Origin of the sequence: Microbacterium sp. R1, assembly GCF_015159725.1 — a bacterium.
In the GTDB taxonomy this organism is placed as follows: Bacteria; Actinomycetota; Actinomycetes; order Actinomycetales; family Microbacteriaceae; genus Microbacterium; species Microbacterium oxydans.
Genome location: NZ_JADDUD010000005.1, coordinates 111,432 through 167,224, shown reverse-complemented (window position 1 = coordinate 167,224; position 55,793 = coordinate 111,432). Strand labels below are relative to the sequence as shown.

At 68.9% G+C, this 55,793-nt stretch carries 53 protein-coding genes and 1 tRNA gene (2 of these 54 cut by a window edge); 31 read left to right on the top strand and 23 right to left on the bottom strand.

Going from position 1 to position 55,793, the window contains the following annotated elements; translation table 11 throughout:
• From ILP86_RS17680 to ILP86_RS17650, 7 genes are all read right to left on the bottom strand, one after another.
• Positions 1-224: the 5' portion of an ABC transporter ATP-binding protein gene (locus ILP86_RS17680; RefSeq protein ID WP_061017206.1), read on the bottom strand. The gene continues 469 nt to the left of window position 1, outside the view; only the first 224 of its 693 coding nucleotides appear in the window; its start codon is at positions 222-224; the stop codon falls past the left edge of the window.
• The gene (locus ILP86_RS17675) at positions 221-1,993 is read right to left on the bottom strand and encodes an ATP-binding cassette domain-containing protein (RefSeq protein ID WP_058632457.1); all 1,773 of its coding nucleotides are present in this window, start codon (positions 1,991-1,993) and stop codon (positions 221-223) included. The genes ILP86_RS17680 and ILP86_RS17675 overlap by 4 nt, the downstream gene beginning before the upstream one ends.
• A complete protein-coding gene (locus ILP86_RS17670) occupies positions 1,980-2,840 on the bottom strand; it encodes a branched-chain amino acid ABC transporter permease (RefSeq protein WP_046748893.1) in 861 nt (286 codons plus the stop codon). Before ILP86_RS17670 ends, ILP86_RS17675 begins: the two co-directional genes overlap by 14 nt.
• An 80-nt stretch (positions 2,841-2,920) precedes the next feature.
• A complete protein-coding gene (locus ILP86_RS17665; RefSeq protein WP_046748894.1) occupies positions 2,921-4,093 on the bottom strand; it encodes an ABC transporter substrate-binding protein in 1,173 nt (390 codons plus the stop codon).
• 73 nt (positions 4,094-4,166) lie between these two features.
• Positions 4,167-4,556: a nuclear transport factor 2 family protein gene (locus ILP86_RS17660; protein ID WP_058632455.1), complete on the bottom strand. Its 390-nt coding sequence runs from the start codon at positions 4,554-4,556 to the stop codon at positions 4,167-4,169.
• Between the two features lie 24 nt (positions 4,557-4,580).
• Positions 4,581-5,369, bottom strand: a complete 789-nt coding sequence (locus tag ILP86_RS17655; RefSeq protein ID WP_179516125.1) for a MoaF C-terminal domain-containing protein — start codon at positions 5,367-5,369, stop codon at positions 4,581-4,583.
• Between the two features lie 220 nt (positions 5,370-5,589).
• A complete protein-coding gene (locus ILP86_RS17650; RefSeq protein ID WP_046748897.1) occupies positions 5,590-6,546 on the bottom strand; it encodes a helix-turn-helix domain-containing protein in 957 nt (318 codons plus the stop codon).
• Positions 6,547-6,661: 115 nt separating this feature from the next.
• Here ILP86_RS17650 and ILP86_RS17645 point away from each other — a divergent pair, with 115 nt between their 5' ends.
• The gene (locus ILP86_RS17645; protein ID WP_046748898.1) at positions 6,662-7,783 is read left to right on the top strand and encodes a DUF998 domain-containing protein; all 1,122 of its coding nucleotides are present in this window, start codon (positions 6,662-6,664) and stop codon (positions 7,781-7,783) included.
• 42 nt (positions 7,784-7,825) lie between these two features.
• Here ILP86_RS17645 and ILP86_RS17640 read toward each other — a convergent pair whose 3' ends face one another.
• Positions 7,826-8,812 carry a spermidine synthase gene (locus ILP86_RS17640; RefSeq protein ID WP_193762554.1) on the bottom strand — a complete coding sequence of 329 codons (987 nt, stop codon included), beginning with the start codon at positions 8,810-8,812 and terminating at the stop codon, positions 7,826-7,828.
• 107 nt (positions 8,813-8,919) lie between these two features.
• Here ILP86_RS17640 and ILP86_RS17635 point away from each other — a divergent pair, with 107 nt between their 5' ends.
• From ILP86_RS17635 to ILP86_RS17610, 6 genes are all read left to right on the top strand, one after another.
• The gene (locus ILP86_RS17635; protein ID WP_127011935.1) at positions 8,920-10,743 is read left to right on the top strand and encodes an ABC-F family ATP-binding cassette domain-containing protein; all 1,824 of its coding nucleotides are present in this window, start codon (positions 8,920-8,922) and stop codon (positions 10,741-10,743) included.
• 40 nt (positions 10,744-10,783) lie between these two features.
• On the top strand, positions 10,784-12,550 hold the full coding sequence (locus ILP86_RS17630) for a Na+/H+ antiporter (protein WP_061017218.1): 1,767 nt from the start codon (positions 10,784-10,786) through the stop codon (positions 12,548-12,550).
• A gap of 49 nt (positions 12,551-12,599) precedes the next feature.
• Positions 12,600-13,565, top strand: a complete 966-nt coding sequence (locus ILP86_RS17625; protein WP_193762553.1) for an NADP-dependent oxidoreductase — start codon at positions 12,600-12,602, stop codon at positions 13,563-13,565.
• A 96-nt stretch (positions 13,566-13,661) separates the two neighbouring features.
• Entirely contained in the window at positions 13,662-14,573 is a 912-nt protein-coding gene (locus ILP86_RS17620; protein ID WP_046748902.1) for a MetQ/NlpA family ABC transporter substrate-binding protein, read from the top strand.
• Positions 14,574-14,668: 95 nt separating this feature from the next.
• Positions 14,669-15,712, top strand: coding sequence for a methionine ABC transporter ATP-binding protein (locus ILP86_RS17615; RefSeq protein WP_127011937.1), 1,044 nt, complete (start codon positions 14,669-14,671; stop codon positions 15,710-15,712).
• Positions 15,712-16,371, top strand: coding sequence for a methionine ABC transporter permease (locus ILP86_RS17610; RefSeq protein ID WP_046748904.1), 660 nt, complete (start codon positions 15,712-15,714; stop codon positions 16,369-16,371). Before ILP86_RS17615 ends, ILP86_RS17610 begins: the two co-directional genes overlap by 1 nt.
• On the opposite strand, the gene ILP86_RS17605 is transcribed toward ILP86_RS17610, so the two are convergent.
• From ILP86_RS17605 to ILP86_RS17595, 3 genes are read right to left on the bottom strand one after another with little or no spacing between them, the layout of a single operon-like run.
• Positions 16,358-17,305: a pseudouridine synthase gene (locus ILP86_RS17605; protein ID WP_227751370.1), complete on the bottom strand. Its 948-nt coding sequence runs from the start codon at positions 17,303-17,305 to the stop codon at positions 16,358-16,360. The genes ILP86_RS17610 and ILP86_RS17605 overlap by 14 nt on opposite strands.
• A 19-nt stretch (positions 17,306-17,324) precedes the next feature.
• Positions 17,325-17,819, bottom strand: a complete 495-nt coding sequence (locus tag ILP86_RS17600) for a MarR family winged helix-turn-helix transcriptional regulator (protein WP_029260528.1) — start codon at positions 17,817-17,819, stop codon at positions 17,325-17,327.
• Between the two features lie 30 nt (positions 17,820-17,849).
• The gene (locus tag ILP86_RS17595; protein WP_058632447.1) at positions 17,850-18,323 is read right to left on the bottom strand and encodes a GNAT family N-acetyltransferase; all 474 of its coding nucleotides are present in this window, start codon (positions 18,321-18,323) and stop codon (positions 17,850-17,852) included.
• Positions 18,324-18,435: 112 nt separating this feature from the next.
• On the opposite strand from ILP86_RS17595, the gene ILP86_RS17590 reads away from it, so the two are divergent.
• The 6 genes from ILP86_RS17590 (at position 18,436) to ILP86_RS17565 (ending at position 24,007) form a co-directional block, all read left to right on the top strand.
• Positions 18,436-18,507, top strand: a tRNA-Gln gene (locus ILP86_RS17590).
• Between the two features lies 1 nt (position 18,508).
• Entirely contained in the window at positions 18,509-19,939 is a 1,431-nt protein-coding gene (gene glmU, locus ILP86_RS17585) for a bifunctional UDP-N-acetylglucosamine diphosphorylase/glucosamine-1-phosphate N-acetyltransferase GlmU (protein WP_113681297.1), read from the top strand.
• A gap of 6 nt (positions 19,940-19,945) precedes the next feature.
• On the top strand, positions 19,946-20,980 hold the full coding sequence (locus ILP86_RS17580) for a ribose-phosphate diphosphokinase (RefSeq protein ID WP_046748908.1): 1,035 nt from the start codon (positions 19,946-19,948) through the stop codon (positions 20,978-20,980).
• Positions 20,981-21,068: 88 nt separating this feature from the next.
• Positions 21,069-21,542, top strand: coding sequence for an FMN-binding protein (locus tag ILP86_RS17575; RefSeq protein ID WP_046748909.1), 474 nt, complete (start codon positions 21,069-21,071; stop codon positions 21,540-21,542).
• Positions 21,543-21,557: 15 nt separating this feature from the next.
• A complete protein-coding gene (locus tag ILP86_RS17570; RefSeq protein ID WP_061017224.1) occupies positions 21,558-22,436 on the top strand; it encodes an FAD:protein FMN transferase in 879 nt (292 codons plus the stop codon).
• Positions 22,433-24,007, top strand: a complete 1,575-nt coding sequence (locus ILP86_RS17565) for a flavodoxin reductase (RefSeq protein ID WP_113681295.1) — start codon at positions 22,433-22,435, stop codon at positions 24,005-24,007. The genes ILP86_RS17570 and ILP86_RS17565 overlap by 4 nt, the downstream gene beginning before the upstream one ends.
• A 115-nt stretch (positions 24,008-24,122) precedes the next feature.
• On the opposite strand, the gene ILP86_RS17560 is transcribed toward ILP86_RS17565, so the two are convergent.
• The 3 genes from ILP86_RS17560 to ILP86_RS17550 form a co-directional block, all read right to left on the bottom strand.
• Positions 24,123-25,625 (bottom strand): cell wall metabolism sensor histidine kinase WalK, encoded by a 1,503-nt coding sequence (locus ILP86_RS17560; protein WP_113681294.1) that lies wholly within the window; start codon positions 25,623-25,625, stop codon positions 24,123-24,125.
• Positions 25,626-25,651: 26 nt separating this feature from the next.
• Positions 25,652-26,380 (bottom strand): response regulator transcription factor, encoded by a 729-nt coding sequence (locus tag ILP86_RS17555; RefSeq protein ID WP_045262204.1) that lies wholly within the window; start codon positions 26,378-26,380, stop codon positions 25,652-25,654.
• Between the two features lie 79 nt (positions 26,381-26,459).
• Complete coding sequence (locus ILP86_RS17550; protein ID WP_308431971.1) at positions 26,460-27,437, bottom strand: acetylxylan esterase; 978 nt, start codon at positions 27,435-27,437, stop codon at positions 26,460-26,462.
• Between the two features lie 124 nt (positions 27,438-27,561).
• Here ILP86_RS17550 and ILP86_RS17545 point away from each other — a divergent pair, with 124 nt between their 5' ends.
• Positions 27,562-31,572, top strand: coding sequence for a hypothetical protein (locus ILP86_RS17545; RefSeq protein ID WP_193762551.1), 4,011 nt, complete (start codon positions 27,562-27,564; stop codon positions 31,570-31,572).
• An 81-nt stretch (positions 31,573-31,653) separates the two neighbouring features.
• Here ILP86_RS17545 and ILP86_RS17540 read toward each other — a convergent pair whose 3' ends face one another.
• Entirely contained in the window at positions 31,654-32,814 is a 1,161-nt protein-coding gene (locus ILP86_RS17540) for a mandelate racemase/muconate lactonizing enzyme family protein (protein ID WP_193762550.1), read from the bottom strand.
• An 80-nt stretch (positions 32,815-32,894) separates the two neighbouring features.
• Positions 32,895-33,698, bottom strand: coding sequence for an IclR family transcriptional regulator (locus ILP86_RS17535; protein ID WP_193762549.1), 804 nt, complete (start codon positions 33,696-33,698; stop codon positions 32,895-32,897).
• A gap of 228 nt (positions 33,699-33,926) precedes the next feature.
• Here ILP86_RS17535 and ILP86_RS17530 point away from each other — a divergent pair, with 228 nt between their 5' ends.
• From ILP86_RS17530 to ILP86_RS17520, 3 genes are read left to right on the top strand one after another with little or no spacing between them, the layout of a single operon-like run.
• Positions 33,927-34,865: a carbohydrate ABC transporter permease gene (locus ILP86_RS17530; protein ID WP_045262209.1), complete on the top strand. Its 939-nt coding sequence runs from the start codon at positions 33,927-33,929 to the stop codon at positions 34,863-34,865.
• The gene (locus ILP86_RS17525; RefSeq protein ID WP_052674532.1) at positions 34,865-35,722 is read left to right on the top strand and encodes a carbohydrate ABC transporter permease; all 858 of its coding nucleotides are present in this window, start codon (positions 34,865-34,867) and stop codon (positions 35,720-35,722) included. The genes ILP86_RS17530 and ILP86_RS17525 overlap by 1 nt, the downstream gene beginning before the upstream one ends.
• 51 nt (positions 35,723-35,773) lie before the next feature.
• Positions 35,774-37,087, top strand: a complete 1,314-nt coding sequence (locus tag ILP86_RS17520; RefSeq protein ID WP_061015229.1) for an extracellular solute-binding protein — start codon at positions 35,774-35,776, stop codon at positions 37,085-37,087.
• A 75-nt stretch (positions 37,088-37,162) separates the two neighbouring features.
• Here ILP86_RS17520 and ILP86_RS17515 read toward each other — a convergent pair whose 3' ends face one another.
• On the bottom strand, positions 37,163-37,882 hold the full coding sequence (locus tag ILP86_RS17515) for an SDR family NAD(P)-dependent oxidoreductase (protein ID WP_046748917.1): 720 nt from the start codon (positions 37,880-37,882) through the stop codon (positions 37,163-37,165).
• Positions 37,879-38,772, bottom strand: a complete 894-nt coding sequence (locus ILP86_RS17510; protein WP_227751368.1) for a dihydrodipicolinate synthase family protein — start codon at positions 38,770-38,772, stop codon at positions 37,879-37,881. The genes ILP86_RS17515 and ILP86_RS17510 overlap by 4 nt, the downstream gene beginning before the upstream one ends.
• Before the next feature lie 137 nt (positions 38,773-38,909).
• Here ILP86_RS17510 and ILP86_RS17505 point away from each other — a divergent pair, with 137 nt between their 5' ends.
• The 4 genes from ILP86_RS17505 (at position 38,910) to ILP86_RS17490 (ending at position 42,839) form a co-directional block, all read left to right on the top strand.
• Complete coding sequence (locus ILP86_RS17505; protein WP_193762548.1) at positions 38,910-39,818, top strand: SMP-30/gluconolactonase/LRE family protein; 909 nt, start codon at positions 38,910-38,912, stop codon at positions 39,816-39,818.
• Entirely contained in the window at positions 39,815-40,459 is a 645-nt protein-coding gene (locus ILP86_RS17500; protein WP_206549501.1) for a bifunctional 4-hydroxy-2-oxoglutarate aldolase/2-dehydro-3-deoxy-phosphogluconate aldolase, read from the top strand. Before ILP86_RS17505 ends, ILP86_RS17500 begins: the two co-directional genes overlap by 4 nt.
• A gap of 101 nt (positions 40,460-40,560) precedes the next feature.
• Positions 40,561-42,018, top strand: coding sequence for an ABC transporter permease (locus ILP86_RS17495; RefSeq protein ID WP_193762547.1), 1,458 nt, complete (start codon positions 40,561-40,563; stop codon positions 42,016-42,018).
• 74 nt (positions 42,019-42,092) lie between these two features.
• Positions 42,093-42,839 carry an ABC transporter ATP-binding protein gene (locus ILP86_RS17490; RefSeq protein WP_058632438.1) on the top strand — a complete coding sequence of 249 codons (747 nt, stop codon included), beginning with the start codon at positions 42,093-42,095 and terminating at the stop codon, positions 42,837-42,839.
• 84 nt (positions 42,840-42,923) lie between these two features.
• On the opposite strand, the gene gndA is transcribed toward ILP86_RS17490, so the two are convergent.
• Together gndA and ILP86_RS17480 are read right to left on the bottom strand one after the other, a co-directional pair.
• The gene (gndA, locus tag ILP86_RS17485; protein ID WP_193762546.1) at positions 42,924-44,378 is read right to left on the bottom strand and encodes an NADP-dependent phosphogluconate dehydrogenase; all 1,455 of its coding nucleotides are present in this window, start codon (positions 44,376-44,378) and stop codon (positions 42,924-42,926) included.
• Positions 44,379-44,436: 58 nt separating this feature from the next.
• The gene (locus ILP86_RS17480; RefSeq protein WP_193762545.1) at positions 44,437-45,342 is read right to left on the bottom strand and encodes an NAD(P)-dependent oxidoreductase; all 906 of its coding nucleotides are present in this window, start codon (positions 45,340-45,342) and stop codon (positions 44,437-44,439) included.
• A 98-nt stretch (positions 45,343-45,440) separates the two neighbouring features.
• Between ILP86_RS17480 and ILP86_RS17475 the strand changes: the two genes are divergently transcribed.
• The 7 genes from ILP86_RS17475 to ILP86_RS17445 all read left to right on the top strand — a co-directional run bounded on the left by ILP86_RS17475 (position 45,441) and on the right by ILP86_RS17445 (position 51,960).
• Positions 45,441-46,499: a D-2-hydroxyacid dehydrogenase gene (locus tag ILP86_RS17475; protein WP_193762544.1), complete on the top strand. Its 1,059-nt coding sequence runs from the start codon at positions 45,441-45,443 to the stop codon at positions 46,497-46,499.
• Positions 46,500-46,552: 53 nt separating this feature from the next.
• Complete coding sequence (locus ILP86_RS17470) at positions 46,553-47,341, top strand: IclR family transcriptional regulator (RefSeq protein ID WP_046748923.1); 789 nt, start codon at positions 46,553-46,555, stop codon at positions 47,339-47,341.
• 145 nt (positions 47,342-47,486) lie between these two features.
• A complete protein-coding gene (locus ILP86_RS17465) occupies positions 47,487-48,905 on the top strand; it encodes an MFS transporter (RefSeq protein WP_046748924.1) in 1,419 nt (472 codons plus the stop codon).
• A complete protein-coding gene (locus tag ILP86_RS17460) occupies positions 48,902-49,687 on the top strand; it encodes an SDR family oxidoreductase (RefSeq protein WP_046748925.1) in 786 nt (261 codons plus the stop codon). The genes ILP86_RS17465 and ILP86_RS17460 overlap by 4 nt, the downstream gene beginning before the upstream one ends.
• Complete coding sequence (locus ILP86_RS17455; protein WP_113681412.1) at positions 49,687-50,418, top strand: fumarylacetoacetate hydrolase family protein; 732 nt, start codon at positions 49,687-49,689, stop codon at positions 50,416-50,418. Before ILP86_RS17460 ends, ILP86_RS17455 begins: the two co-directional genes overlap by 1 nt.
• Positions 50,419-50,434: 16 nt before the next feature.
• On the top strand, positions 50,435-51,472 hold the full coding sequence (locus ILP86_RS17450; protein ID WP_058632434.1) for an alcohol dehydrogenase catalytic domain-containing protein: 1,038 nt from the start codon (positions 50,435-50,437) through the stop codon (positions 51,470-51,472).
• Entirely contained in the window at positions 51,469-51,960 is a 492-nt protein-coding gene (locus ILP86_RS17445; protein ID WP_113681865.1) for a gluconokinase, read from the top strand. The genes ILP86_RS17450 and ILP86_RS17445 overlap by 4 nt, the downstream gene beginning before the upstream one ends.
• A gap of 15 nt (positions 51,961-51,975) precedes the next feature.
• On the opposite strand, the gene ILP86_RS19845 is transcribed toward ILP86_RS17445, so the two are convergent.
• The gene (locus ILP86_RS19845; protein ID WP_017828452.1) at positions 51,976-52,101 is read right to left on the bottom strand and encodes a hypothetical protein; all 126 of its coding nucleotides are present in this window, start codon (positions 52,099-52,101) and stop codon (positions 51,976-51,978) included.
• 223 nt (positions 52,102-52,324) lie between these two features.
• Here ILP86_RS19845 and ILP86_RS17440 point away from each other — a divergent pair, with 223 nt between their 5' ends.
• The gene (locus ILP86_RS17440) at positions 52,325-52,939 is read left to right on the top strand and encodes a 50S ribosomal protein L25/general stress protein Ctc (protein WP_046748929.1); all 615 of its coding nucleotides are present in this window, start codon (positions 52,325-52,327) and stop codon (positions 52,937-52,939) included.
• Positions 52,940-53,040: 101 nt separating this feature from the next.
• Positions 53,041-53,622: an aminoacyl-tRNA hydrolase gene (gene pth, locus ILP86_RS17435; protein WP_046748930.1), complete on the top strand. Its 582-nt coding sequence runs from the start codon at positions 53,041-53,043 to the stop codon at positions 53,620-53,622.
• A gap of 27 nt (positions 53,623-53,649) precedes the next feature.
• On the opposite strand, the gene ILP86_RS17430 is transcribed toward pth, so the two are convergent.
• Entirely contained in the window at positions 53,650-54,351 is a 702-nt protein-coding gene (locus ILP86_RS17430) for a hypothetical protein (protein ID WP_374706398.1), read from the bottom strand.
• Positions 54,352-54,364: 13 nt separating this feature from the next.
• A complete protein-coding gene (trpS, locus tag ILP86_RS17425; protein WP_082108702.1) occupies positions 54,365-55,369 on the bottom strand; it encodes a tryptophan--tRNA ligase in 1,005 nt (334 codons plus the stop codon).
• A gap of 45 nt (positions 55,370-55,414) precedes the next feature.
• Here trpS and ILP86_RS17420 point away from each other — a divergent pair, with 45 nt between their 5' ends.
• On the top strand, positions 55,415-55,793 hold the 5' portion of the coding sequence (locus ILP86_RS17420; RefSeq protein ID WP_141370146.1) for an SRPBCC family protein. 266 nt of this gene lie beyond the right edge of the window; only the first 379 of its 645 coding nucleotides appear in the window; the start codon lies at positions 55,415-55,417; its stop codon lies off the right edge, out of view.

The window sequence follows — 55,793 nt, the reverse complement described above, 5'->3', positions numbered from 1 at the left end:
CTGGTGACGCGGGAGAGCCGGTCGATGGGTTCGCCGTCCAGGGTGATCGTCCCCGCGGAGTGAGGGGTCACACCGGAGACGGATTCGATCAGACTCGTCTTCCCCGCACCGTTGGGGCCGACCAGGGCCAGCACCTCGCCGCCGGCGACCCGCAGCGAGACGTCGGAGATGACGGGTCCGGCTCCGCGACTCACCGTCACGGCGTCCAGCACGAGTTCGCTCATGTCAGCAGCTCCGTCTCTCCCATGTAGGCCTTCACCACGTCGGGGTTCGCGAGCACCTCGGCCTGCGGCCCGCTCGCCAGCACCCGACCGAAGTCGAGCACGGTCAGAGTGGGGCACACGGAGCGCACGAGGTCGAGGTCGTGCTCGATGATGATCAGCGCGACGCCGTAGCGCGCCGGCAGGTCTCGCAGACGTGCCGCGAGCGCCAGGTGCTCCTCGTGCGACAGGCCGGCAGCGGGTTCGTCGAGGATCAGCAGACGGGGTCGGGCTGCGACGTTCGCGGCGACCTCCACGAGCCTCCGGGTGCCGACGTCGACGCTCGACAGGCGCGCGCGGGACGGAGGGCAGCCGAAGAACTCCAGCACCTCGTCGATGTCGGCCTTCGCGAGCCGGCGTCTGGCTACGAACCGCACGTAGGCGCCGACCGTGAGCGCGGGCGGGACCCGATCCTGCTGGAACGTGCGCCGCAGCCCCAATCTCGCGCGACGGGTGGGGGAGAGGCCGGCCAGGTCGCGGTCGCCGAGCAGCACACGTCCTCCGTGCTTCGGCAGGAAGCCGCTGATCGCGTCGACGAAGGTCGACTTCCCTGCGCCGTTGGGCCCGATCAGCCCCATGATCGATGCGGCCGGCACCTGGAACGACACATCGTCCAGTGCCTTGAGTGCGCCGAACTGCACGGTGAGACCCTCCACGGTGAGCACGGGCGCACCACGCAGGTCCGCATCGTCGACCGTGGCCGTTGTCGTCGTCGTGACGGCCGAGGCATCGGCTCCGGCATCGGCAGGCAGGGCGGTGAGCTGCGCGTTCGCGGTTCGCCGGTCCGCGCGGCGGTAGAGCAGGTTGCGGATGCCCTGGCCGAGGTTGGTCCCGCTGGTGAGAGCCTGCACGCCCAGCACGCCGAAGACGACGAAAGCCCAGTCCTGCGGCACACCCCAGCGCTTGAGCAGCTCGGGAACGAGCACCCAGAGCAGCCCGCCGAAGATCGCCATGTCGATCAGGTGGGCGCCGGACATGATCGCCAGCACGTAGAGCGCGAGGGACTGCAGCGGAGTGAAGCTCGACGCGAACGGCAGCTGCACCTGACCGGCCAGCAGCCCACCCGAGATGCCGCCGAGGGCCGCGGAGACGGCGAAGGCGGTCAGCTTGGCCGCCTGCACGCTCTGCCCCGAGGCGGCGGTTCCCCGTTCGGAGAATGCCACGGCCTTCCAGCTCGACCCCCAGCGGCCCCGCTGCAGGAAGAACACTCCGAGAGCGCAGACCGCGAGCACGACGATGGACAGGAAGAAGAACTGGCGGTCGTTCGAGAACATCTCCGGTCGTTCGATGGCCGTGCCGTCCGCCGAGCCGGGGAACTGGATCTGCACCAGCGTGACGTCGGCCGCTGCGGCGAAGCCGAGGGTCACGACCGCCAGGTTCACCCCCCGCAGCCGCAGGGCGGGAAGGCCGACCAGGATGCCGACGAGCCCCGCCGCGACACCGCCGAGGATCAGCCATAGGAGGAATCCTCCCGGCGCCTGCACAACGTTGAGCAGCGACACGATCCAGGCGCCGACGGCTGCGAACGTGAGCTGGCACAGGGCGATCATCCCTGCGGAGCCGGTCACGATGCCGAGGCCGAGGATGGCGATGGCGGCGGTGACCGCGCTGATGGCGAGGAAGACGAAGTACCCGGGCAGGGCCGAGCTGAGGATCGCACCGACCCCGATGCCGACGAGGGCGACGGCGAATGGCCAGGTGACCCGGAACCAGGGGCGGTCAACGAGCGGCATCCCACACCTCCTTGCGCTGCGTCCAGAGCAGCAGGACGACGATGAACAGGAACGGGAGGAAGTTGCGCACCAGCGCGACCTCGTCGATCTGGGCGACGAGTCCGCCGAGCACGCCGAGGATGAGTCCGCCGGCGACGGCGAGGTCGAGACGGCGGAAGCCGCCGAGGAGCGCGGCCGCGGCGGCGGGCACGATGAGCATCGACAGGCTCGTCGCGTCGTTGGACTGCGACGGCGCCACGATGATGATCGCGATCGCGCTGATCACACCCGTGACGAACCACACCGCGATGGAGAGCGGCCGCGAGCGGATGCCGAGCAGTTCGGCCGTCGTGGGGCGCTCGGAGAGGGCGCGCAGCTGCGTTCCGACTCTGGTGCGACGCAGGACGATGCGCACGGCGATGGCCGTCACGATCGCCATCGCGACGGTTGCGACCGTGACCTGGCTGACGACGACGCCGCCGATCGTGAAAGCGGGCCCGGCGATGATCGGCGCGAACGGCTGCGGTTTGTTGCCGAACAGGATGAACGACATCGAGATCAGCAGCAGCAGCGGGCCGACGGTCATCGCCGAGCGGGTCGTGGTCGACGCTTCGGACAGCCACGTCGCAGCGATGAAGCCGATCGCCGCGGCCAGCAGCCCTGCCACGAGCACCCCGAGCACGGAGCCGACCCAGATGGGCAGCCCCAGTTCGCGCACGAACCACACGGCTGTGAAGCCGCCGAACATGCCGGTCGCGGCCTGGGCGAAGTTCACGACCCGCACGAGCCGGGACATGAGCGTCAGGCATACGCCGAGAACCGCGTAGAGACCGCCGGCGGCGAGCCCCGCGATGGCACCTTGCAGCATGGGCGTCCTTTCTGTTCCGAGGGGGGAGGGGGAAGGTGCCTGCCGCCGGTAATGCGCCCGGCGGCAGGCGGTCTGGTGGACTACTCGCCGATGCGGAGCCAGTCGTCGGCGACCTGCTCCCAGGCGTGGGTGCCGGACTTGAGGATGATCGGCCAGCCCGCGGTGTTCTGCGTGCCGAACGCGTAGGGCGTGCCGACCATCGGGTTCTCGATCGGCTCCATGTTCTTCAGCGCCTCGGAGACGCTCTCACGGGTGATGTCGCCGTCGATGCCCTTGAGCACCTCGATGAAGTAGGTCGCCGCGAGGTAGCCGCCCTGACTGAACGACGTCAGCGGGATGTCGTTGTCCTCCATCAGGGTGCGCCAGTCGGCGTTGATCTCGCTGTCGTCCGTGAACGGGTAGAACTCGGCGGGAACGTAGATGCCGGCTCCCGCATCGTCCACGGCCTCGGCGAAGTTCTCGCTGTAGACGCTCGTCAGGTACAGCCAGGTGACGTCGTCCCAGCCCTGGGCGTTCGCGGCCTTGACCTGACCGATCGCGTCCGGCTCGACGGGGTTGATCGCGAGGGCCTTGCAGCCGGCCTCGCGCGCCTTGACGATGTACGGGGTGTAGTCGGATGCGCCGTACGGGACGGTGTCGTCGACGTACTTCGGCTCCTTGCCGGTGATCTCCGACCACTTGTCGATGGCGGCCTGGTAGGTCGGCCGGGTGGAGCCGGCGATCTCCAGCAGGATGCAGATGTCGTCGAGCCCGAGCACCTCGGATCCGTACTGCAGCGTGAGGGTCATGTCGTTGAACGGGCCGACGTTCGCCGGCGAGATGTTCTCGCTGTCGAAGCAGCCGGTGTCGACACCGATTCCCGGCATCGACAGGATGCTCTCCTGCTCGTAGTACTTGGCGTTGATCTCGCACTCGATCAGGCTCGCGGAGCCGACCAGCGCGACGGCGCCGTCGCTGCCGACCAGTTCCCTGGCCGAGGCGGTCGCCGTGGCGGGGTCGCCCTTGTCATCGAGGGTCTTGTAGTCGATCTTGCGGCCGTCCAGTCCTCCGGCGTCGTTGAAGGCGTCGAAGACCGCGGCCGCCGCCTGGGAGGCCTCGGGGAAGGTGGCCGGCCCGCTGATGGTGTTGATGGACCCGACCACGATCGGGGCTCCGTCGCCCCCACCGGATCCGCCGTCTCCTCCGGCGCAGCCGGCCAGGGCGAGGGCTGCCACGGCGATGAGTGCCGCGGCGCCTGATGCGCGCTTGTTCATGTGGTTCCTGCCTCTCGTGTTCGGATCGTGCTGTGCGTGCCGTTCGTGTCGTGCAGTGATGGGGTGGCGTCGCTCAGTCGCGCAGTGCGCGGGACACGAGCTCGGTGTCGGTGAACTGCTCGAAGGCCACGACCTTGCCGTCCGCCAGGCGCCACACATGGGCCACCCGTGCGGCGAAGAAGCGGCCGGTGCGCCGATAGGTGCCGGAGTAGGTGCCGATGCCCACGACCGCATCGCCGGCGTCGAGGACCTCGTCGATGGCCACGGTGTAGTCGTCCCAGTCCTCCTGGATGCGCTGGAACACGTTGGCGGCCACCGCGTCGGGGCCGATGTAGGTTCCCGCGTAGGGGAAGCCGGCGGCCTCGGTCCACTGCACATCGGGTGCGAACGGCGCGAGCATCCCGTCGAGGTCGCCGCGGTCGCTCGCCGCGTAGTGTTCGCGGATGATGTCGGCATTGCCCATGGTGTCTCCTGTTCTCGCTGTCGATCAGACGGGCTGCGCGTCGGGATAGGCGACCGAGCCGAGCGGGTAGATGTGCCCGCCGGCCCTGGAGTGCTCGGAGTCGCCATCGCCGTTCAGCCCGAGGAAGATCCCGGTCGTCATCAGCTGGTAGCCGAGGTCGTGCAGCCAGACGCTCGCGACGGCGATGCGGAACTCGCGGAAGCAGAACAGGTACAGGCCGTCGGCGAACTTCCAGACGGTCGACAGGTCCATGTCGCCGTGACCGCGCTGCACGCCCTCGAGGCACTGCCACGCGTACCGCTGGCTCGACACGTACACGTGCTCGTACAGGTGGTACGGGCTGTAACGGTAGATGTTGCGCTTGCCGATCAGGTCGCGGCTGGGGCCGGGGACCTCGCCGGTGGCCGGCCCCGCATCCGTCGTGGCCGCCCAGAAGTCCTGTCCGACCTGCGGAGTGCCCTCGACGGCCTCGGCGGCGATGCGTGAGCGGATGACGGTCGCCCGATGCGTGGAGGAGGAGACCACGACCGTCAGGGCCTCGCGCTCCCGGCTCTCGAACGGGATGTTGATGAACACGACGTCCTCGCGCACACGGACGGCGTCATACGGGTCCGTGCCGCCGACCCCGAAGCCCTCCCAGGTGACGGTCTCCTCGTCGAAGCGCAGCGAGAGCGTGCCGCCGTCGTCGAGGGTCAGCGTCAAGGAGGTTTCGGCGAGCAGCGTGCTCGGCAGGCGGAAGGTGTCGATCCCGGCGGCGAACTCATCGTAGGTTCGCCATTCATCCAGTGCCGGGTCGGTCGTGATGTCGGTCATGCGGGTCCAGACGTCGCACACGGCAGGGCCTCTTCGCCCCGGGCACCGCGTCGTCGCGATGCGCTTGCCTCATGCTCGGTCCGACGCCCTCAGGGGCTCAAGGTCGCGAGGCCCATCGCGCGCCGAGAGTCAACCGGCGTGCCGTCCAGGGCAAGCGGTCATGACGGCGATTCCGCGCGCACCGATCACCGGTCCCGCACGGTGAGTCCTCGGGTCGCGCTCAGTGGGCGGCGCGGTACTCGCTGGGGGAGATCCCGAATGCCGACTTGAATGCGCGACTGAAGTGCGCCGCGTCGACGAAGCCCCAGCGGGCGGCGATCGCGGCCACGGGTCGGTCGGCGAGCATCGGGTCGAGCAGATCGCGGCGGCACTGTTCGAGACGGCGCGTGCGGATCCACGTCGACACGGTCACACCCTGCTCTTGGAACAGGCCGTGCAGGTGACGGGTCGAGATGAAGTGTGCCGAGGCGATCGATGCGGGACCGAGGTCGGTCGACGCGAGGTTCCGGTCGATGTGGGAGCGGATGCGCTGCACGAGCGCGCGATGCGGATCCGCCGAGACACCGTCGAGCCCGAGCTCGCGGGTGAAGACCGTGGAGACGAGGTCGAGGGCGCTGTGCGCGAGGCGTGCCCCGGTGGCACCGGCGAGCTGGTCGAGGTTCCCGGCGAGTTGGGTGAGGTACGGCACGACCATGCCGCCCAGACCCTCCTGCCCGGAGATGCGCACGGCGGTGAGCTGGCCGACCACGTCGGGGGGAAGGCTCAGGAGGTGCTTCGGGAACATGACGACCATCGTGCGGAACCCCTCGTCGAAGACGAGCGAGTACGGCCGATCGGTGTCGTACACCGCGAGATCCCCGGCCTGGAGCACGGCCTCCCGATCGTCCTGGATCAACAGGCCGGTGCCGGCGAGCATCAGGCTGAGCTTGAAGTAGGACCGGTCGCTCCTGGCGATCAGCTCCGGGGTGCGCTCGACGATGTGCGATGTGGCGCGCACTTCGGTCACGTGGACCTCGTCGACGGACGCACCACGGATGACGCCGCGGAAGTGGTCGGGCCCTGCCGTGGAGACCTGCAGCGGGACGAAGGACTCGGAGACGGCGGCTCTGAAATCACTGATGTTGCGCGCGACGAGAGTCGATACCGATTCGGCGGGGGCAGCGGGTGCACCGTTCATGACTGATCACCTCGGGTGGTGGAACGACGACGTTGTATACGATCCGTTCCGTGATGGTACCACCGGCCGCGCCGGATCTGCGCTCCTTCTATGATGTGGACCGGGAAGGACGAGGATGAACGCGCTGGCGAGCAGAGTCGTGCAGGTGCTGAGACAGGTGCGCGGCCCGGAGACGTCCGCCGCGGTCTTCGAGGCGACGGCACTCATCGTCGGTGCCGGCTTCTTCGTCGCGGGGTTCGCGATCGGCCTGCCGGTGTTCTGGGGTCACGACCTGGCGATCAGCGGCAGCGGGTCGATCGGCGTCTTCGCCGCATGCGGCGGGGCCATCACCGCGGTGATCGCGTTCACGCTCGGCCGGTTCGCGGTGCGACCGGAACGGCCCGACCCGCAGGCGGTCCGCGACGGCTTCAGCGTGCCGGGTGATCGGCTGCGCTGGTACGACCTCACCGCCATCGCGTTCGCCCACGCGGCGATCGCCTGCCTCGGCTGGCTCGGCATCGCCGAACTCCTCGAACGGAGCTTCACGGACGCCCCGGTGTTCCCGCTCCCCGGAGCGATCCTGGTGGCCGTGGCCTTCGCCCTGACCGGATACGTCTGCTTCCTCAGCGCGGTCGCTCTCAACCCCATGGTGCTCTCGCTGGTGCTCGCCGTGTTCCTCGTGGTCGGAGCGTTCGCCAGCATGCTCGCCTCGAGCGATGTGCACTGGTGGCGTGACAACCTCTCCGCGCTCGGGATGAGCACCAACAGCGCGTCCGTCGCCTTCAACGTGACGCTGGTCATCGCCGGGATCATGGTCACGACCATCTCCCGGTACGCCACAGCCGGCCTGCCGGCTGAGACCCCTGAGGAGCGTCGCGGCCGGTTCATGGTGCGCGGCGGGCTCATCCTGATGGGGATCTTCCTCGCGTGCGTCGGGCTCTTCCCCGTCGACGAGTTCTTCCTCCTGCACAACACGGTCGCGACGGGCATGACGGTCGTCTTCGGGATCATCGTCGTCGGGCTGCCGTGGTTCCTGCCGAGCATCCCGCGCGTGTTCGTGGCGTTCGGCTGGATCTACGTTCTGGTGATCATCCTGCTCGCCGCCTTCTTCGCGGTCGGCTACTACAACCTCACCGCGGTCGAGCTGATCGCCGCGGTGCTGATCTTCAGCTGGATCATCGTCTTCTTGCGCACGGCCGGGTCGGTCTCAGCGCCCACTCCCGATGCGCGGGCCGACCGGTCCCCGGTCGACGCCTAGTCCCGGATCGGCTCGACGCCTCGTCCCGGATCGGGTCGACTCCTAGTCCCAGATCGGGTCGTCGGGGTCGGGGGAGTCCGTGCCGTCCGCGTCGGTCATGATGCGGGCTCCGTCGATCCATGCGGTCAGGGACGCGTCGTGCAGCATGTGCGGTCGCGGTGCGCCGAGGAGGTCGGGGTCCATCACGACGCTCAGCGGCTCATCGCCCGCGAACATGACGACGTTGCCGAGAGGCCCCTCGTCATCTTCCGGCTCGGCGTCCAGGACGACGGCGACATTCTGGAACACCGACCGCAGCGTCGCCGCCTGTCGCCGCGAATACTCGAACGGGTGCCCGTCGAGGAGGTTCACCGCCACGACGGCGCCTGCTGCGGAGCGGGCGGCGACCCGACGGTAGAACTCCTGGCTGGCCACACGGTGTCGGATGACCGCGGCGTCCCACAGGTCGACGACGGTGAAGCGTGTATCCACCCAATCGGTGTCGACGGCGCTGCCACCCATCGTCGGGGCTCCGAGCCCCGGGAAAGGGGATTCCGGCACCGCCGATCGGTCCGTGTCGGGGTGATCCGCGTCGAGGTGATCTGTGTCGAGGTGATCTGTGTCGGGGTGATCTGTGTGGGGGAGTTCCGCGTCCGCGACGGCCCGCGCGTCGCCGAAGACGACTCGCAGATCGGCGCCTGGCGGGAGGGGCAGCGCATCGAGCACGGCAGCATAGAGCGCGGGTTCGAACTCGACCACGAGCTGCGGGGATCCGGGGCGCGTGGCCTCGACATAGCGTGCCAGCGTGAGCGCTCCGGCTCCCAGGTGCACGGTGAACAGCGGTGCACCGGGCTCAGCCGCGGCATCGATCGCTCTCGCGATGTGCTGCGTGTACGCGTACTCGAGTGTGGTCGGGTCGGTCATCGAGACCACCGACTGCGCGATCCCGTCGACACTGAGCTCGTAGTGCCCTGGGCGCCTTCTCGACTCCATCAGCTTCGCCCTGCGGTTGTCGAGCATGAGCGAGAACACCCGGCGATTCCTTGGCACCCGTCGATTTTAGATCGGGCGGAGCCGAACGACGATCCGGCCACCCGCCGCGGTTCGACGGCGGCGGTCGTCCTGGCGTCACCGGGCGCGGCTACCCTGGAGGGAACATGGCACATCTTCTCGGGGCTGAAGCCCTCCACCTCGAATATCCGACAAGGGTCGTCTTCGACTCCGTGACCCTCGGCATCGAGGAGGGCGATCGCATCGGCATCGTCGGCCGCAACGGAGACGGAAAGTCGAGCCTCCTCGGCATGCTGGCCGGCATCAAGGAGCCGAACTCCGGACGCGTCACGGTGCGTGGCGGAACGCGCATCGGCGTGCTCGATCAGGCCGACAATCTTCCGGACGACCTCACGATCAGCGCCGCGGTCGTCGGCGACACCCCGGAGTACGAGTGGGCGGGCGACGCGCGGGTGCGGGATGTCATCGAGGGGCTGCTCACCGATCTGCCGTGGGACGCCGAGATCGGCTCTCTCAGCGGTGGACAGCGTCGCCGGGTATCGCTCGCCAGGCTCCTGACCGGTGACTGGGATGTCATCGCGCTGGACGAGCCGACCAACCACCTCGACGTCGAGGCGATCACGTGGCTCGCCGGGCACCTCAAGAGGCGCTGGTCGTCGAACTCGGGCGCCCTCATGGTCGTGACCCACGACCGGTGGTTCCTCGACGAGGTCTGCACCGAGACCTGGGAGGTGCACGACCGCATCGTCGAGCCCTTCGAGGGCGGCTATGCGGCCTACATCCTGCAGCGTGTCGAACGCGACCGCATGGCGGCCGCCACCGAGGCAAAGCGCCAGAACCTCGCCAAGAAGGAGCTCGCCTGGCTCCGTCGTGGCGCCCCGGCCCGCACCGCGAAGCCGAAGTTCCGCATCGATGCGGCCAACGAGCTCATCGCCGACGTTCCCGAGATCCGCGACAAGGTGTCGCTGCAGTCGCTCGCGGTCTCACGCCTCGGCAAGGACGTGGTCGATCTGCTCGACGTCGGGGTGACCTACCCGACGGCCGACGGCGGCGAGAAGGTCGTGCTGCGCGACATCGAATGGCGCATCGCGCCGGGTGAGCGCACCGGCATCCTCGGCGTGAACGGCGCGGGGAAGTCGACCCTGCTCGGCCTCATCTCCGGCACCGTCGAACCCACCGTCGGTCGGGTCAAGCGCGGCACGACCGTGAAGGTGCAGACCCTCACGCAGCGGCTCGACGAGCTCACCCAGCACTGGAACGACCCGGTGCGCGTGATCATCTCCGGCCTGCGCACCTCCTACACGATGGGCGCGGGCTCGAAGGCGCAGGACCTCACGCCGGGGCAGCTCCTCGAGCGCCTCGGGTTCGACTCCGCTCAGCTCTCCACCCCGGTCAAGGACCTCTCCGGTGGACAGCAGCGCCGTCTGCAACTGCTCCTCGTGCTCCTCGACCAGCCGAACGTGCTGATCCTCGACGAGCCGACCAACGACCTCGACACCGATATGCTCGCCGCGATCGAGGATCTCCTCGACTCGTGGTCCGGCACCCTCCTCGTCGTCAGCCACGACCGGTACTTCCTGGAGCGCGTCACCGATCAGCAGTATGCGATCCTGGATGGCCATCTGCGCCACCTCCCCGGCGGGGTCGACGAGTACCTCCGCCTGCGCGAACTGCAGTCGTCCGCGGGCTCGAAGCAGACCGCGACGGCGGCAGCGACGGCAACCTCAGCCGCGGCGACGAAGGGTCTGGACGGAGCGGCGCTGCGCGCGGCGCAGAAGGAGATCTCCGCGCTCGAGCGCCGCATCCAGAAGCTCACCCAGCAGGTGAACGCCGCCAAGACCGCGCTGGCCGATCACGACCAGTCCGACTATGCGGGGCTGGGCGATCGCATGAAGAAGATCAGCGAGCAGCAGGCCGAGATCGAAGAGCTCGAGCTGCGCTGGTTCGAACTCACCGAGGAGATCGGCTGACGGAGGAATATCCTTCTCTCACCGCTGTTGGGAGGTAGGGATGGAAGGCCTCGAAGTAACAGTCCTGCTCGGACTCACGATTCTCGTCGGAACCCTGATCGCCCCGCGCGTGCGTCTCGCGCTGCCCCTCGTCCTCGTCATCTTCGGACTGCTGCTGGGCTTCGTGCCGCAGCTTCGCGAAGTGCAGCTGCCCCCGGAGACGGTGCTGCTGCTGTTCCTCCCGGTGATGCTCTTCTGGGAGAGCCTCACCACGTCCCTGCGGTCGATCCGCCGCGACTTCCGCTACATCCTGCCCATGAGCACGGTGCTGGTGGTCGCCTCGGCGTTCGCGGTCGCGGGCATCGGTGTGCTGTTCGGGATGCCCTGGGAGATCGCCCTCATCCTGGGCGCTGCGGTCGCCCCACCGGATGCCACCGCCGTCGCCGCCCTCGGTCGACTGCTGCCGCGCCGCATGTTCATGAAGCTCAAGGCCGAGAGCCTGACCAACGACGGCACGGCCCTGGTGCTGTACGCGATCGCGGTGTCGCTCGCGCTCGGCGGCCAGATCACCCCGCTGTCGGTGACGCTCGACGTGCTGATCTCCTACGTGGGCGGAATCGCCGCCGGCGTGGTCATCGCGGCTCTCGGCTACCTCCTGCTGCGGCGCACCTCGTCGACGATCGTGATCAACGTCACGCTGCTGCTGATCCCGTTCACCGCATTCCTCGCCGCCGAGATGGTGCACGCCTCCGGAGTTCTGGCGGTCGTGGTGGCGGGGCTCATCGTCGCGTACGTCTCTCCGCGGGTGACCACCGCCTCGTCGCGACGCCAGGCGGATGCGGCGTGGCCGTTCGGTGTCTTCCTGCTCAACGGCGCGCTGTTCGTGCTGATCGGTCTCGAGGTGCAGTACGTCGCGCATGAGATCTCGGCCGCCGCGATCGGGCGCCTGGTGCTCATCACTCTCGCCGTCTGGGCGACGCTGCTGGTGGTGCGCTATGTATTCCAGCTGCTGAACGTGGTGTTCCAGCGGCAGAGCGGTCCGCGTCCGGCGCCCGGCGCGAGAGCACGGGCCAGGGCCGTCTCCACCGTCGCCGGCATGCGAGGTGCCGTCTCCCTCGCCATCGCTCTCTCCGTCCCGACGAGCATCACCCAGGGCGGCGCGATCAACGGTCGCGACGAGATCGTGTTCGTGACGGCGGGTGTCATCTTGCTGAGTCTGCTCGTGCAGGGTCCGCTGCTGCCCGCCATCGTGCGATGGGCGCGGTTCCCCGTCGACCACGCCGAGGACGAGGAGTACGAGCTCGCAGAGCGGGCGATCTCCGGTGCCGCCCTCGCCGCCCTCGACGACCTGGCCGCCGAGCACGGTGTGGGCCAGGAGGTCCTGGATCGCGTGCGATCGGAGGGGTATCAGATGCTCGAGTTCGCCAACGCCCGGTCGCTGGCCCGCGAGCAGGCCCTCGTCGACGCTGAGGCCGACGTGCTGGACGAGATGCTCGGCGAGCCCGACCCGCTCAGCGCGGGAACCGCCGACGTCGGTGGCGACCCGGCGCCCGGAGGCGGCGTCTCGCAGGTCGTGGAGGGAGAGGCCACGGACGGCACCGTACTGCAGATCATCGCGACCTCCGCCGACGTCGATCTGGCACAGCGTTCGCCCTTGGTCCGACACGAGGAGCACACGCGCCTGAAGCTCGCCCTGCTCGACCGCAAGCGCGAGGTCCTGCTCGGACTGCGCGGCGCCGGCACCATCGACGACATCGTGGTGCGTCGCATCTCCGCCCGCCTCGACCTCGAGCAGGTGCGCCTGCAGGGGATCGAGGACTACGACTGAGCGTCCGGGCGTCCGAGAGCCGGACCCACCGATGAGAACGAGGAGTCCCATGCCCACGACGATGAAAGCCCTCATCCTCGATCGATTCGGTGACGAGACGGAACTGCATGAACACTCGGTTCCGGTCCCCACGGTAGGGGACAGCGACGTGCTCATCCGCATCCATGCCGCAGGGCTAGGGTCGTGGGACCGAGAGGAGCGCGAGGGTCACTATGAAGGCGCATTCGGCGTGCCGTCGACCTTCCCCTACATCCTCGGGTGGGAAGGGGCGGGGACCGTCGAGGCGGTCGGGGCCGAGGTGACGCGCTTCGCCCCGGGCGACCGGGTGTACGCCGCCTCGACCCCCGTCCCGAGAGGCGGGTTCTACGCCGAGTACGCCGTGGTCGACCAGGAACACGTCGCTCCGGTGCCCGCCCGTCTGACCGACGAGCAGGCAGGAGTGCTGGCCTGGGACGCGCTCACGGCCACGAGCGGACTCGACACCATCGATGCGAGTCCCGGTGATGCCGTGATGATCTTCGGCGCGAGCGGAGGGATCGGCCATCTCGCGGTGCAGCTCGCCAAGCATCGAGGGCTTCGTGTCCTCGCCGTGGCCTCGGGACAGGACGGAGTCGCGCTCGCGAGCAGACTCGGAGCCGACGCGGTCGTCGACGGTCGGAGTGACGACGTGCCTGCGGCCATCGCGCGCTTCGCACCGGACGGGCTCGACGGGGCGCTGGTCACGGCGGGAGGAACGGCGGCCGAGGAGGCACTGAGCGCAGTCGCACCCACCGGCCGCATCGCGTGGGCGCACGGCGTGAACCCGCCGCCGTCAGCGCAGCTCGTCGATCGGGTGTCCTTCTACGACGGCGATCGCAGCCGCGCCGCACTGCAGCGTCTCAACGAGGTCATCGAATCGAGTCACATCTCACCGCATGTGTCCCGCGTCTTCGACGCCGATGAGATCGCGACGGCGCACCGGGCGCTCGGAGAGCACTACGTGGGCAAGCTGGCCCTGAGGGTGCCGCGGCCCTGACCACGCCTCGCTGTGACGCCGTGTGACACTCGATTCCGCGTGCGCCGCGCGGCCTGCCTAACGTATTCGAGTCCCCCAAGAGAGGAACTCCTTCACATGTCACGCCGCACCACTTCCATCCTGGCCGCGCTCGCCGCGGTCCCGCTCTTCGTCGCGCTCGCCGGGTGCGCCACGGGGTCGTCCGATGCCGGATCCGGCAGCGAGGGATCCTCCGAGAACGAGGTCGTCAAGATCGGCGTCGTCGGCAAGGGCGACGAGCAGTGGCCGGCCTTCGTCGACGCCGCAGCCGAAGAGGGGATCACGGTCGAGCTGGTCGACTTCGGCTCCTACGAGCAGCCGAACCCCGCGCTCACCGAGGGGGAGATCGACCTCAACCAGTTCCAGCACATCGTGTACCTCGCCGAGTACAACAACGCCTCGGGTTCCGACCTCACCCCGATCGGCTCGACCGCGATCTACCCGCTCGGTCTGTACTCGAAGAAGTACGACGACGTCGACAGCATCCCCGAGGGCGAGACCGTCGCCGTCCCCGATGACGCCTCCAACCAGGCGCGTGCGCTGAACGTGCTGCAGCAGGCCGGCCTCGTCGAGCTCAAGAGCGGCGGCACGCCGTACTCCGACCTCGCCGACATCGACACCGACAAGTCCAAGGTCGAGGTCAAGGCGCTCGAGGCCGCGCTCATCCCGACCTCGCTGCCCGACGTCGCCGCTGCGATCATCAACAACGACTTCGTGCAGGACGCCGGCCTCACGTTCGAAGACGCGATCGCCCAGGACGACCCCGAGGATCCCAGCGCGCTGCCGTACGTGAACATCTTCGCCGCTCGTGCGGAGGACGCCGACAACGAGACCTACCTCAAGCTCGTCGAGATCTTCCAGACGAACGAGGCCGTCCAGAAGGGCCTTCTCGAGTCGTCGGGCGGCACCGCCGTGGCGCTGCAGACGCCGGTGGATGACCTGGTCGCCTCGCTCGCGAAGGTCCAGAAGGACGCCGACGCGAAGAAGTAGGACGCGGGAGATCCACCCCGTCCGATGAGGGAGAATCGGGTGGCGCGAAAACGCGTCACCCGATTCTTCGTTCCCGAAGCAGACCGGAGCACCACATGCCGATCGTCACCCTGACGAACGTGTCCAAGACGTACCCGCCCCGCACCCGTGACGGCGCGGAGGTCGTGGCCGTCGACGACGTCTCCCTCTCGATCGAGAAGGGCGACGTCTTCGGGATCATCGGCTATTCCGGGGCGGGCAAGTCGACCCTCGTGCGCCTGATCAACGCACTGGAACCGGCCACCAGCGGCACCATCACGGTGGACGGCGTGGACATCACCGCGCTGAAGGAGAGCGAGCTGCGCAAGGTCCGCGGCGGGATCGGCATGATCTTCCAGCAGTTCAACCTGTTCTCCTCGCGGAGCGTCAGGTCCAACATCGCGTATCCGCTCAAGCTCGCCGGCTGGTCGAAAGCCGATATCGAGACACGTGTGGCGGAACTGCTCTCGTTCGTCGGTCTCTCCGACAAGGCGAAGGCCTATCCCGAACAGCTCTCCGGCGGCCAGAAGCAGCGCGTAGGCATCGCCCGTGCCCTCGCCACCGGGCCCGCGATCCTCCTCGCCGACGAGGCCACCAGCGCCCTCGACCCGCAGACCACCCACGAGGTGCTCGATCTGCTGAAGCGCGTCAATCGCGAGCAGGGTGTCACGATCGTCGTCATCACGCACGAGATGGATGTGATCCAGACCATCGCGACCAAGGTGGCGGTGATGGAGAACGGTCGTGTGATCGAGCACGGCGATGTCTTCGACGTCTTCTCCGCGCCGCAGAACCCGGCGTCGCAGCGTTTCGTCGGAACGGTCGTCAAGGGCGTGCCGTCACCCGCAGAGCTGGCGGTGCTCCGCGAGCGCCATCAGGGCCGCCTGGTCACGTTCTCGTTCCGCGACGGCGACTCCTCGCAGGCGCAGGTCTTCCTCGATCTCGCCGGTGCCGGCCTCGACTTCGAGCTCGTCTACGGCGGCATCAACGACATCCGCGGACGGGCCTTCGGGCATCTGACACTCGCGATCCGCGGTGACGCCGCGGCGATCGATCGCGCCCTCGCGAGCATCGCCCGACGTGTCGAAGTGACCGAGATCGCCGGAGAGGAGGCACGCTGATGGAACGCCTGAACGAACTGTGGCCGGAATTCTGGGCGGCTGCCCTCGAGACGCTCTACATGACCTCCTTCGCGCTCGTGCTGGGTGGCGTGCTCGGTCTCGCTATCGGCATCATCCTGTACGTGACGCGGCCGGGCGGCCTCGCGCAGAACAAGCCGGTCTCGCTGTTCGCGAACCTCGTGGTGAACTTCTTCCGCCCCATCCCGTTCATCATCTTCCTCGTGGTCGCGCAGCCGCTGGCCCGTGCCGTGGTCGGTGTCGGCATCGGCACGACGGCGGGTGCCTTCATCATCGGTCTCGCCGCGGCCTTCGCGATCGGACGGATCGTCGAACAGCATCTGATCTCGGTCTCGCCCGGCGTGATCGAGGCGGCGCGTGCGATGGGTGCAGGGCCCTGGCGCATCCTGTTCACGGTGGCGATCCCGGAGTCGCTCGGACCGCTCATCCTGGGCTACACGTTCATCGTGGTCGCGCTCATCGACATGACGGCGATGGCAGGACTCGTCGGTGGCGGTGGCCTCGGCGCATTCGCCCAGATCTATGGTTTCCGGCAGTTCGAGCCGCTCGTGATGTGGGCGGCGATCGTCCTCATCGTCGTGTTCGTGCATCTCGTGCAGATGCTCGGAACCCGCCTGGCCCGCAAGGTCATGCGCCGCTGACGCGAGCGTACGGATTCTCACCACGAGGCGCGTGCTGCAGCGCCCGCCTCGTGGTGAAGACCCGCTCCGCGCCGCTCAGCGGATCGACGAAGCGCAGCTCGCGTGCGAGCAGCTGCAGCGGGCGGTCGAAGTCGTCCGGCACATCGTCGAGCAGCTCGGGGTAGAACCGGTCGTTGAGGATGCCCATGCCGAGGGCGGCGAGGTGCACGCGCAGCTGATGCATCTTCCCGCTGTGCGGGCGGAGCAGGGTGTGCACCACACGGTCATCGGCGCCGATCAGTTCGATCAGCGTCTCGGCGTTCGGCTCCCTGGTGTCGTCGACCTGCACCCGCACCTGGGCACGCGGCTTCTCGATGTGGTTGCGGTAGACGAGCGGGAACGAGGGGAGTTCGCCGTGCGGGGGCAGCGCGGACACCGCCTCGTAGACCTTCTGCACCTGCCGGTTCTCGAACATCAGCTGGTAGGCGCCGCGGGTGGCGGGTCGCGTCGAGAACATCAGCAGTCCGGCGGTCGCGCGGTCCAGACGGTGGATGGGCGCCAGGTCCGGGTTGTCGAGGAGGTTGCGCAGCCGCACCAGTGCCGAGTTCTGCAGGAACTTGCCGCCGGGAGTCGTTGGCAGGAAGTGCGGCTTGTCCACGACGACGAGATGCTCGTCCTGGTGCAGGATCTCGATCTCGAACGGGATCCGCGTCTCGATGGCGGGCTCGCGGTAGTACCAGATGAACTCGACACTCCCGAGCGGGGCATCGCGCGGGACCGCAGAGCCGTCGGCGCGAACGATGTCGCCGCGATCGAACCGCTCGAGCAGCCGCTCGGGATCGAGGTGGAAGAACCTCTCGATCATGTAGGCAGCGACCGTGGGCCACGAGCCGGTGAGGGGCACGTGCAGCCGTGTGGCTCCCACGCCGTCGCGCACGGGCAGGGGAGAGGGCATGCCCATCAGTTGCGGCCGGTCACGAGTCGAAGCTCAGGCTCAGCTTGCGCAGCAGCCCCGCGAGGCGGTCGCGGTCGGAGCGGGAGAGCGCCTGCAGCAGATCGGCCTCCACATCCACCAGACGCGTGATGGCGGCGTCCACGCGGATGCGCCCGTCATCGGTGAGCGTCACCAGCACGCTGCGACCGTCGCCTGGGTCGGCCTCGCGCCGCACGAACCGACGCCCGACCAGGCGATCGATCCGGTTGGTCATGGTGCCGCTCGAGACCAGGGTCTGCTGGAGCAGTTGCTTGGGGGAGAGTTGGAACGGCGCCCCCGCTCTCCGCAGCGCGGAGAGCACGTCCCACTCCCAGTGCTCCAGATCGCTCCGTCGGAACACATCGCGGCGGGCGCGATCGAGGTGCCGCGACAACCGGTCCATCCGTGACAGGACCTCGAGCGGGGAGAAGTCGAGGTCGGGACGCTGGGTGTTCCACGCGCCGACGATCCGGTCGACCTCATCCACCTCGCTCATCCGCCCATTATCGCGCGCGCGGCGACGAGATCAGGACGCGGTCGGGAGCGTGACCGTCATGAACGTGCTGTACGGATCGAGCGCGTAGCCGCCGAACGGGCCGCACTCGCGGAATCCCGCCGCGGCGTACAGCGCACGTGCCGGGATGAAGAAGTCCGCGCTCCCGGTCTCGAGCGAGAGGCGGCTGATGCCCCTGGACTCGGCGTCCGCCAGGAGGAACGCGAGCATGGCGCGGCCGAGGCCCTGTCCGCGCAGGGCGGGGTCCGTGCGCATCGACTTGATCTCCTCGTGTCCCTCCTCGACAGTCGCCAGGGCACCGGTGGCCACGGGGGCATCGTCGAGGTGCGCGGCGAAGAGCCGCACTCCCGGAGCCAGCAACCGCTCGAACACCAGGGCGTGGCGGCTCTCCGCAGGAGCGGTGTGCTCCAACTCCGCATGGTGGGCGACCAGGAACTCGGCCAGGGCGGGGCTCGCGGCCTGCACCCGTTCGATCACGATGCTCATGTCGCCAGCATTGCAGATCGGTATTTCACGCGGATGACGGGCCGCGGTGTCAGCGGAACCGGGGCCGGAGCATGGCAGACTTGTCCCCGCGGTGCCTTCATGGGCGGCGCGGTCCGCCGTGGTGTAATGGCAGCACGACAGCCTTTGGAGCTGTGAGGTCTAGGTTCGAGTCCTGGCGGCGGAGCATGACTGGGAACAATCTCGCGATCATCGTCCTCGCCGCAGGGCAGGGCACTCGCATGAAGTCGCGTCTGCCGAAGGTGCTGCACCCGATCAGCGGACGTCCACTCGTCGGGCACGTGCTCACCACAGCGCAGCGGTTGCAGGCGACGCACGTCGAGGTCGTCGTGCGGCATGAGCGGGACCAGGTGGTGGCCGCCCTCGCCGCCGATTATCCCGACGCGGTCTTCGTCGACCAGGACGACATCCCCGGAACGGGTCGTGCGGTGCAGGTGGCCGTCGATGCGCTGCCCGCCGACTTCGAGGGCGACGTGCTCGTGCTCTCCGGCGACTGCCCCCTCGCCGATGCCGGCACCCTCTCGGCCTTCCTCGCTGAGCACCGGGCGTCCGGGGCGCCTGCCACACTCATGACCGCGCTGGTGGAGGATCCCACCGGCTACGGTCGCGTGGTGCGCGATGCCGATGGCGGGGTCGACCGCATCGTGGAGCAGAAGGATGCGAGCCCGGAAGAGGCGGCCGTCCGTGAGATCAACGCCGGTATGTACGTGTTCCGCGCCGCGACGCTGCGTACCTACCTGCCGCAGCTGAGCCTCGACAACGCTCAGCGCGAGATGTACCTGACCGACGTGCCTGGACTGCTCCGCCGCGATGGCGACCGCGTCGCGGCGTCGGTCGTGTCGGATGTCACGGTCACCTACGGCGTGAACGACCGCACGCAGCTCGCGCTCGTCGGGCGCCTGCTCAACCAGCGGATCGTGCGCCGGTGGCAGCTCGAGGGCGTCACCGTGATCGACCCCGCCACCACGTGGATCGACGACGACGCGACACTCTCGCCCGACGTCACGATCCTCCCGAACACGCAGATCCTGCGGGCAACGGCCATCGCCTCCGGAGCTGTCATCGGCCCCGATACGACGCTCGTGGACTGCGAGGTCGGTGAGGATGCGGTCGTCCGCCGCACGGATGCGACGCTGGCCGTCATCGGCGCCGAGGCGACGGTCGGTCCGTTCTCCTTCCTCCGCCCCGGCACTGTGCTGGGCGCCAAGGGCAAGATCGGCGCGTACGTCGAGACCAAGAACGCCGAGATCGGCGAGGGCAGCAAGGTGCCGCACCTGTCGTACGTGGGCGATGCGACGATCGGTCGCGGAGTGAACCTCGGTGCGAGCACGATCACCGCCAACTACGACGACGTGAACAAGCACCGCACCGAGATCGGCGACGAGGTGCACACCGGGTCGCACACGGTGCTCGTCGCGCCCGTTAGGCTGGGAGCCGGTGCGAAGACCGGTGCAGGCGCCGTCGTCCGCAAGGACGTCCCCGCCGGCGCTCTGGCCATGAGCGTCGCTCCCCAGCGCAACATCGAGGGCTGGGTCGAGAAGAACAGAGCAGGGACGGGCGCGGCGGATGCTGCGTCCCGGGAGAATTCGGCGGAATAGGCGGACATGGCGCGCAAGAAGAAGACGGTCGATCTGGATCGCGACAACGGCGTGGCCCCCGGGATCATCGCCAAGACCAAGAAGCGGCTCGTCGTCGCCGGCGGTCGTTCGCACCCTGCCCTCACGGCGGCGGTCGCCGAGGCGCTGGGCACCGAGATCGCCCCGGTCGAGCACCGCACGTTCGCATCGGGTGAGATCTACGCGCGCTTCGAGGTCTCCATCCGTGGAGTGGATCTCTTCCTGATCCAGACGTTCGGCGAGCCGGTCAACGAGTGGCTCATGGAGACTCTCATCATGATCGACGCGGCCAAGCGCGCGTCGGCGAAGCGCATCACCGTCGTCGCGCCGTACTATCCGTATTCGCGTCAGGACAAGAAGGGTCGCGGTCGCGAGCCGATCAGCGCCCGTCTCGTGGCCGACCTGCTGAAGACCGCCGGTGCCGACCGCGTCATGAGCGTCGACCTGCACGCAGCCCAGATCCAGGGCTTCTTCGACGGTCCCGTCGACCACCTGTTCGCCAAGCCCGTGCTGCTCGACTACTTCGAGCGCACCCTCTCGCCGGAGGACCGCGAGATCCTCACGGTGGTATCGCCCGACATGGGCCGCGTGCGCGTGGCCGACACGTGGTCGGACAGCCTCGGCGCTCCGCTCGCGATCATCCACAAGCGTCGCGACCCGAAGGTCGCCAACCAGGTCTCGGTGCACGAGATCGTCGGTGCCGTCGAGGGACGCACCTGCCTCCTCGTCGACGACATGATCGACACCGGTGGCACGATCGTCAAGGCTGCGCAGGCTCTCAAGGCGAACGGGGCGCACCGCGTGATCGTCGCCGCGACCCACGCGATCTTCAGCGACCCGGCGTCGGATCGTTTGCAGGACTCGTCCATCGACGAGGTCGTCATCACCGACACGATCCCGCTCACCGAGTCGCGCCAGTGGGACAAGCTCACCATCCTCCCGATCGCCCCGCTCCTGGCCCGCGCGATCCATGAGGTGTTCGAGGACGGCTCCGTCACCAGCATGTTCGGCGGAGACGCGTAACACGTTACGTCAGCCCGTTCATAGGCGCGATGCCTAGCGTGAGGGGGTCGACGACCACGTCGACCGACACCGAGCCGGGAGGACCACCATGATCCGCACGACCGTACCGACCTCTGTCCGCAAGGGATCCGCACTCCTCGGGATCGCAGGTCTCTTCGTCCTCGCCGGATGCTCCGGCGCTGCCGATGCCGAGGGCTCTTCCGGAGCCGACAGCACTCCCGATACGGGTGCCTCCGCATCGTCTTCGGGAGGTGACGCCACGGCGACCTACACCGACGGCACCTACACGGCCGAGGGCTCGTACCAGACCCCCGAGACGGTGGAGAAGATCTCCGTCACGCTGACGCTCGCCGACGGCGTCGTCACCGATGTCGAGGTCACGGGTGATCCGCAGGCGCCCGAGAGCAAGCGCTACCAGGGCGAGTTCATCGACGGCATCGCCGCCGAGGTCGACGGCAAGCCGATCGACGAGCTGAACGTCACCCGTGTCGCGGGCTCGTCGCTCACCAGCGGCGGATTCAACGACGCCGTCGAGTCGATCAAGGAGCAGGCTGCCGCGTAGGCGCCTGAAAGCCGCATGGCCACCTGGAGCTTCGAGGCCATCGGAACGCACTGGGAGATCGAGACGACCGACCCGCTCCCGGCTGCCGCGAAGGCGGCGGTGACGGCGGAGATCGAGCGCTTCGACCGCGAATGGTCCCGGTTCCGTGCAGACTCCGAGGTCGTGCGCCTCGGGAGACTCGGTGGCGTTCTCGCCTCCGCCGACGCCGCCCCCATGCTCGACGCGTATCGCGAGCTCTCCGCGGCGACCGCCGGTGCGGTGAACCCCCTCGTCGCCGCGAGCCTGGATGCGCTCGGCTATGACGCGGCCTACACGCTGATCGCCGGGCAGCCGCTCCCGGCGCCGGAAGAGTGGGATCGGCATCTCTCATGGGATGGTGGCGAGGTCAGGGCTTCGGCTCCGGCTCTGCTCGACGTCGGCGCCCTCGGGAAGGGTCGCCTCGTCGATCTCGTGTCCACGGTGCTGGAGCGTGTGCCCGGCGATCTCGTGATCGATGCCGGTGGCGACATCCGGGTGCGCGGGGCCGGTGTGCGCATCGCCCTCGAGCACCCCTATGACGCGACGAAGGCGATCGGCGTCATCGAGGTGAAGGACCAGGCCCTGTGCGCCTCGGCCATCAACCGTCGGGCGTGGGGGAGCGGGCTCCACCACGTCCTGGATGCGCGCACCGGCACCCCGGTGCGCACCTGGGCGGCGACCTGGGCCGTGGCGCCCCACGCTATGAGGGCCGACGCTGTGGCGACCGCCCTCTTCTTCGACGGCGGCCCTGAGATCGCTGCGGCCTGGGGAACCGAGTGGGTGCGGATGAGCACCGACGGACGGGTGCAGCGTTCCCCCGGATTTCCGGCCGAACTGTTCCTCACCGTCCAGAACCAGGGAAGAGTGGAATCGTGATCACCTCATTCACCGCTGCGCGTCAGCGGGTCCTGGCCGTGCTGGGCTCGCTGTCGATGTACCGTCTGGTCCTGTTCGCGCTGATCGCCCTCGCCGTCATCGCCTTCGTGCTCTCGCTGTTCGGCGTCATCGTCTCGCCGACCCCGCTCGAGCTCGTGGCGTCCTTCCTCGTGCTCGCGCTCGTCATCTCGGTCGTCGACGCTGTCGCGCAGCGCATCCTGCGGCTGCCCTGGCGCATCGAATCCTCGGTCGTGACCGCCCTCATCCTGTTGTTCGTGCTCCGCCCCGGCGTCGAGCCGAGTGCACTCGTCGGCCTCGCGATCGCCGGTGCCGTCGCGAGCGTGTCGAAGTATCTGATCGCCTGGCGGGGCCGGCACATCTTCAACCCGGCCGCGTTCGGCGCCGCCGTCGTCTCGATCCTCGGGGCGTTCGGGGCCTTCGAGTGGTTGGGCACCTCGTCGGCGTGGTGGGTGGGCACGCCCGTGCTCACGATCCCGGTCGCGGTGCTCGGTCTCCTGGTGCTGTGGCGCACCGAGAAGATCCGCGTCGTGCTGGTGTTCCTGATCGTCGCGGTCGCCACCTCCGTGGTGCGGCAGGCAGTCCAGGCCGTGGAGTTCGATGTCGCCTTCGACGTCGTGACAGCCCTGCAGTTCGCCGTGCTGCAGTCGCCGTTCCTCTTCCTCGGGGCCTTCATGCTCTCGGAGCCGCTCACTCTTCCGCCGCGGCGTCGGCAGCAGCTCGTGGTGGCCGTCGTCGTCGGTCTGCTCGCGGGGTGGCCCCTCTCCGTGGCCGGCCTGTTCACCCTCGGACAGGAGCGCGCGCTGCTCATCGGCAACCTGGTCGCGTTCGCCTTCGCACTGCGCGGGTCGGTGCGGCTCGTGCTCGAACGGCGTCAGTTCGTCACCCCGACCGCGCAGGAGCTGACTTTCCGCGCCAAGGGCCGTGTGCGTTTCCTCCCTGGTCAGTATCTCGAGCTCGACGTGCCGCACCACCGCCCCGACGCGCGCGGCACCCGCCGGGAGTTCAGCATCGTGTCGGCGCCGGCCGACCTGCCCATGCTGCGCATCGCCTACAAGAACGGCGACCAGAAGCACCCCTCCAGCTACAAGCGGGCTCTCGCGGCCGCCGAGCCGGGGGCGACCTTCGCCGTGACCGGGACCTGGGGCGACTTCATCCTGCCGCGGGGCGAACAGCCGGTGCTCATGGTGGCGGCAGGTATCGGCGTGACGCCTTTCGTGTCGCAGCTGCGGCAGTTGCAGGCGACCGGGCAACGGCGCGACGTGGTGCTGATCTACGTCGCCGCAGACGCCTCGGAGCTCGCGTTCCGCGACGAGCTGGCCGAGACAGGCGTGCGCACCGTCGTGTTCACGCGCGACGAGCCGGCCGCCCTGCCCTCGCACTGGTCCTGGGCTCAGGGGGCGCGTCTGGACGCCGATACCCTCGAGCGTGCCGTTGCCGATCTGGCCGCGCGCCACGCGTTCATCTCGGGACCACCCCGCCTGATCGCCGATCTCGCGCCCGCACTGCAGAAGGCCCGCAGCCTCACCACGGACGCCTTCGCCGGCTACTGATCCCGCCGGCGCAGGAATCCTCTCGCGCGCGGCTCAGCATCGTGGTGGGCTCAGTGTCGTGGCGGGCTCAGTATGGTGGTGGGCGCTGTGCTCGTGGCGGGCGCTGTGCTGCGGGTCAGGCGTCCGTAGCGGCGGTGTCGGGGGAGGCCGCCGGATTCGTCGGGATGCGGACGCTGAAGGTGGTGTTCCCTGGCTCGCTGTCCACCGTGATGGAGCCGTGGTGGCCCTCGACGATGGCCTTTACGATCGCGAGGCCGAGCCCTGTCCCGCCGGTCTGGCGCGCACGGGAGCTGTCTCCGCGGGCGAAGCGGGCGAACAGCTCGTCTCGGATGGCCGGATCGATCCCCGGACCGTCGTCGTGCACGCGCAGCACCGCCTCATCGCCCTCCTGCGCGACGCTCAGTGTCACCGTCGTGCCGGCCGGCGTGTGCGTGCGGGCGTTCGCGAGCAGGTTGGCCACGACCTGGTGCATGCGTCCCGCATCTCCCAGGATCGTGACGGGCTCGTCGGGCACGTCGATCTTCCAGTGGTGGTCCACGGCCGTGGGGCGCGCATCCGACAGCCCTTCCAGCGCCAGCTGGGTGAGGTCGACTGTGCCGTAGACGAGCTCCCGGCCTTCGTCGAGGCGGGCGAGCAGCAGCAGGTCCTCGACGAGCCTGGTCATCCGCAGCGACTGCGCCTGGATGCGCTCGAGCGAAGAGGTGGTGCTCTCGATGACCTCCGGTCGCTCGGACGGTTCCTTCGTCTGGCGGAGAGCTCGCAGCGAGAGCTCGGAGTAGCCGCGGATCGAGGCGAGCGGTGTGCGCAGCTCGTGGCTGGCATCGGCGACGAACCGCCGCATCCGCTCCTCGTTCTTCTGCCGGGACGCGAGCGAGGTGTTCACGTGATCGAGGAGCTTGTTCAACGACGCCCCGACCAGCCCGGTCTCGGTGCGCGGATCGGCCTCGGAGGCGGGGACGCGCTCCGTGATGGTCACCTCGCCGCGATCGAGCTGCTGGTTGGCGACCCTGGTCGCGGTGGTCGCGACGGCGCGCAGCGGGCGCAGGCTCACGCGGATCGTGATCGCCGTGGTGAGGGCCAGCAGGATCAGGCCGCCGATCGTGGCGAGCGCGATCACCGTGAGGAGCTGCGTGAGCTGGTTCTGGATCTCGTCACGGGGGAGGCCGGTCACCACGATGACCCCGTTGTTCGTCGGCAGCGCCATCACCCGGTACGAGCCCACGTCGCTGATGGAGACTGAGGCGACCGATGAGTCCTTCAGCGCGCCGGCGATCTCCGCCAGCTGGGCCCCGCTGAGGGTCTGCAGCGACCCGGCGAGGGGGTCGCCGTCCGTGGTCTTGGCGACGACGCCGCTGAAGCCGGTCACGGGGCTCGAGACCACGAAGAGCACACCCACCGGCGGTGCGGAGCTGTTCGCGAGCACGTTCTGCGCGGTGGCGGACGACGGGGGGAACGCCTCGGTCACCCGGACGAGCTGGTGCGCATTATTGGAGAGCTTCTGGTCGAGCTGATCCTCCATGGTCTTGCCCAGCGTCGCGCTGGTGATGATGGCGACGATGATGAGGATCAGCGAGACGAACCCGATCACGGCGGTCATCAGCCGTGTCTGCAGGCTCATCGGCCGTCTCATCGTCGTCGCCGAGCTCACTGAGGGGCCTTGATCATGTAGCCGACGCCGCGGACGGTGTGCAGCAGCGGCGTGCGTCCGGCGTCGATCTTCTTGCGCAGGTACGAGATGTACAGCTCGACGACCGATGACTTGCCGCCGAAGTCGTAGCTCCACACCCGGTCGAGGATCTGCGCCTTCGAGAGCACCCGGCGCTCGTTGCGCATCAGGTAGCGCAACAGCTCGAACTCGGTCGCGGTGAGCTCGATCTCGGTGCCGTCGCGCACGACCTCGTGGCTGTCCTCGTTGAGGGTGAGGTCGGCGACGCGCAGGATCGACTGGCCGTCGTCAGCGGTGGCGTGGCCGGTGCGGCGGATGATCGCCCGCAGGCGCGCGATCACCTCTTCCAGGCTGAAGGGCTTGGTGACGTAGTCGTCGCCGCCGGCGGTGAGTCCTGCGACGCGGTCGCCCACGGCGTCCTTGGCGGTGAGGAAGAGCACGGGGACGAGGTTGCCGGCATCCCGGAGCCGCTTGAGCACCGACATGCCGTCGAGGTCGGGCATCATGATGTCGAGCACGAGGGCATCGGGTTCGAACTCGCGCGCGACCTGGAGGGCCTCCATGCCGGAGGAGGCGGTGCGCACCTCCCAGCCCTCCATGCGCAGGGCCATCGCGAGCAGGTCGGTCAGCATCTGCTCGTCGTCGACGGCGAGGATGCGCAGGGGGGAGCCGTCGGGGCGGCGCAGTTCGGGCAGGTCGCTGGTCATGTCCCTATTCTGCGGAATCTCCTATGCGATTTCTATGGAGAACGCTATGCATTTTCTGAGAAGCGGTCCGTCGGGGTGTTCAGATCAGACGGTCGTCGGGCAGTGCGAGGAAGTCGATGCCGTCCTGCAGCGCGAGTCGGTCCGACAGCTCGCCGACCGTTCTGGGGAGGTGGCCCGCCGCCCGCACGCCGAGGCGCTTCGGGCCGGAGACGGCGTGGTAGACCGCGAACTGCCCGCGCGGATCGACGGCGGGGTCGAGCACGGCCGCGCTCACGTGCACGGGCAGCCGCAGCCGCCGCGCCGCGATCGCCGCGTCGAAGTAGTCGAGCACTGTCCGGACCTCCGGGTGCTCGCGGAGGTGCAGGCGCACGGCCTCACCACTCCCGGTGCATCTCCGTGACAGGCGCACGTCATGGTTGCCGAAGCTCGGGACATCGAGCGCGGCGCGACGGAACCGCCCGTCCCACGGCAGGGCGAGCGCGCCGATGCCGCCGCCGAAGCTACCGCCGCTGAAGTCGAGCGCTCCCGCTGCGGATGGGGCCATCTCGAGGAGCACGGTCGCCGCTCGCCAGATGTCGGCGGCGCTGAAGCGGTGCGAGTAGGTGTCGCGGTGTTCGATCCCTGCCAGCACGTGCTCGTCGGGCGATGCGGGGAACCGGCTGCTCGTGCCGATATGGGTTCCGGGGGCGACCGGGAAGATCGCGGCGGTGTCGGAGGCGACGCGTTCGATGTCGGGGCCGGTGCGACCGCCGTAACCGTGGCCGACGACGAGGCCGCGGCGGGTCACGTCGGCAGCGTGCGGAAGCATCACGTACGCGACGGCCGCCTCATCGGCGGAGGAGTGGAAGCGGATCTCGGCGATGCGATGCGTCGGGGTCTCAGGGTGCTCCTGGGTCACCTCCCATGCCACGGCGCCCGTGCCGAACTCCTCGAAGGAGGCCCTCCAGAAGTCGTCGAAATCCGACGGTTCCACGGGGGGATCGAGCGGAGTCAGGAGCGTGCTCAGCGAGTACTCCGTCATCTCCTCAGGCGGGGTCTCGGGCGGGGTGTACGTCACCGCGTGCATCCTTTCGGGTGGGCTGCCTCGTCGACGCTACCGGTGTCGACAAGGCATGTGGGCTCGGGTGATCGGTGCGGCGCATGCATTGACATCATCGCATAGGGATTGCAGTATGTGCATCATGGATGCAACTCCTGGCGACGGTGCCGAACACAATCCCCTGATGTGGAGCCGACGCTCCGTGCTGCGAATGCTCGTGATCGCCGGCGTGCTCCCCCCGGTGCTCGGCTCGCCGGGCGGCATGGCCCCCGCGGCGGCCACCGAACTCACCACCGCCAGCGGGGTGTATGCCGATGCTCTGCGGCGACTGGACAAACCGAACCTCGCCTTCACGCAGGTCGCTCAGCTGGTGGGACAGAACCATCGCATGACCTTCCTGCAGGCGACGTGGGACGGCGGCGCGACGATCGTGCGCGACCTCGAGGTCAAGCACAACGGCGGATGGCTGCAGATCACCGACCCCGCCCACCGCTTCGACGAGCAGTGGCTCGTGCTGGAGGGCACGCTGCCGGCCGGGAGCGCTCCGGAGCTGTACGGCCCGCTCGCGCCGAGCTGGCTTGGGTTCACCTCGTTCCAGGTGCTCGGGCCGCAGTCGATCGAACTGACCACCAGCACAGACGACGTCGACCTGGTGGTCCGCTGGCGGCTGGAGGGCGCGCAGCCCGAGGCGCACTACGTGCTCACGGCCAAGACCGCAGGCGACTACATCGTCGGCTACCAGAGCCAGGACACCCGGTCGATCGATGACCTCGATGAGGTGCTCTGCGGGTCCTATCAGCACGCCCTCTCGGTGCTCGACGGCTCGGCGCCGCTGGGGGCGTGGGAGCTCTTCGCACCGATGGCGCTGACGCAGTACGCGATCGGCGACGTCGCCGTCACCTCGGGTGTCTATCTGCCGTCGGAGGTCGCCGAGTTCGTGCACGAGCGGCAGCTGATGTCGGACCGACAGCCGTACGGCATGAGTCTGCGCAACGACAGCCTCGACATCGTGCCGTCCATGTACGCACCCCAGCCGGGGCTGCGGACGGCGATGACGGTCGGTCAGCAGCGCGGGTTCGCCTTCGGCCTCGCCGCGCGCGCCGACACGCTGTACGGCACCTACACGCAGCTGTGCCGCAACGAATACGGCCTCACGGCGTACCGGCACAACGTCTACGACCGGTCGCTCACCGACGCCGTGCACGCCATGGCGGAGCTGATCGCCGTCGAGCCCAGCGGCGACGACTCCATCGACTACGTGCCGTCGTACTCGGGGTGGTGGAACCGTGCCAAGGGGTTCGTCGACGTCGAGAACGAGGATGCCGTCCGCGCGGCGGCGAGCGGTGTCGTGCTCTCCGCGCACTACCTGACGGGGACCGCGGACAGCACCCTCTACGACCGCCGTGCCAGGCCGCTCGTCGAGTATCAGCTCTCCCGCAAGGGCATCGGGCATACGCCGATGATCGGCAGCCCGGTCTACAACGACAAGACGCAGTACCGGATCGGTCGCATCCCCACCGACGCCGTGAACCTCGCGTCGCTGTATCAGCTCACCCACGGGCGCAACGCCGGCATCCAGCGGCTCGCGGTGCAGGCGACCAAAGCGGGTGTGGCCGGGCAGAGCAGAGCCCCGTTCTCGAACGCGCTGGCGACCTACCGGGTGACGGGGGATCCGGCCTATCTCACGGAAGCCACCCTGATCGCGCGGCGGTACTCGCAGGAGCAGATCCTGACGCCCTATCGCAGCAACGGTCAGCCGCCCGGCGGCTTCGCCTACAGCTTCTCGAAGTACTGGGTCGACCTGCTGGAGATGTTCGAGGCCACGGGGGAGTCCGAGTTCCTCGACGGCGCGTACCGCGAGGTGCAGCGCTTCATCACGCAGACGGCCGTGCGCCCGGTGCCGGACACGACGGTCACGGTGCCGGTCGGTTCCGTGATCAGGCAGCAGTACGACTGGGAGTCGCGCTCGTCCCTCCCGTCGTATCCCACCACCGACGTGCCGACCGAGACGGTGCCGGCCTGGTACGTGTCCCCGTCGGGGCTCACGTTCGAGGCATTGTCGTCGTTCAAGCTCGGTGTCAGCACGCTGACGAACCCGGGTGGCGGCTACGTGTTCAACCCGTGCTGGGCCGGAGCACTGCTGCGCCTGGCACACCACACCGGAGACGAGCTGCTCGCCGACATCGCGCACAACATGGTGATCGGTCGCTTCACCACGTACCCCGGTTACTACGGGCGGCAGTTCCAGGTCGCGCACATGAAACCCGACTTCGCGACAAGCGGCCCGGTGGGCATCACGGGGTACTACTTCCACCACGCACCGGCCCAGCTCGGACTCGCGATGGACTACCTGATCAGCGAGAGCTTCTATCGGAGCGCGGGGGCGATCGAGTTCCCGCACGTGTTCGAGGCCGATTTCGCGTACTTCAAGTTCTTCGCCTACGGCCATGCCCCGGGAACGTTCTTCGGTGAAGACGGGGTCTGGCCGTACCTTCCCGCGGGGCTCATCGCGGTCGACAACGCTCTGGTCAACTGGATCGGCGGTGTCGGCAACGGCGCCCTGTACATCAGCCTGACCAACTCCGCCGGGACCGCGCAGCAGGTGGTCGTCGACCTCTCCAGCGACCTCACCGGGGTGCCTCGCAACTCCTCGACGCCCGTGGAGCTGGTGACGGCGAACGGCACTCGATCGACCGGGGCGGCGAGCAGCGGACGGGTCACCGTGACGGTCCCCGCGCGCGGGCTGGTGGCCCTCGTGGTGCGCGACGTCGACGTGCAGCGTCCCGAACTGCCGTTCGACGACATCGTCGATCACGGGCCGGACAGCTTCCACGAGGTCGATTCCGACCCGGCGACCGAGTACGGCGTCGCGCGAGGGATGCTCCTGGTGCGCCCCGACGGTCAGGGGTACGACGCGTACGTGCAGATCGACACGGAACAGCAGGCGACGCTGTCGTACCGGATCGGCGGGAACGCGGTGCAGCAGGCGCCCCAGAAGGCGTACCCGTTCGAATGGACGATCCCGGTCGACGACCCGACCGACACCTTCCGGTACACGATCACCTCCGGCGGAGTGACCACGCCCGAGGTCACGCTGAAGCTGCCCGCACGGATCAGCGGTGCGAACCCGGGTCTCGCGGGAGATGTCATCGCGCAGGCGACGGGTACCGCCGGCGACCGTGTGCCGCTGACGATCGAAGTGCGCAACGCGACGGACGACCCGATCACCGGCACGGTCGCGATCACACTCCCGTCCGGGTGGCAGCTCGACGGCGCGGTCCCGGCCGTCTCCGTCCCGGCGCAGGGCTCAGCCCGCGTGGAATCGGCCGCGGTGATCGCCACCGCCGCACCGCTCGGTGAGGTCGAGGTGAAGGCGAAGCTCACGGTCACGGGCGAGGACCCCGTCACGCTCAGACCGGCCGCGATCGAGGTGATCGACCGGCGCCGACTGGTGTCGCTCACCTCCGATGTCGAGATCGTGAGCGGGCCGGGCGCCGTCGCGAAGCTGACCGCACTCGTCATCAACACCGGGGTGACGCCCCTGCAGGGCACGCTCGCCCTCTACGGCCTCACGGGGTGGAGCGTCGGACAGCAGAGCACGACGATCACCGTGCCACCGCGATCGGATCTGACCCATACCTGGACGGTGACGGCCGGCTCCGGTGTCGCACCCGGATCGTCGACGCGCTTCGAGGCACGCCTCGATCAGAGCCTCAGGAGGGGAGTGCTCGTGCGCGTCGCCGACGAGGGCGTGATCGCCCACACGCAGTCGCCGTGGCCGGGGTACCTCGAGGCGGGGAACTGGTACCCCAGCGGACTCTCCGGCTGGAACGGCACCCGCACGCGGTACAGCGATTCCGACTCGGTGGGCAGCACTGTGACGTGGAACGTCGACCTCCCGCAGGCAGGGCTCTACCGTGTCTCGGTCTGGTACCCGACGAACCCCACGACCACGACGTCGGCGGCCTACGTCGTGGAGCATCAGAACGGCAGCTCCGAGGTGATCGTGGACCAGACCCAGGGCGCAGCCGCCTGGCGCTCGCTGGGCTCGTTCCGCTACGCGGCCGGTGCGACGGGCACGGTGCGACTCGAGGTGCGCAACACCAGCATCCACCGGGTCAGCGCCGCGCAGTTCGTCCGTATCGGCGACTGACTCCCCGGTTCGAATCGCGCAAATGGTCGCATCCGCCAGGCGGATGCGACCATTTGCGCGATTCTGAGGAGAGTTGACGACTCAGTGGCGCACGTACTCCTTGATCGCGTCCTCGTCGACCGCGACGCCGAGGCCCGGGCCGGTCGGGACGACGAAGCCGCCGTCGGCGCGCACCTCGAGAGGCGTCGTGAGCAGACGGTTGGCGACCGGGAGCGTGAACGGCTGGTACTCGAACGCGAGGAGCGAGGCGGCGCTCGCCGCGACGTGAACGCCGGCGGCCATCGCGATGCCGAAGGCCGCCGAGTGGTGAGGGGCGACCTGCACGTGGAAGGCGTCGGCGACCGCCGAGATCGCGAGGCCCTCGGTGATGCCGGTACGGCCGATGTCGGGCTGCGTGAGGCCGACCGCGCGGCGGGTGAGCCAGTCGGTGAACTCGAAGCGGCTGCGCATCGCCTCGCCGACCGCGATCGGCGTCGCGAGCGCGGAAGCGAGGTCTCGGTGGCCCTCCACGTCTTCCGGAGCGAGTGGCGCCTCGAAGAACCAGGCCCTGCGGTCGTCGAGCTCCCGGCCGAGAGCACGGGCCTCGCCGAGGCGGTAGGTCCAGTGCGCGTCGAGCGCGACGTCGAGGTCGGGGTGAACGCCGTGGACCGCATCGTAGGTGGCGAGGTCGGTGCGGATGTCGACGCCGAGGTGCAGCTTGATGCGCCGCACGCCCCCTTCGACGAGCTCGGCCGTCTTCTCCGCGCGCTCGACGTCGTCTACGCCGCGGATGCCCGAGACGTACGTGGGCAGCACCTCGTGGAAGCGTCCGCCTGCGAGCTCCGAGACCGAGAGCCCGGTCGCGTGACCCCAGAGGTCCCACAGGGCGATGTCGACGGCTGCCATGGCGTCGGCCTGATGGCCGGTGAGGTGCCCGCGCTCGCGCATCGACTCGGTCATCCGGTGCCAGAGCGTGCGCACCGAACGCGGGTCCTCGCCGAGGATGAGCGGGGCCAGCAGGTTGTCCACGATCGCCGCGACCACGACCGGGGCGACCGGAGCGAGCGCTTCGCCCCACCCGATCAGCCCCTCGTCGGTCTCGATCTTCACCAGCAGGGTCTCGTAACCGGGGGAGTACAGGCTCCGCCACGGTGGGCGGATCACATAGCCGCGGTGGTCGACGGCGGTGTCGCCCGCGTAGGAGTTGTTCGCCTCCTCCTTCGAGAGGTAGAGGGGAAAGGTCTGGACGCGCGTGATTCTCACAGGGGTCTCCAAAGACATCGATGGGCGAGCGGTCGGCGGCTGGTGCCGCGGTCAGGGGTAGGGAGCGTCGCGGCCGGGCGTCAGAGCGCGGCGAACGCGGATGCGGTGCGGGAAGGGCTGTATCCGAGGGCGACGGAGATCTCGTCGGCGGCTTCGATCAGCTGCAGCGCGAGCTCCTGATGCGGGGCGTGCAGATCCAACACGGACAGCGGGCCGCTCGCCGAGATGCCGGCCACGATCTCGCCCGCACGGTTGCGGATCGGGGCGGCGATGCAGGCGCGTCCGAAGGCGAGTTCCTCGATCTCGGTCGAGTAGCCGCGGCTGCGCGTCTCATCGAGCGAGAGCTGCATGGCCTCGCGGTCGACGATCGTGTGCGGGGTGAAGCGCTGCGGTGCCTGCGCGAAGTACTCGTCCACCTGCGCGTCGGTCATGCCGGAGAGCAGTGCCTTGCCGATGCCGGTGGCGTGCAGGGGACCCGTGCGGCCAGCCATGTCGAACGACTTCGGTGCGAGCGCCCCCTCGAAGTTGCACAGGTACATGAAGGTGAAGCCGCTGAGCTCGGCGACGTTCACACCGATCTCGATTCGGCGGGCTAGGTTCTGCGCGATCTGCCGCGCTGCGCGGAAGATGGGGGAGCCGTTGAGGGCGATCGTGCCGAGCGAGACGGCGGCCGGACCCAGGCGGTACAGGCCGGTGCGCGGGTCCTGGACCACGAACTTCATGCGGTCCAGCGCCGACATCATCCGCGAGACCGTGGACTGGCCGAGCCCGGTGAGGGTGCAGAGCTCCGAGACCCGCAGTTCGCCCGACTCCTCGGTGAAGCAGGCGAGCAACGACATCGCCCGTTCGACGGTCTGGGTGCCGCCCACCGATTCCGATGCCATGGTCACTCCTCCTCAGTACTGCCGCCGCGTGGGCGACGTCGCGGCTGGTCACCGCTGCCAGTCATCCTATTCAGAGAAATGGCTTCGAGCAACACAAATGTGGGTGTCGTATGCATTTTGTGGATTTCGCATCCGCATTGTGGTTAACTGGCCGCACGTCGACGTCGACGACTGTGACGACGACGCGCAGGGCCCCGCGGGGGTCGTCTCTACTGGAAAGTGACTGCAATGCAACAAGCCATACTCGAGCGGCCCGCAGAGAGCGAGCAGAAGGCCGTCGAGCCACGCTCCGGGCGACGCTCCACGCTGGGCGCGAAGGATCGCACCTTCGGTTTCATGATCGCACTTCCCGCGGTCCTCCTGTTCCTCGTGATCGCGATCTTCCCTCTCGTGTCGAGCATCTTCACGAGCCTGTTCGATCAATCCCTCCTGCGTCCGGAGCGCACGTTCGTCGGTCTCGACAACTACGCGGCCGTCTGGGACGAGTTCTTCGCGCGGCTCGGCACGACCCTCGTCTTCGCGTCGCTCTCCACGATCTTCCCGCTCGTGCTCGGCGTGGCCCTGGCGCTGCTGCTGAACGCCCGCATGCGCGGACGGAACATCCTGCGCGGGGCCCTCATGCTTCCCTGGCTGCTCCCCGGTGTGGTCGTCTCCTTCCTCTGGGCGTGGATCTTCAACGACAGCTACGGCGTCGTCAACCACGTGCTCTCGGTGTTCGGCCTTCCCGAGGTCAGCATGCTGGGCACCCCGACCGGCGCCATGGCGGCCGTGGTCATCGCCAAGACGTGGCACTCGTTCCCCTGGATCATGGTCGTGGCCCTCGCGGTGCTGCAGACCCTTCCGAGCGAGCAGATCGAGGCCGCCACCATCGACGGTGCGACTCGCGCGCAGCGGTTCCGCCACATCTCCCTGCCGCACATCGCAGGCCCCGTGACCCTCGTCGCCGTCCTGGAGTTCATCTACAACTTCGGCAACTTCGACACGATCTTCGTCATGACCGGTGGAGGGCCGGGCAACTCGACCACGACGCTCGCGGTCAGCCTCTACGATCTCGCCTTCGGCAGCTACGAGCTGGGCAAGGCCTCAGCCATGGGCACGCTCTGGCTGGTCCTGCTGGCCATCATCACCACCGGATACCTGTTCCTCAACCGACGGCTGGAGAAGTGATGCGCCGTAGTCGCGATGTGGGGGAGTCGATCATCCGCCCCCACCTGTCCATCCCGGGACGTGTCCTGCTCCTGCTGCTGGCGCTGTTCGGCCTGCTCCCGGTGTACTGGCTCACGGCCACCGCTTTCACGAAGAAGGAGGACGTCTTCTCCCTCGACCGTCCGTTCTTCCCTGTGGATCCGACCTTCGAGAACTTCATCGGCTTCTTCCAGAACGACCTGCTGCTGAAGAACCTCCTCAACAGCATCATCGTCTCCACCGGAACCGCTCTGCTCGCCGTCCTGGTCGGCGGACTGATGGCGTACTCCCTGTCGAAGTTCCGCTACCGCGGTCGCAACGCCGTGATGTTCATGTTCCTCATCGGTCAGCTGATCCCCGGTGCGCTGCTGCTCATCTCGCTCTACCTGATGCTGAGCTCGGCAGGGCTGCTGTACACCTATACGGCACTGATCATCTCGTTCACGACGTTCACGCTGCCGCTCGCGGTGTTCCTGCTGAAGGGCATCATCGATGCACTGCCGGACGACATCATCGAGGCGGCCAAGGTCGACGGACTCTCGCGCACGGGGACGATGTTCCGCATCGTGTTCCCGCTCGTGGTCCCCGGACTCATCACCGCCGGGATGTTCGCCTTCATGCGGGGCTGGAGCGATCTCCTCTTCGCCCTCACGCTCGCAGGACCCGACAAGCAGACGCTGCCGGCGGGTCTCACCCAGGCGTTCATCCGCGAGGGCACGGCGGACTGGCCCGCGCTCATGGCGGCGTCCCTGATCACCTCCCTCCCACTCGTCCTCATCTTCATCCTCCTGCAGCGCTACTTCGTCTCCGGCCTCGCCGCCGGGGCGGTCAAGGGATAGCGCCGCACCGCAGCACCGCTCGTCACCCCTCATCCCGAAGGAGCAGTCTCCATGAACATCTCGAACTCGCAGCTGAGCCGCCGAGCCTTCCTCGGAGGCGGAACCGTCCTGGCGGCGTTCGGCGCACTCGCGCTCGCCGGCTGTGCGACCCCCGCCGCCCCCGGCACCGGAGCCGGAGCCACGGCCGCAGGAGCCACCAAGGCCAAGACCATCAACTTCTACGGCAACTCGCTCGGCGAAGAGGCTCTGAAGTCGGCGTGGCAGGGCATCCTCGACGGCTTCTCGAAGCAGGAGGGCGTCAAGGTCGCCCCGGTCATCTACCCCTACGATCAGGCCGCCACGCAGCTGGCTCTGACCGGACGCTCCGGCAACCTCATGGGGGTCGGGCAGTCGGGCGGGTGGCAGGTGCTGACCCCCATGAACGTGCTCGCCGACCTCTCCGACCTCGCGAAGGGGCTGGGCATCCCGCAGGGTGTGCTCGACTCCTACACGATGGACGGCAAGCTGCTCGTGCTCCCGCTCACGGCTGCCGGTATCGGCATCATCACCAACGGCGAGATCGCGAAGAGCGTCGGCATCAAGTCGGGCATGACCGTGGAGCAGTTCGCCACGGCGCTCGAGAAGATCAAGAAGCAGGACTCGTCGCTGATCCCCTACGCCGCCGTCACGAAGAACCCCGACCTGAAGGACGCCGTCCCGTGGATGTGGGGCTTCGGCAGCGACGTGGTCACCGACGACCTGAAGTGCACCCTGGGAGATGCCGAGAGCGTCAAGGCCGTCACCTGGTACAAGTCCCTGCAGGATGCCGGTCTGACGCAGACGAACGTGGCACGCAGCGATGCCCGCATCCTGTTCGCGAGCGGTCGGGCGGCCCTGTACGACGATGCCCCGCTCGCGTCGACCTTCGTCAAGACGAACGGTGCGGCGCAGAACATCATCGACAACATCGGGGCCATCTCGCGCCCGACCGCCGGTGGCAAGGACTCGTTCAACCGGGCTTGGGGCAGTGGTGTCTTCGCGACCGCGGGGGAGGGCGAGCTCACGAGCCGCGACTTCATCCTCTACGCCGCGACGAACGTCGAAGCGGCGACCGCGCTCTACGAGAACTCCGCGGTGGCACCTGCCGCCAAGAGCGTCGCCGACAAGATCCCGGCCCTCGCGGCGGACAAGTTCCAGGGCGCGTTCCGCACCGAGGTCTCCGAGCATGCACGCGGTGCCGCGTGGGACCGCGTCGCGGTGACCGCGCAGATCGACGCCGCGATCGGCGCGGGTGTCGCGACGATCCTCGCCGGGCAGGTCGAGGTGCAGGCCGGCCTCAACGCGCTGAAGAAGGAAGTCCAGGGGCTGCTCGACGCCAACTCCTGATCGAGAGCGGCGGGAGATACGAAGAAGGCCGCGTCCCCGGAAAGGGACGCGGCCTTCTTCGTAGAGGTGAGCGGGTCAGAGCCAGCGTTCGCGCAGCACCGGCTTGAGCCAGGCCGCGGGGGAGGAGATCGACAGGCCGCCGTCGACCGCGATCGACGTGCCGGTGACGAACGACGCGGCGTCGGAGGCGAGGAACGCCACGACGGACGCGACCTCCTCCGGACGGCCGATGCGTCCGAGCGGGTAGCCCTCGCTCTCGCCGGTGTCCTGCGCGGAGATGCTGCCCGGCTGCACGGCGTTCACGCGGATGCCTCGGGGGCCGTAGTCCAGCGCCAGCTGCCGTACGAGGCCGTCCACTCCGGCCTTGGCGGCTGCGTAGGCGGCCAAGGCCGGGGCGGCGAGCGACGAGTTCACGGAGGTCACCGCGACGATCGACGATCCGGCGGAGAGGCGGGGAAGAGCCGCGCGCGCCACGAAGAACGCCGAGTCGAGCGTGGCCCCCAGGGCGCCGCGCCAGTCTTCGTCGCTCGTGGTCTCGGCGCGGGCGATCGGCATGCGTCCGGCGGCGAGCACGACGACATCGAGTCGGCCGAGAGCCTGCTCCGCATCCGCGACGGCGCGATCGGCGGCCTCCGGCCGACTGCAGTCCGCGACGAGATACCGCGCGAAGACGGCGTCGTCGCTGTCATCGATCCCCACGCCGACGACGGTGTCCCCGCCGTCGGCGAAGGCGCGGGCGATCGCGAGACCGATGTCGGAGCTGCCGCCGATCAGCAGCACGCCGCGGCCGGTCACACGCGCACCGTGGTGGGGATGGGGGGAAGGGCGAGCTCGTCGATCACGAGCTTCACGGACGCACGGCTGCCGGAGTCGAGGCGCGACGCGGGGTAGCGGACCGTCGCGTGGTCGATGATGCCGCGCGCGACGAGAACCTCCTTGTGCACCGCCCATGCGATGCCGCCCTGCAGACCGATGAGCACGAGAGGGAGCATACGACGGAACTCGGCTCTGGCCTCGTCGACGCGCCCCTCCAGGAACCTGTCGAGCACCGGGCCGAGCAGGTCGGGGAACTCGCAGGCGGGCATCGTGCCGACGGCGCCCCTGGCGTACTCCTCCAGGCAGAACTGCGCGTTCTGTCCGCCGAGCACGGCAAAGTCGGGGTCATCGATCGCCGAGACCACGGCCCCGACCTTGGGTGCCGTCGGGGGAGCTTCCACCTTGACCGAGTCGACGCCGTCGAGCCGGGCGATCTCGGCGATCAGAGCCGGAGCCATCACCACGCCGGTGACGCCGGGAGCGTCCTGCACCATGACGGAGAGCGAGGTGGCCGCGGCCACGTCGCCGTAGAAGTCGACGAGCGTCGCTGCCGGCGGCTTCACCATGAACGGCGGAAGCACCATGAGCGCGTCGGCGCCCCCTTCCTCCGCGAGGAGCGCCTGCTCGATCGAGGTCGCGGTGGACGTGCCGTTGACGCCGGCGATCACCGGGATCCGGCCGTCGACCACCCGGACGACATCGTCCAGGATCGTCCGACGTTCCTCCGTCGTCAGTGCGAAGCCCTCGCTCGCCATGCCGAAGACGGCGACACCGTCGACCCCGGAGGCGAGCTGGAACTCGACCAGCCGACGCAGGCCGGCACGGTCGAGGGCGCCCGATTCGTCGAAGGGTGTTGCCAGGATGGGCATCAAGCCATGGAGTGTCGGAGCCATCAGCTGTTTCCCGCCTTCATCATCGTCTGTCCACATTTCTCGCAAGTGTTATGCATATTGTGAGATAGTCTGCCACATAACGGTTACGAGCTACCAGCGAAGGACGCCCCCGGATGTCGCACACCCCGCCCTCCCGAACCGTCGAGATCCTCTCCGACGCCCGATACGTCCAGGCCGAGTCTCCGCGGTGGGACGGTCGCGACGGCAGCCTCGCCTGGATCGACATGGCCACGGGTTCGCTGCACCGCGGGCGTATCGACGGCGGGCGAGTGATCCCCGGGTCCGCGGTCGTCGTCGGCGCGCAGATCGGTGCCCCGATCCCGCTCGCGCAGCCGGGGCAGGGCTGGCTGGTCGGAGTCGATCGTCGCGTCGTGCACGTGAGCGACGACGGAGCCGTCTGCCCACTCACGGATGACATCGCCGCACCGGGGGACTACATGAACGACGGCGGCGGTGATCCGGTCGGTCGCTTCTGGGTGGGCAGCCAGTCGATGCCCCGCGACCCGCACTGCACGCTGTGGAGCATCGACCCCGATGGTGAGCCGACTGCTCGCCTGGAAGGGGTCACGGTGTCCAACGGTCTCGCCTTCGACAGCACGGGATCCACGCTGTTCTACATCGACACTCTGCCGGACCGCAGCATCGAGGCCTTCGACGTGGCGCCGGACGGGGAGCTGTCGAATCGCCGCACGGTGTGCCGGGTCGAGGGCGGCAACCCCGACGGCATGGCGATCGACCTCGAGGGCATGCTCTGGGTCGCGGTCTGGGACGCCTCCGAGGTGCGCCGCTACTCTCCCGACGGTCAGCTCGTGGAGACCATCGTCCTTCCGGCGAAGCGTCCGACCGCCGTAGCCCTCGTTGACCGGTTGCTCGTGATCACCACCGCGAGCATCGGCCTGGCAGAACCAGCTGACGCCGACGGTGCGCTTCTCGGCGTGCAGGTCGAGGTCGGAGGGGTCCCCGCATACCCGTGGCGAGGTGCGGTGCCGACCGCCCGCATCGCAGGGGAGGGCGCGCTGTGAGCGCCGTCGACAACGACCAGCTGCGGGAACGGTTGCGCCGCACGCGGCTCGTCGCGATCCTCCGCGGAACCGACGTCGATGCGACGGTCGCCGCGGCACGGACCCTCCTGGAAGCCGGCGTGCGCACGCTCGAGATCGCGCTCACCCTCCCCGACGCGGAGGAGGCGATCGCGCAGGTGGTGCACGACGCTCCGGTCGACGCGCTGATCGGCGCCGGCACCGTGCTCGACGAGGCGGATGTCGATCGCGCCGTATCCGCCGGCGCGCAGTTCATGGTCACCCCGACGCTCAGCGCATCTGTGCCCTACGCCGTCAGCTGCGGCATCGGCGTCCTGCCCGGTGTCTACACGCCGACGGAGGTCCAGCGCGGTCACGACCTCGGCAGCGCGGCGGTGAAGCTGTTCCCCGCGTCGGCGCTCGGTCCCGGCTTCATCCGCGCCGTGCGTGATCCGTTCCCGCACGCGCGGATCATCCCCGTGGGAGGTGTGAGCGTCGACACCGTCGGCGACTTTCTCGCGGCCGGTGCCTTCGGCGTCGGGGTCGGTGGACCTCTGGTCGGCGATGCGGCGACCTCAGGCGGCGACCTCGACGCTCTCGCTGTCCGCGCCAGGGCATTCGTGGAGGCCGTGCGGGCGGTGTGATCCGCGCTCCATAGCGTTCTCATCACCGGACCCTCGATTCCGCTTATGCGCGATTCCTAACGTCGATCTCGCCCCGCGATGGCCGCGGTGGAAGGAGAGAGATGTACGGAACATATCTGCGGCGCGAACTCGCCGGACGCAGGAAGCAGACCCTGATCGTTGCGATCGGGCTGGCGATCGCGATCGCACTGGTGATCGTGGTCAACGCCCTCACCGCGGGGGTGCGGGACGCCCAGGCGCAGGCTCTCGCGTCCGTCTACGGAGTCGGCACCGACCTCACGGTCACGGGCGCTGCCGCCGAGCCGGGCCAGGGGGAGGGGCCGCGCTTCGACTTCGATGCGGATGCCGGTGAGAGCGATGGTGAGACCACCACGCTCGCACAGTCCACGCTGCGAACCGACTTCCTGCGCGGCACCCTCGACTCGTCCGTGCTCGACACCGTCGCCGCGACCGACGGCGTCTCGGCGGCATCCGGGGCGCTGAGCCTCACGAACTCCACGTTCTCCGGCGAGGTGCCCAGCGGTGGATTCGCGCCGCAGGACGGCGAGCAGCCCGCCGCGCCGGAGGAAGGGCAGACGCCACCGGATGGCGCAGCGGGCGGCGGGGGCTCTTTCGGGGTGGACTCCTTCTCCGTGCTCGGCATCGATCCAGCTGCCACCGCCGTGGGACCGATGGCCTCGGCCACGGTCACGGACGGTCGCGGTCTCGACGCCGATGACGCCGAGGCACTGGTCGCCATGGTCGACAGCACGTACGCCTCCACGAACGGGATCACGGTCGGAGACACCATCGACGTGGCCGGCTCCGATGTGGAGGTCGTCGGGATCCTCGGATCCACGTCCGACAGCGCGGACACGGCGGCGAACGTGTATCTGCCGCTGCGCACAGCGCAGACCCTCGCCGGAGTCGACGACGTGATCTCCACCGTGTACGTCCAGGCCGATTCGGCCGCTTCGATCGATGCGGTCCAGTCCGCGCTCGCCGATGAGCTCCCTGACGCCACCGTCACGTCGCAGTCCGAGCTCGCCTCGACGGTGTCGGGTTCCCTCTCCAGCGCCACGGCGCTGATCACGAACCTCGGCACCTGGCTCTCCGTCATCGTCCTCGCCGTCGCTCTGCTGCTCTCCGTGCTGCTCACCCTCTCGGGCGTGGGCCGTCGCACCAGGGAGTTCGGAACCCTCAAGGCGATCGGCTGGTCGAACGGGCGGGTCGTTCGCCAGGTAGCGGGCGAGTCGATGGTGCAGGGACTCATCGGGGGAGCCGCGGGCCTCGTCCTGGGTGTCATCGGCATCGTGCTCATCAACGTCCTGCGTCCCACCGTCGCTGCGAGCGGGGGAAGTCAAGCAGGTCCTGGCGGCATGGGCGGTGGCCCGACCGGAGGCGGGGCGGCGTTCCAGGGACAGCAGACGGCGGACATCGTGCTTCAGGCACCTTTCACGCCGGGGGTGCTGCTGGCCGCCGTCGGACTCGCCGTGCTCGGCGGTGTCGTCGCCGGAGCGTTCGGCGGCTGGAGGGCCGCCCGTCTCCGTCCCGCCGAGGCGCTGCGCTCGGTCGCATGACCAGGTCTCGGGCGAACGATGAGCGACCGAACCCGACATCCCCGCAGAAGGACACCCCAGAGAAGGAGAAGACCATGATCACGGCAGACCTCGCACCGACGGCGCCGACAGACGGGAGGGAGCAACCGCTCTACCGTGTCACGGGCGTCACCCGGACGTACACGCAGAAGGGGCGCATCGTGAAAGTGCTGACGGGCGTGGACCTCGACATCATGTCCGGCGAGTTCGTCACGATCCAGGGCCCCACCGGAGGGGGCAAGTCGACCCTGCTGCAACTGCTCGGCGCCCTCGACACACCCTCCACCGGATCGCTTCTGCTGGACGGCAGCGAACTCGCGTCCGCTTCGAGCGCCGAGCTCACCCGGATCAGGGCGGAGGAGATCGGCTTCGTGTTCCAGGGGTTCAACCTGATCCCGACTCTCACCGCCACCGAGAACGTCGACATGGCGCTCGAGCCGCTGGGGGTCGACAGGGCCGAGCGACGCGCCAGGGTCGCGGAGGCTCTTGCCCACGTCGGTCTCGACGACAGAGGTGACCATCTGCCGGCGGAGCTCTCCGGAGGGCAGCAGCAGCGGGTCGCCATCGCGCGTGCCCTCGTCAAGAAGCCGCGAGTGCTGCTCGCCGACGAGCCGACGGGCAACCTCGATGAGAGCATGCGGGACGAGATCCTGGCGCTGCTCGAATCGCTGTGCGCCGAGGGGATCACGGTCATCGTGGTGACCCACGACTCGGCGGTGGCGCGGCGAGCGACCCGGCGTCTCCGTCTCGCGAAGGGCACGGTGCGCGACATCACGAGGGAGGGGCTCGCTGCGGCGCCGTGAGCGGCGAGCCGTCGTGACCCGCGGGGGTCATGATGCACGAAGGGCCGGGTACCTCGCGGTACCCGGCCCTTCGTCGACGGGACGTCAGTGCGTGTCTTCCGCCTCGATCTCGGTGCGGTCACCCGACCACAGCGTGTGGAAGGTGCCCGGCTTGTCGATGCGCTTGTAGGTGTGCGCGCCGAAGAAGTCGCGCTGTCCCTGCACGAGAGCGGCAGGCAGGCGATCGACGCGGATGCCGTCGTAGTACGACAGCGACGACGAGAACGCCGGAGCCGGGATGCCCGCCTGCGCTGCGGTCACCACGACGCGACGCCACGACGACTGCGCCCGGGTGAACGCCTCGGCGAAGTAGGGTGCGGTCATCAGCACGGGGAGGTCGGGGGTCGCCGCGTAGGCATCGGCGATGCGGTTGAGGAACTGCGCACGGATGATGCAGCCGCCGCGCCAGATCTTGGAGATCGCGCCGAGGTCGATGTTCCAGCCGTACTCGGCCGCGCCGGCGCGGATCTCGTCGAAGCCCTGCGAGTAGGCGACGATCTTCGACGCATACAGTGCCAGGCGCACGTCCTCGATGAACTGCTCGGTGTCTTCGGCCGAGACCGTGAACTCCTCGTCGGGGCCGGGAAGGCCGCCGGCGACGGCGCGCTGCTCGGGGTGCGATGACAGCGAGCGGGCGAACGTGGCCTCGGCGATGCCCGACACCGGTACGCCGAGCGACAGCGCGGTCTGCACGGTCCAGGCGCCGGTGCCCTTGGCTCCCGCCTGGTCGAGGATCACGTCGACGAGCGGCTTGCCGGTCTCGGCGTCCACCTGGCGGAGCACCTCGGCCGTGATCTCGATCAGGTACGACTCGAGCTCGCCCCCGTTCCACTCGGCGAAGATCTCGGCGATCTCGGCGGGCGACTTGCCGGTGCCGCGGCGGATGAGGTCGTAGGCCTCGGCGATGAGCTGCATGTCGGCGTACTCGATGCCGTTGTGCACCATCTTGACGAAATGACCGGCGCCGTCGTGGCCGACGTGGGTGACGCAGGGCTCGCCTTCGGCGATCGCCGCGATGGACTTGAGGATCGGCCCGAGGGTGACCCACGACTCGTCCGAGCCGCCCGGCATGATCGAGGGTCCGGTGAGGGCGCCCTCCTCGCCGCCGGAGATGCCGGCGCCGACGAAGTTGATGCCGGTCTCGCGGACGGCCTTCTCGCGACGGATGGTGTCGGGGAAATAGGCGTTGCCGCCGTCGACGATGATGTCGCCCGGTTCGAACACCTCGACCAGCGAGTCGATCACCGCATCGGTCGGACCCCCGGCCTTGACCATGATGATCGCGGTGCGCGGCTTCTGCAGCGAGTCGGCGAACTCCTGGTAGGTGCGGGCCGGTACGAAGCCGGCCTCGGGGTGCTCGTCGAGGAGCGTCTGGGTCTTCTCGTAGCTGCGGTTGAAGATCGCCACCGTGTTGCCCTCGCGGCTGGCGAGGTTGCGGGCGAGGTTCGAGCCCATGACGGCGAGTCCGACGACTCCGATGTTCGCTGATGCTTCGGGCACAGAAGGCTCCTCGAGATCGTGAAGAAGGGGTGGTTTCAGAGTATCGCTGTCCGGGAGGTCAGTGGCGACCTGTGTCGTGAGAGGCGATGTCGCGGGAGGCGATGAAGCGCCGCGACACGGCGATGTCGCGGTCTCCGAGCCCGGCGGCGACGAGTTCGTCGAAAGCCGCACGCAGGGTGGGGAGCAGCACGGGCGCGGTGCCGGTGGCCTCGGCGATGTCGGCGGCGAAGCCGAGGTCCTTCACCATGTACTGCGCGATGCCGCTGGGGGAGTCGTCACCGGTGACGAGCTTCTCGCGGCGACTGTCGAGCAGGCGCGATCCGGCGTATCCGCCCGAGAGCAGCGACCAGAGCGCATCGAGGTCGAGTCCCGAGCGCTCGGCGAGCACCGTGGCTTCACCGAGCGCCATGATCGTGGCGGAGACCACGAGCTGGTTGCAGGCCTTGGCGACCTCGCCCGCGCCCAGCGGGCCGAGCAGCACAGGGTTGCCGCAGGGGGCGAGCACCTCGGCGGCGATCGCCGCGTCCTCCTGGTCCCCTCCGAGCATGATCGAGAGGGTTCCGGCGATCGCACCGTCCTCACCGCCGGAGACAGGGCAGTCGACGACTCGCACCCGTCCCTGCGTCTGTGCACCCACCCGCTCCGCGAGCGCGCGCACGGCCGGCGCCGACGACGTGGACCCGATCAGGATGAGCAGGTCGTCGGCGTCGGCCAGCAACCCGTCCGGCCCGTCGAGCATGGCTTCGAAAGGGGGGAGGTCGGGCAGCATCATGAGAAGGACGTCTACTCTGGAGGCGAGTTCGCGTGGCGTCTCCGCCCAGGAGGCACCGGCAGCCAGCAGTTCCGGCTGAGGGCGGCGGGCATGGATGACGAGCCGACCGTGCGCGGCGAGCAGATGGTCCGCCATCGGGCGACCCATCGCGCCGAGGCCGACCACGCCGACGGTGGCAGGTGTGTTGCTCATGCGCACACCGTAGCAACAATCCAACAGATAGAACAGTGTCCAACAGGATGGAACTGGGCTAAGGTGAGGGATTCAGACTTCCCGAGGAGGGGACCAAGATGACGGGGACCGAGAAGAAGCTGCGTGCCGTCGTGGCGGTGCCGCTGCGGGAAGAGCTGTGCCGACTGATCGAGGAGCTCGAGCCGCGCCTCGAGGTGCTCCGCGACCACGATCTGATGCCGCCGATGCGGGGTCCTGCCGACTGGTCGGGTGATCCTCAGTACACGCGCACGCCGGAGCAGCAGCAGGCCTTCGATGCGCTGGTCGATTCCGCAGACGTGCTCTTCGGGATCCCCGATGTCGACGCGGGGGCTCTGGCTCGCACGGTGGCTGCGAACCCGCGGCTGCGCTGGGTCATGACGACCGCGGCCGGGGGTGGAGCCTCGGTCAAGGCTGCCGGCCTCGACCGTTCCCAGCTCGACCGTGTGGTCTTCACCACCAGCGCCGGCGTGCACGGCGGCCCGCTCGCGGAGTTCGCGGTGTTCGGGGTCATGGCCGGTGCGAAGAAGCTCCCGCGCCTCCTCGCCGACCAGGGAACGCGCACCTGGCCGGATCGCTGGGAGATGCGTCAGCTCGACGAGATGACGGTCCTGGTCGTCGGTCTCGGCGGCATCGGCTCGGAATGCGCACGGCGCTTCCATGCGCTCGGCGCGCGGGTGTGGGGCACGACGCGCTCGGGTGAGCCGGTGGCGGGTGTGGATCGTCTCGTGCCGTTGGGCGAGCTGACCGAGGCCGTGGCCGGTGTCGACGCGATCGTCGTCACCCTTCCCGGCACGGCGCAGACGCACCATCTGATCGGCGCCGACGTGCTCGAGGCCGTCAAGCCCGGTGCGATCATCGCCAACGTGGGCCGCGGCACCGTTATCGACGAGGTCGCGCTGCTCGGCGCGCTCGACGATGGTCGCGTGGCCTTCGCCGCCCTCGACGTGTTCGAGCAGGAGCCGCTCGATGCCGCCTCGCCGCTGTGGGGGCACCCGAACGTGCTGGTGAGCCCACACACCGCAGCCCTCAGCTCCAAGGAGGAGGAGCGGATCGCTCGACGCTTCGCGGAGAACGCGGCACGCCTGCTGGACGGGGAGCCGCTGGCCGCGGTGGTCGATACGGTCGAGTTCTACTGATCGACCTGCAGGTCTTCACCGCCTGAGGGATCCCGAGCGCGAAAGGCGCGGCCATGGATGACGACACCCGCGAGGGGCGAGACCCCGCACCCGCCGTGACCCGCAGTATCCGCCTGCTCGGGATCCTCGCCGAGGCCGGTGGCCCGCGCACGCTCACCGAGCTGGCCGGGGACCTGGGACTGGCGAAGTCGTCGACCGCGAACCTCTGTCTCGCGCTCGAGGCCGGCGGCATGGTCGACCGCACGCCGCAGGGTTACCGCCTCGGCGTGCGCACCGCCGAACTGGGTGGTGCGTTCGCCGCGCAGTTCAACCAGGTGCGGGAGTTCTACAGCGTGTGCGAGGCCTCGCCGCAGCTCGCCTCCGAACTGGTGCAGGTCGCCATGCTCGACGGCACGGACGCGTTGTACCTCGCCCGTCACGAGGGCTCGCGCTCGCTCCGTCTCGGCACCCCGCTCGGGTCTCGTCTCCCGGCCCCGCTGTCGGCGACCGGACGCGCGCTCCTCGCCGCGATGAGCGACGACGAGGTGACCGAACTCCTCGGTGCTGACGCCGTCTTCCCGCAGCTCACCGAGCGCAGCGCGACCACCATGTCGGGGCTTCTCGAAGTGCTCGCCACAGCCCGCCGCAGAGGCTGGGCGCTGGACGCGGAGGAATCCTTCCGCGGCATCGTCGGCGTGGCCGTGCCCCTGGAGGGGTGGGCGCCGACCGATCCGCCGCTCGCGCTCGGTGTCGCGATCCGTGCGGCCGAGGCCGACTACGAGCGGATCGAGCGTGTGGGCGAGGCGCTGCGCGAGGCCGCCGCCGCGCTCACGAATCCGTTCAGCGCTGCCGTCCGACGCTGACCTCCCCGGACGCGCCGCCGCCCTTCTGAGGGGTGGCGATTCTTCGTGCGCGAGAAAGCGGGCCACAACCCGTCCAAAGGGTTGAACGGAATTCAACAGGCTGGTACAGTCGTCATCACGCCGCAGGCGAAGCCGATCGAAGGAGATGGCCGTGACAGACCCCCGCACCTCAGCCCGAGCAGCGTCGGACGACCCGGAATACGCGGCGAATCTGCGCCGCGCGACGCTCGCGTCGAGCATCGGCAGCGCGCTGGAGTACTTCGACTTCGCGCTCTACGGCCTCTCGACCGCCCTGATCTTCAACGTCCTGTTCTTCCCCCAGGACGACCCGGCCATGGCGACGGTCGCCGCGTTCGCGACCTTCGGCGTCGGATTCCTGGCGCGTCCGTTCGGTGGACTGTTCTTCGGTGTCCTGGGCGACAAGCTGGGACGCAAGTGGGTGCTGGTCGCGACCATCGTGCTGATGGGTGGAGCCTCCACGGCGATCGGGTTGCTTCCCACGTACGCCGCGATCGGCGTGTGGGCGCCGATCCTGCTGGTGCTGATGCGACTGCTGCAGGGCTTCGGTGCCGGTGCAGAGCAGGCAGGGGCGACCGTGCTGATGGCCGAGTACGCGCCGGTGAAGCGCCGCGGCTTCTTCTCGGCTCTTCCGTTCGTCGGCATCCAGGCGGGCACGCTGCTCGCCGCGGTCGTCTTCGGCCTGATCACCCTGCTCCCCGAGGACCAGCTGCTGAGCTGGGGATGGCGCGTGCCGTTCCTCGCCTCCTTCGCGCTGATCCTGCTGGCGCTGTTCATCCGGATGCGGCTGCGGGAGACGCCGACGTTCGTCGAACTCGAGAAGCACGAGCAGATCGCCGATCGTCCGATCCGGGAGATCTTCACGCATGGTCTCCCCGGCGTGATCGTGGGCGTCGGGCTGCGCATGGCGGAGAACGGCGGCTCGTACATGTTCCAGACGCTCGGCCTCGCCTTCTTCGTGACGGTGGTCGGCGACACCGCCGACAAGAGCCTGCTCACCTGGGGCGTCACCCTCGGCTCGCTGATCGGCGTCTTCTCCGTGCCGTTCACAGGGCACCTGTCCGACCGCTTCGGCCGCCGCACGGTGTACCGGTTCGGTGCGGTCTTCATGCTCGTCTACACGTTCCCCGCATGGTGGCTCCTGTCGCTCGGGAACTACGCCATCGCGATCGGTGTGATCGCGATCGGCATCGGCGTGGCGGTGAACAGCATGCTCGGACCGCAGTGCGCCATGCTCCCCGAACTCTTCGGGAACCGTCACCGGTACCTCGGCGTCGCCATGGCCCGCGAGATCTCCGCCGTGCTCGCCGGCGGCCTCGCCGGTGTCCTCGGCGCGTACCTGATCGCGGTCAGCGACGGCAACTGGGTGCTGCTGGCCATCTACATGGCGGTGCTCGCTCTCATCACGACCGCATCGACGTTCCTCGCTCCCGAGACCCTCCGTCGCGACCTCACCCGCGTCGACGACGCGATCAAGGTCTCGCGCGCCGAGGCCGGCGACGACGTGTTCGCCACCACCGTCTCGATCAAGGCCGTGGGGCGATGACGGCATTGCCTGCGGGACTGGCCGCCTTCGATCTCACGGGGCGGACGGCGCTGGTCACCGGGTCGAGCCAGGGCATCGGGAAGACGCTCGCCGCGGGGCTGGCCGGAGCCGGAGCGACCGTCGTCGTGCACGGGCGCGATGCGGCGAAGGCGCACGCGTCGGCGAGGGAGATCTCCCGCACGACCGGGGCCGACGTGCACAGCGTCGTCTTCGACGTGACCGATGCTGCAGCGGTCGACGAGGGCATGAACGCGGTCGAACGGCTGGTCGGCGCCCCTGACATCCTCGTCAACAACGCCGGTGTCCAACGACGCGCGCCCATCGCCGAGTTCGCGGACGAGGACTGGGATGCACTCGTGCAGACCAACCTGTCCAGCGTCTTCCACCTGTCACGTCGGGTCTCCGCCGGGATGATCGCGCGCGGTTCGGGCAAGATCATCCAGATCGGCAGTGTCCAATCTCAGCTCGCCCGTCCCTCGATAGCGGCGTATGCGGCGACCAAGGGCGCGATCGTGATGTTCACGAAGGGCCTGTGCGCCGACCTCGCCCCGCACGGCATCCAGGCCAACGCGATCGCCCCCGGGTACTTCGCCACCGAGCTCACGAAGGCGCTCGTCGCCGACGAGCAGTTCTCGGACTGGGTTCGCGGACGGACCCCCGCCGGTCGGTGGGGAGACACCGAGGATCTCGTCGGCGCTCTGCTGTTCCTTGCGAGCTCCGCGAGCGACTTCGTCAACGGGCAGACGCTGTTCGTCGACGGCGGCATGACGGCGGTCGTCTGATGCGCATCGGTCGCGTCGCCGCACCCGGTGGCCCCGTGTGGGTGCGGGACGGCATCCACGGCCCGGTGCCGATCACCGACCCCTTCGCGGCCTTCGCCGGCGGGACCGAGCCGGGAGACATCGGCGAGACCGTCGAGGGGACCGTCATCGCGCCGGTGGATCCGGTCGTCATCATCGGCATCGCCCAGAACGGCCCTGACCACGCCTCGCCGGTGCAGGCGTGGCTCAAGAGCCCGCGCACCGTGGTCGGCAGCGGGGTGACGGTGACGCTGCGCCGCGACGCCGGTGCACAGGTGGCTGAGGGCGAGATCGCCGTCGTGATCGGACGCCCGACCGCAGGGCTGACGGCGCAGAACGCGCAGGAGTACGTCCTCGGCGTCACCGCCGTGAACGACCTCTCCAGTCCCGAGCGTGCCGAGGTCGACCCGCGCAACTTCGAGTCGAAGTCGGGGGAGGGCTACACCCCGCTGGGTCCCTGGATCGACACCGACGCAGGCATCGACGATGTGACGCTCGAGGTGGCGATCGACGGTCGCCGCGTCGCCGCCACCGGGAGCACTCAGCTGCCGATGTCGATCCGGGAATGCCTCGCGTATGTGGCCGCGTGGTCACCGCTGGGTCCCGGGGACGTCATCATGACCGGCGCGCCGCACTCCCAGGCGGTCGTGGCGCCAGGACAGACCGTGACCGTCGACGTGGCGGGCATCCGATTGGTCACGCCCTTCGTGTGACCGGGGAAGGAGCGCGGTGGAGAACCTCGCTGTGGTGGCGCATGCCGCCGACGATCTGCGGATCGAAGACATCGGTGCGCCGATGGCCCGACCGGACGAGGCCGTGGTCGACGTGGCCTTCGGGGGCGTCTGCGGGTCAGACCTCCACTACTGGCGGCACGGAGCCGCCGGGGCCTCCGTGCTGCGGGAGCCGATGATCCTCGGGCACGAGGTGTCCGGTGTCGTGACGGTCGCCGCAGCCGACGGCTCGGGGCCGGCAGTCGGCACGCCCGTGGCCGTCCACCCGCTCACCGCGCACGGGGACGGGCGCACACCCTGGCCGGCCGAGCATCCCAACCTCGCACCGGCATCGACGTATCTCGGGTCGGCGATGCACCTGCCTCATACTCAGGGGGCCTTCGCCCGTCGCGTGGCGCTCCCCGCGCGGATGCTGCACGCTCTCCCCACCGGCCTCGATCTGCGCACGGCGGCGTTGGCCGAACCTGCCGCGGTCGCCTGGCACGGTGTGCGGCGAGCCGGCGACGTCCGAGGTCGCAGCGTCGTGGTCATCGGCGCCGGACCCATCGGCCAACTCGTCGCGGCCGTCGCCCAGCGGGAGGGGGCCACCTCCGTGACGGTCACCGATCTGCAGCAGCTGCCGCGGGAGATCGCCGAAGCGCGTGGCATCCGGTCGATCGACGCCAGGGCGGAGAGCGAGATCTCCGAGCTGCACGCCGATGTCGTGATCGAATCCAGCGGCACCGTCCCCGGTCTCGCGGCCGCCGTCTCCGCCGCCGTCCGCGGGGGCGTGGTGGTGATGCTGGGGCTGCAGCGTGGGGGCGACGTGCCCGCGCCGATGGCCACCGCGATCACGCGCGAACTCACCCTGCGCGGATCGTTCCGCTTCGGGGCGGAGTTCGACGAGGTCATCGCCGCTCTCGCCGACGGCAGCCTCGACGTGCGCGGTATCATCAGCCACGTGCTGCCGGTCGACGATGCGCTCGAGGCGTTCGCACGGGCCGCCGACCCTGCGAGCTCCTGCAAGGTGCTCATCGACTTCGGAAGAGGCGCATGAGCGTGCGCATCGTGGTGATGGGTCCGAGTGGCTCCGGCAAGTCGACGGTGGGCGCGTTCCTGGCCGACTCTCTCGGAGCGCGGTTCATCGACGGCGATGACCTGCATCCGCCGGAGAACGTCGGCAAGATGGCCGCTGGAGTTCCGCTGGACGATGCGGATCGACAGCCCTGGCTCCGCCTCGTCGGGAAGACCCTCCAGGCGGAGGAGCGCGTCGTCGTCGCGTGCTCAGCCCTTCGACGCGTCTATCGCGACCTCATCAGAGACGAGGCGCCGGAGGCATTCTTCGCCGAACTGGCGATCGGTCGCGACGTCCTCGAGGAGCGGATGCGCCTGCGCGTGGATCACTTCATGCCGGCCGCACTGCTGGATTCCCAGCTGCAGACCCTCGAGTCGCTCGATGCAGACGAAGAGGGCATAAGCATCGGCGCGGAGGCGGATGTGCGGACCGCGTCCGCGCTGATCGCCGCGGCGGTGGGGCAGCGCTAGCGCCGCTGTCGCTCGTCAGTCCTTGCGGTAGCCCGAGCGGCCCATCGCGAACAGCGCGATGAACGAGGTGACGGCCGCGCACACGGTCATGGCGCCGATCAGCCAGAGGAGTGCGTGCGAGAGGAAGGCGCCGTCGAGCATGGGGGTTCTCCGTGTTCTGCAGAAAAAGGACCGGTGTCCTCAGCCTATCGGGTCATCCGGTACCATTGAGGCTGTACCTCGGCGAGGGATGCTTCTGCGCGTGCGCGAACATCCGTTATCGACGCGGCGAAGCAAGCCCGGTGGCTTTCCTCCTGCGTCAGCGAGTTCGAAAATTCCAAGACCACCGCGCGGCGCCTTCGCTGCGTGCCCCGAAGGAGAACCCATGTCTGAAGACACCAAGGTCCAGGCCGAGCTCCGCGAGAGCTTCGGCAAGGGCTTCGCCCGCCGCCTCCGCGCCGCCGGCAAGATCCCCGCCGTCATCTACGGTCACGGCACGGAGCCGGTGCACGTCGCACTCCCCGGCCACCAGGTCTCGCTCATCCTGCGCCGCGCGAACGCGCTGCTCGAGCTCGACATCGAGGGCAAGTCCCAGCTCGCTCTGGTCAAGGACGTGCAGAAGGACCCGGTGCACCAGATCATCGAGCACATCGACCTGCTCGTCGTGAAGAAGGGCGAGAAGGTCGCCATCGACGTCCCGATCATCGTCACGGGCGAGTCGGCTCCCGGTACGATCGCGAACCTCGACGCCACCACCGTGTCGATCGAGGCCGAGGCCACGCACATCCCCCAGAACATCGAGGTCTCGGTCGAGGGCCTGGAAGAGGGCGCGCACATCACCGCCGCCGACGTGCAGCTCCCCAAGGGCTCCACGCTGCTCTCCGACCCCGAGGTGCTCGTCGTCGCGATCTCCGTGCCCGCCGCACCCGCGGAAGAGGACGAGGCGGAGACCGAAGGCGAGTCCGCCGATGAGGCGACCGAAGAGGCCGCCGCGGAGTGATCTCCGACTGATTCATCACAGAGGGGACGCGATCCGATCGCGTCCCCTCTGTCGTATCCTGACCGGGATGCTGCAGCCCCGGACAGGGAGAGGACGAGGACATGCCATCGACCTGGCTCGTGGTGGGGCTCGGCAACCCCGGCCCGCGGTATGAGAGCACTCGGCACAACATCGGACAGATGGTCGTCGATGAGCTCGCCTCGCGGCGTTCCGAGGCGTTCCGCGAGCACAAGGGGGGAGCGCGCGTCGTCGAGACCTGGCTGCGCCCTGGCGCGGACAAGCTGGTGCTCGCCAAGCCCAACACGTTCATGAACGTCTCGGGCACGCCGGTGGCGGCTCTGGCGCGGTTCTACTCGGTCCCCACCGAGCAGGTGGTCGTCGTGCACGACGAGCTCGACATCCCGTTCGACACCGTCAAGCTCAAGACGGGCGGCGGGCACGGAGGGCACAACGGTGTGCGCGACGTCGCCAGAGCGCTGGGCACGGCGGATTTCCCGCGCGTGCGAGTCGGCATCGGTCGTCCGATCGGGCGTCAGGATCCTGCGGACTGGGTGCTGGCACCCTTCGGCAAGGAAGAGCGGCCGAACCTGCCGATCCTCGTCTCGGATGCCGCCGATGCGGTCGAGCTGCTGGTCGACGAAGGACTCCTGGCGGCGCAGCAGAAACACCACGCGCCGCGCTGACGCGGCAGCCGCTTACCGGCCGTGCGGTCAGGCCGAGAAGTTCGACATCCCCGCAGCGGCGCCGGTCGTGAGAGCCACCACCAGTGCGATGAAGAAGATCACCGACGCCAGGACCGCCACCACGAGAGCGGCGATTCCTGCACCCCGGCCACGCTTCTTGGCGATCGCGATGATGCCGAGGACGATCGCGGCGACGCCGACGAGGGTCCCGAGCCAGAACGAGAGCTCCGCCCAGAGCACCTGATCCCGGACCGGGGTCAGCACCCGGAGGTCATCGGCGGTGACCGATGCGCCGTTGGGCAGATACCGACCGATCTCGAACGCGCTGACGCTGACGACGATCGCCGGCACGACCGCCGCGACGAGAGCGAAGACCAGGGCGAGCGTCCCGAAGAGCCGCGAGGACGAGGGAGCCGGTGCGGTGGGCACCTGGTAGGCGCCGGAGGGAGCCGTGTAGCCGCCGACGGGCACCTGGTAGGCGCCGGGAGGGGCTGCGGGGTAGCCGGGGGCCGGGGCCGCGGGGTAGCCGGCCGGTGCTGCCGGGGGATACGCGGGAGCCGCGGGAGGATACGTCGAAGCCGCCGGAGGATATGCGGGTGCGGCCGGCGGCGGGAACGCGCCGGCCGGGAAGCCCGTTGCCGGAGGCGCCGGCACCGCGGGCGGCGCAGGCGGATCGGAGGGCACGGCGCCGGACGGGGGAGGCAGCTGCGGATCGGTCACGACCCCCATCCTAAGGCGAGCGTCAGACGCGCCGGAGCAGACCCACCCGGTCGTACACGTTCGAGAGCGTCTCGTCGGCGACGGCGTCGGCGCGTGCGGCGTTCTCGGCGAGGATGCGGTCGAGCTCCGCGGGGTCGTCGAGCAGCTCCAGAGCGCGCGCGCGCACCGGCTCGAACTCGTTCACGACGACCTCGGCGAGACCCTTCTTGAAATCGCCGTAGCCACGACCGGCGTACTCGTCCTCGATCGCCGGGATCTGGCGTCCGGTCAGCGCCGCGTAGATGGTCAGCAGATTCGAGACACCGGGCTTGTTCTCGCGGTCGAAGCGCACCGAGCCCTCGTTGTCGGTCACCGCGCGCATGACCTTCTTCGCCGACTTCGCCGGGTCGTCGAGCATCCACAGCACGCCGGCGTCGCTCTCGGCCGACTTCGACATCTTGGACGTCGGGTTCTGCAGGTCGTAGATGCGCGCCGTCTCCTTCTGGATGACCGGCATCGGAACGGTGAAGGTCTCTCCGAACCGCGAGTTGAAGCGCTCGGCGAGATCGCGCGTGAGCTCCACATGCTGCTTCTGGTCATCGCCGACCGGCACGACGTCGGTCTGGTAGAGCAGGATGTCGGCGGCCATGAGCACCGGATACGTGAACAGTCCCACGCTCGTCGAGTCGGCTCCGTAGCGCGACGACTTGTCCTTGAACTGCGTCATCCGCCCGGCCTCTCCGAAGCCGGTGATGGTGCTCAGGATCCACGCCAGCTCGGCATGCGCGCGCACATGGGACTGCACGTACAGGGTCGACAGCGACGGCTCGATGCCCGCGGCGATGTACTGCGCAGCGGTGCGGCGCGTCTTCTCGCGGAGCTCTGCCGGGTCCTGGGCCACCGTAATCGCGTGCAGGTCGACGACCGAGAAGTAGGCGTCGTAGGAGGTCTGCAGGTCCCGCCACTGGAGCAGCGCGCCGATGTAGTTGCCGATCTGGAGGGAGTCGGCGGAGGGCTGCATTCCGGAGTAAAGGCGAGGTCTCGTCACGGGATCAATCCTATGCGGTTCGTGCGGTGCCCCTACGATGGGCGCATGGCCTCCGCATCTCCCCGTCAACGGTCGCGGAAGGATCGGGCCCTCTACGTCGAGGTGCTGATCCGGGCTCCCCTGGACGAGGTGTGGCGGCTCACCCAGGACCCGGCTTCGCACGTGCGATGGGATGCGCGTTTCACGGACATCGCGCCGCAGCGCACCAGGGCGGACGGAGCACAGGAGTTCCGATACGAGCTCGATCTCCGGCTGCACACCATCCGCGGGACCGGCATCTCGCTGGCGACGAAGGAGAGCGCTGCGGGGGAGCGCACCTCCGCGTTGCTTTTCGATACCGAAGACGCGTTCTCGCCCCTGGGCACAGGGCGCGGATACTGGCGGTACGTGCCGACAGAGGACGGCGTGCGGTTCCTCACGGGCT

Bases quoted from the DNA above. Each gene is read 5' to 3' on its own strand.
- ILP86_RS17675 (WP_058632457.1), bottom strand. From the start codon at position 1,993: ATGCCGCTCGTTGACCGCCCCTGGTTCCGGGTCACCTGGCCATTCGCC.
- ILP86_RS17670 (WP_046748893.1), bottom strand. From the start codon at position 2,840: ATGCTGCAAGGTGCCATCGCGGGGCTCGCCGCCGGCGGTCTCTACGCG.
- ILP86_RS17665 (WP_046748894.1), bottom strand. From the start codon at position 4,093: ATGAACAAGCGCGCATCAGGCGCCGCGGCACTCATCGCCGTGGCAGCC.
- ILP86_RS17660 (WP_058632455.1), bottom strand. From the start codon at position 4,556: ATGGGCAATGCCGACATCATCCGCGAACACTACGCGGCGAGCGACCGC.
- ILP86_RS17655 (WP_179516125.1), bottom strand. From the start codon at position 5,369: ATGACCGACATCACGACCGACCCGGCACTGGATGAATGGCGAACCTAC.
- ILP86_RS17650 (WP_046748897.1), bottom strand. From the start codon at position 6,546: ATGAACGGTGCACCCGCTGCCCCCGCCGAATCGGTATCGACTCTCGTC.
- ILP86_RS17645 (WP_046748898.1), top strand. From the start codon at position 6,662: ATGAACGCGCTGGCGAGCAGAGTCGTGCAGGTGCTGAGACAGGTGCGC.
- ILP86_RS17635 (WP_127011935.1), top strand. From the start codon at position 8,920: ATGGCACATCTTCTCGGGGCTGAAGCCCTCCACCTCGAATATCCGACA.
- ILP86_RS17630 (WP_061017218.1), top strand. From the start codon at position 10,784: ATGGAAGGCCTCGAAGTAACAGTCCTGCTCGGACTCACGATTCTCGTC.
- ILP86_RS17625 (WP_193762553.1), top strand. From the start codon at position 12,600: ATGCCCACGACGATGAAAGCCCTCATCCTCGATCGATTCGGTGACGAG.
- ILP86_RS17620 (WP_046748902.1), top strand. From the start codon at position 13,662: ATGTCACGCCGCACCACTTCCATCCTGGCCGCGCTCGCCGCGGTCCCG.
- ILP86_RS17615 (WP_127011937.1), top strand. From the start codon at position 14,669: ATGCCGATCGTCACCCTGACGAACGTGTCCAAGACGTACCCGCCCCGC.
- ILP86_RS17610 (WP_046748904.1), top strand. From the start codon at position 15,712: ATGGAACGCCTGAACGAACTGTGGCCGGAATTCTGGGCGGCTGCCCTC.
- ILP86_RS17605 (WP_227751370.1), bottom strand. From the start codon at position 17,305: ATGCCCTCTCCCCTGCCCGTGCGCGACGGCGTGGGAGCCACACGGCTG.
- ILP86_RS17600 (WP_029260528.1), bottom strand. From the start codon at position 17,819: ATGAGCGAGGTGGATGAGGTCGACCGGATCGTCGGCGCGTGGAACACC.
- ILP86_RS17595 (WP_058632447.1), bottom strand. From the start codon at position 18,323: ATGAGCATCGTGATCGAACGGGTGCAGGCCGCGAGCCCCGCCCTGGCC.
- glmU (WP_113681297.1), top strand. From the start codon at position 18,509: ATGACTGGGAACAATCTCGCGATCATCGTCCTCGCCGCAGGGCAGGGC.
- ILP86_RS17580 (WP_046748908.1), top strand. From the start codon at position 19,946: ATGGCGCGCAAGAAGAAGACGGTCGATCTGGATCGCGACAACGGCGTG.
- ILP86_RS17575 (WP_046748909.1), top strand. From the start codon at position 21,069: ATGATCCGCACGACCGTACCGACCTCTGTCCGCAAGGGATCCGCACTC.
- ILP86_RS17570 (WP_061017224.1), top strand. From the start codon at position 21,558: ATGGCCACCTGGAGCTTCGAGGCCATCGGAACGCACTGGGAGATCGAG.
- ILP86_RS17560 (WP_113681294.1), bottom strand. From the start codon at position 25,625: ATGAGCCTGCAGACACGGCTGATGACCGCCGTGATCGGGTTCGTCTCG.
- ILP86_RS17555 (WP_045262204.1), bottom strand. From the start codon at position 26,380: ATGACCAGCGACCTGCCCGAACTGCGCCGCCCCGACGGCTCCCCCCTG.
- ILP86_RS17545 (WP_193762551.1), top strand. From the start codon at position 27,562: ATGGATGCAACTCCTGGCGACGGTGCCGAACACAATCCCCTGATGTGG.
- ILP86_RS17535 (WP_193762549.1), bottom strand. From the start codon at position 33,698: ATGGCATCGGAATCGGTGGGCGGCACCCAGACCGTCGAACGGGCGATG.
- ILP86_RS17530 (WP_045262209.1), top strand. From the start codon at position 33,927: ATGCAACAAGCCATACTCGAGCGGCCCGCAGAGAGCGAGCAGAAGGCC.
- ILP86_RS17525 (WP_052674532.1), top strand. From the start codon at position 34,865: ATGCGCCGTAGTCGCGATGTGGGGGAGTCGATCATCCGCCCCCACCTG.
- ILP86_RS17520 (WP_061015229.1), top strand. From the start codon at position 35,774: ATGAACATCTCGAACTCGCAGCTGAGCCGCCGAGCCTTCCTCGGAGGC.
- ILP86_RS17510 (WP_227751368.1), bottom strand. From the start codon at position 38,772: ATGCCCATCCTGGCAACACCCTTCGACGAATCGGGCGCCCTCGACCGT.
- ILP86_RS17505 (WP_193762548.1), top strand. From the start codon at position 38,910: ATGTCGCACACCCCGCCCTCCCGAACCGTCGAGATCCTCTCCGACGCC.
- ILP86_RS17495 (WP_193762547.1), top strand. From the start codon at position 40,561: ATGTACGGAACATATCTGCGGCGCGAACTCGCCGGACGCAGGAAGCAG.
- ILP86_RS17490 (WP_058632438.1), top strand. From the start codon at position 42,093: ATGATCACGGCAGACCTCGCACCGACGGCGCCGACAGACGGGAGGGAG.
- ILP86_RS17480 (WP_193762545.1), bottom strand. From the start codon at position 45,342: ATGAGCAACACACCTGCCACCGTCGGCGTGGTCGGCCTCGGCGCGATG.
- ILP86_RS17475 (WP_193762544.1), top strand. From the start codon at position 45,441: ATGACGGGGACCGAGAAGAAGCTGCGTGCCGTCGTGGCGGTGCCGCTG.
- ILP86_RS17470 (WP_046748923.1), top strand. From the start codon at position 46,553: ATGGATGACGACACCCGCGAGGGGCGAGACCCCGCACCCGCCGTGACC.
- ILP86_RS17465 (WP_046748924.1), top strand. From the start codon at position 47,487: ATGGCCGTGACAGACCCCCGCACCTCAGCCCGAGCAGCGTCGGACGAC.
- ILP86_RS17460 (WP_046748925.1), top strand. From the start codon at position 48,902: ATGACGGCATTGCCTGCGGGACTGGCCGCCTTCGATCTCACGGGGCGG.
- ILP86_RS17455 (WP_113681412.1), top strand. From the start codon at position 49,687: ATGCGCATCGGTCGCGTCGCCGCACCCGGTGGCCCCGTGTGGGTGCGG.
- ILP86_RS17445 (WP_113681865.1), top strand. From the start codon at position 51,469: ATGAGCGTGCGCATCGTGGTGATGGGTCCGAGTGGCTCCGGCAAGTCG.
- ILP86_RS19845 (WP_017828452.1), bottom strand. From the start codon at position 52,101: ATGCTCGACGGCGCCTTCCTCTCGCACGCACTCCTCTGGCTGATCGGC.
- ILP86_RS17440 (WP_046748929.1), top strand. From the start codon at position 52,325: ATGTCTGAAGACACCAAGGTCCAGGCCGAGCTCCGCGAGAGCTTCGGC.
- pth (WP_046748930.1), top strand. From the start codon at position 53,041: ATGCCATCGACCTGGCTCGTGGTGGGGCTCGGCAACCCCGGCCCGCGG.
- ILP86_RS17430 (WP_374706398.1), bottom strand. From the start codon at position 54,351: ATGGGGGTCGTGACCGATCCGCAGCTGCCTCCCCCGTCCGGCGCCGTG.